Annotated in this window: 39 protein-coding genes, 2 pseudogenes and 1 riboswitch (1 of these 42 cut by a window edge); of the genes and pseudogenes, 32 read left to right on the forward strand and 9 right to left on the reverse strand. The window is 33.3% G+C overall.

The window, feature by feature from the left end:
* Positions 1-730 precede the first annotated feature (730 nt).
* From KQI21_RS14765 to KQI21_RS14790, 6 genes and pseudogenes are all read left to right on the forward strand, one after another.
* Positions 731-2035, forward strand: coding sequence for a 6-phospho-beta-glucosidase (locus KQI21_RS14765; RefSeq protein WP_253291539.1), 1305 nt, complete (start codon positions 731-733; stop codon positions 2033-2035).
* An 18-nt stretch (positions 2036-2053) separates the two neighbouring features.
* Positions 2054-3340 (forward strand): PTS sugar transporter subunit IIC, encoded by a 1287-nt coding sequence (locus tag KQI21_RS14770; protein WP_216484999.1) that lies wholly within the window; start codon positions 2054-2056, stop codon positions 3338-3340.
* Entirely contained in the window at positions 3340-3669 is a 330-nt protein-coding gene (locus tag KQI21_RS14775) for a PTS lactose/cellobiose transporter subunit IIA (protein ID WP_216485000.1), read from the forward strand. The genes KQI21_RS14770 and KQI21_RS14775 overlap by 1 nt, the downstream gene beginning before the upstream one ends.
* Entirely contained in the window at positions 3663-3971 is a 309-nt protein-coding gene (locus tag KQI21_RS14780; protein WP_216485001.1) for a PTS sugar transporter subunit IIB, read from the forward strand. The genes KQI21_RS14775 and KQI21_RS14780 overlap by 7 nt, the downstream gene beginning before the upstream one ends.
* A gap of 1012 nt (positions 3972-4983) precedes the next feature.
* A pseudogene (locus tag KQI21_RS16295) lies at positions 4984-5127 on the forward strand (PTS sugar transporter subunit IIB); the annotation flags it as partial.
* A gap of 99 nt (positions 5128-5226) precedes the next feature.
* Positions 5227-5922 carry an N-acetylmannosamine-6-phosphate 2-epimerase gene (locus KQI21_RS14790; RefSeq protein ID WP_216485110.1) on the forward strand — a complete coding sequence of 232 codons (696 nt, stop codon included), beginning with the start codon at positions 5227-5229 and terminating at the stop codon, positions 5920-5922.
* An 8-nt stretch (positions 5923-5930) separates the two neighbouring features.
* Here KQI21_RS14790 and KQI21_RS14795 read toward each other — a convergent pair whose 3' ends face one another.
* Positions 5931-6737, reverse strand: a complete 807-nt coding sequence (locus KQI21_RS14795; RefSeq protein ID WP_216485002.1) for a MurR/RpiR family transcriptional regulator — start codon at positions 6735-6737, stop codon at positions 5931-5933.
* A gap of 354 nt (positions 6738-7091) precedes the next feature.
* Positions 7092-7197: riboswitch (TPP riboswitch) on the forward strand.
* A gap of 427 nt (positions 7198-7624) precedes the next feature.
* Between KQI21_RS14795 and lipM the strand changes: the two genes are divergently transcribed.
* The 15 genes from lipM (at position 7625) to KQI21_RS14870 (ending at position 28328) form a co-directional block, all read left to right on the forward strand.
* Positions 7625-8443, forward strand: coding sequence for an octanoyltransferase LipM (lipM, locus tag KQI21_RS14800; protein ID WP_216485003.1), 819 nt, complete (start codon positions 7625-7627; stop codon positions 8441-8443).
* On the forward strand, positions 8436-9386 hold the full coding sequence (lipA, locus tag KQI21_RS14805; RefSeq protein WP_216485004.1) for a lipoyl synthase: 951 nt from the start codon (positions 8436-8438) through the stop codon (positions 9384-9386). The genes lipM and lipA overlap by 8 nt, the downstream gene beginning before the upstream one ends.
* An 827-nt stretch (positions 9387-10213) precedes the next feature.
* On the forward strand, positions 10214-11149 hold the full coding sequence (hprK, locus tag KQI21_RS14810; protein WP_216485005.1) for an HPr(Ser) kinase/phosphatase: 936 nt from the start codon (positions 10214-10216) through the stop codon (positions 11147-11149).
* Between the two features lie 537 nt (positions 11150-11686).
* Positions 11687-12781, forward strand: a complete 1095-nt coding sequence (locus tag KQI21_RS14815; RefSeq protein WP_216485006.1) for a glycosyltransferase family 4 protein — start codon at positions 11687-11689, stop codon at positions 12779-12781.
* A gap of 88 nt (positions 12782-12869) precedes the next feature.
* Positions 12870-14279, forward strand: coding sequence for an NADP-dependent phosphogluconate dehydrogenase (gnd, locus tag KQI21_RS14820; RefSeq protein ID WP_216485007.1), 1410 nt, complete (start codon positions 12870-12872; stop codon positions 14277-14279).
* Between the two features lie 903 nt (positions 14280-15182).
* The gene (locus tag KQI21_RS16470) at positions 15183-18965 is read left to right on the forward strand and encodes a S8 family serine peptidase (protein ID WP_301281762.1); all 3783 of its coding nucleotides are present in this window, start codon (positions 15183-15185) and stop codon (positions 18963-18965) included.
* A gap of 378 nt (positions 18966-19343) precedes the next feature.
* Positions 19344-19889 carry a DUF1572 family protein gene (locus KQI21_RS14830; RefSeq protein ID WP_216485008.1) on the forward strand — a complete coding sequence of 182 codons (546 nt, stop codon included), beginning with the start codon at positions 19344-19346 and terminating at the stop codon, positions 19887-19889.
* Between the two features lie 584 nt (positions 19890-20473).
* Positions 20474-21190 (forward strand): glycosyltransferase family 2 protein, encoded by a 717-nt coding sequence (locus KQI21_RS14835; RefSeq protein WP_216485009.1) that lies wholly within the window; start codon positions 20474-20476, stop codon positions 21188-21190.
* An 8-nt stretch (positions 21191-21198) separates the two neighbouring features.
* Complete coding sequence (locus KQI21_RS14840) at positions 21199-21561, forward strand: DUF2304 domain-containing protein (protein WP_216485010.1); 363 nt, start codon at positions 21199-21201, stop codon at positions 21559-21561.
* Positions 21558-21899, forward strand: a complete 342-nt coding sequence (locus KQI21_RS14845) for an EamA family transporter (protein ID WP_216485011.1) — start codon at positions 21558-21560, stop codon at positions 21897-21899. Before KQI21_RS14840 ends, KQI21_RS14845 begins: the two co-directional genes overlap by 4 nt.
* Positions 21889-23238 (forward strand): ArnT family glycosyltransferase, encoded by a 1350-nt coding sequence (locus tag KQI21_RS14850; protein WP_216485012.1) that lies wholly within the window; start codon positions 21889-21891, stop codon positions 23236-23238. Before KQI21_RS14845 ends, KQI21_RS14850 begins: the two co-directional genes overlap by 11 nt.
* Before the next feature lie 412 nt (positions 23239-23650).
* Complete coding sequence (locus tag KQI21_RS14855) at positions 23651-24373, forward strand: glycerophosphodiester phosphodiesterase (protein WP_216485013.1); 723 nt, start codon at positions 23651-23653, stop codon at positions 24371-24373.
* A gap of 354 nt (positions 24374-24727) precedes the next feature.
* Positions 24728-25780, forward strand: a complete 1053-nt coding sequence (locus KQI21_RS14860; protein WP_216485014.1) for a glycosyltransferase family 4 protein — start codon at positions 24728-24730, stop codon at positions 25778-25780.
* Positions 25781-26094: 314 nt separating this feature from the next.
* Positions 26095-27285: an acyltransferase gene (locus tag KQI21_RS14865; protein ID WP_216485015.1), complete on the forward strand. Its 1191-nt coding sequence runs from the start codon at positions 26095-26097 to the stop codon at positions 27283-27285.
* Between the two features lie 497 nt (positions 27286-27782).
* Positions 27783-28328, forward strand: a complete 546-nt coding sequence (locus KQI21_RS14870) for a hypothetical protein (protein WP_216485016.1) — start codon at positions 27783-27785, stop codon at positions 28326-28328.
* A gap of 71 nt (positions 28329-28399) precedes the next feature.
* On the opposite strand, the gene csaB is transcribed toward KQI21_RS14870, so the two are convergent.
* Genes csaB through KQI21_RS14885 form a run of 3 tightly spaced genes read right to left on the reverse strand, consistent with a single transcriptional unit; the run spans position 28400 to position 33674 of the window.
* Positions 28400-29497: a polysaccharide pyruvyl transferase CsaB gene (gene csaB, locus KQI21_RS14875; protein ID WP_216485017.1), complete on the reverse strand. Its 1098-nt coding sequence runs from the start codon at positions 29495-29497 to the stop codon at positions 28400-28402.
* A complete protein-coding gene (locus KQI21_RS14880; RefSeq protein ID WP_216485018.1) occupies positions 29497-32943 on the reverse strand; it encodes a DUF5693 family protein in 3447 nt (1148 codons plus the stop codon). Before KQI21_RS14880 ends, csaB begins: the two co-directional genes overlap by 1 nt.
* Complete coding sequence (locus KQI21_RS14885) at positions 32940-33674, reverse strand: WecB/TagA/CpsF family glycosyltransferase (RefSeq protein WP_216485019.1); 735 nt, start codon at positions 33672-33674, stop codon at positions 32940-32942. The genes KQI21_RS14880 and KQI21_RS14885 overlap by 4 nt, the downstream gene beginning before the upstream one ends.
* A gap of 257 nt (positions 33675-33931) precedes the next feature.
* On the opposite strand from KQI21_RS14885, the gene KQI21_RS14890 reads away from it, so the two are divergent.
* A complete protein-coding gene (locus KQI21_RS14890) occupies positions 33932-34276 on the forward strand; it encodes a hypothetical protein (RefSeq protein WP_216485020.1) in 345 nt (114 codons plus the stop codon).
* A gap of 820 nt (positions 34277-35096) precedes the next feature.
* Here KQI21_RS14890 and KQI21_RS14895 read toward each other — a convergent pair.
* Positions 35097-36182 (reverse strand): CDP-glycerol glycerophosphotransferase family protein, encoded by a 1086-nt coding sequence (locus tag KQI21_RS14895; RefSeq protein WP_309245564.1) that lies wholly within the window; start codon positions 36180-36182, stop codon positions 35097-35099.
* 88 nt (positions 36183-36270) lie between these two features.
* Positions 36271-36669, reverse strand: coding sequence for a glycerol-3-phosphate cytidylyltransferase (tagD, locus tag KQI21_RS14900; protein ID WP_077318448.1), 399 nt, complete (start codon positions 36667-36669; stop codon positions 36271-36273).
* Positions 36670-36991: 322 nt separating this feature from the next.
* Here tagD and galE point away from each other — a divergent pair, with 322 nt between their 5' ends.
* The 9 genes and pseudogenes from galE to tnpC all read left to right on the forward strand — a co-directional run.
* Complete coding sequence (galE, locus tag KQI21_RS14905) at positions 36992-38005, forward strand: UDP-glucose 4-epimerase GalE (RefSeq protein ID WP_216485022.1); 1014 nt, start codon at positions 36992-36994, stop codon at positions 38003-38005.
* 29 nt (positions 38006-38034) lie between these two features.
* On the forward strand, positions 38035-38826 hold the full coding sequence (locus KQI21_RS14910) for an ABC transporter permease (RefSeq protein ID WP_216485023.1): 792 nt from the start codon (positions 38035-38037) through the stop codon (positions 38824-38826).
* A 28-nt stretch (positions 38827-38854) separates the two neighbouring features.
* The gene (locus KQI21_RS14915; protein ID WP_216485024.1) at positions 38855-40492 is read left to right on the forward strand and encodes an ABC transporter ATP-binding protein; all 1638 of its coding nucleotides are present in this window, start codon (positions 38855-38857) and stop codon (positions 40490-40492) included.
* A gap of 23 nt (positions 40493-40515) precedes the next feature.
* On the forward strand, positions 40516-41700 hold the full coding sequence (locus tag KQI21_RS14920; protein WP_216485025.1) for a glycosyltransferase: 1185 nt from the start codon (positions 40516-40518) through the stop codon (positions 41698-41700).
* Positions 41681-44356: a bifunctional glycosyltransferase/CDP-glycerol:glycerophosphate glycerophosphotransferase gene (locus KQI21_RS14925; protein WP_216485026.1), complete on the forward strand. Its 2676-nt coding sequence runs from the start codon at positions 41681-41683 to the stop codon at positions 44354-44356. The genes KQI21_RS14920 and KQI21_RS14925 overlap by 20 nt, the downstream gene beginning before the upstream one ends.
* Positions 44357-44421: 65 nt before the next feature.
* Positions 44422-45990, forward strand: coding sequence for a glycosyltransferase family 2 protein (locus tag KQI21_RS14930; RefSeq protein ID WP_216485027.1), 1569 nt, complete (start codon positions 44422-44424; stop codon positions 45988-45990).
* A gap of 20 nt (positions 45991-46010) precedes the next feature.
* Positions 46011-47195, forward strand: coding sequence for a CDP-glycerol glycerophosphotransferase family protein (locus KQI21_RS14935; RefSeq protein WP_301281764.1), 1185 nt, complete (start codon positions 46011-46013; stop codon positions 47193-47195).
* A gap of 2604 nt (positions 47196-49799) precedes the next feature.
* Entirely contained in the window at positions 49800-51833 is a 2034-nt protein-coding gene (locus tag KQI21_RS14940; RefSeq protein ID WP_216485029.1) for an N-acetylglucosaminidase, read from the forward strand.
* A 736-nt stretch (positions 51834-52569) separates the two neighbouring features.
* A pseudogene (gene tnpC / locus KQI21_RS14945) lies at positions 52570-53849 on the forward strand (IS66 family transposase); the annotation flags it as partial.
* Between the two features lie 36 nt (positions 53850-53885).
* On the opposite strand, the gene tnpA reads toward tnpC, so the two are convergent.
* A complete protein-coding gene (gene tnpA, locus KQI21_RS17110; protein WP_444972197.1) occupies positions 53886-53984 on the reverse strand; it encodes an IS66 family insertion sequence element accessory protein TnpA in 99 nt (32 codons plus the stop codon).
* A gap of 411 nt (positions 53985-54395) precedes the next feature.
* Here tnpA and KQI21_RS14950 point away from each other — a divergent pair, with 411 nt between their 5' ends.
* Positions 54396-55451 (forward strand): MraY family glycosyltransferase, encoded by a 1056-nt coding sequence (locus tag KQI21_RS14950; protein WP_216485030.1) that lies wholly within the window; start codon positions 54396-54398, stop codon positions 55449-55451.
* A gap of 244 nt (positions 55452-55695) precedes the next feature.
* Here KQI21_RS14950 and KQI21_RS14955 read toward each other — a convergent pair whose 3' ends face one another.
* Positions 55696-56679, reverse strand: a complete 984-nt coding sequence (locus KQI21_RS14955; protein WP_216485031.1) for an LCP family protein — start codon at positions 56677-56679, stop codon at positions 55696-55698.
* A 348-nt stretch (positions 56680-57027) separates the two neighbouring features.
* On the reverse strand, positions 57028-57671 hold the 3' portion of the coding sequence (locus tag KQI21_RS14960) for an LCP family protein (protein ID WP_216485032.1). The gene runs 397 nt beyond the window's last position; the window shows 644 of its 1041 coding nt (coding positions 398-1041); its start codon lies beyond the right edge, outside the window; its stop codon occupies positions 57028-57030.

A 57671-nucleotide genomic window follows, 5' to 3' on the forward strand; every position in this document is an offset into this window, starting at 1 on the left:
TTATTAGTTACTTTCCTTCATTTTTATCCCGAATGTAAGGTCCGTAAGACTCGGACTTCACGAAGAAGTGAAGTAGGAGATAACGGCACCTAAATTCCAGATTCACTTAGGTCCACAAGACAAGGAAAGCTACGTAGCTACGCATCGCACGTAGAAAAAGTGTACTTCTTTTTCAAGGACAGGATATGCTTCGACAGCAATACACCGCACGCAGAAAAAGTGTACTTCTTTTTCAAGGACAAGGAAAGCTGCGTAACTTTTTCAAGGATGCCCAAGATTTTAGCGTTTGTGCTACTTCTATCGGTAGGGGGGTGGAGGAAACCTCCTACTGATAGAAGTTATACTTTATTTAACATAAAAACCATTTGTATTCATACATGATAGGTATATCAGACGTAATTATAACTTTATTAACGCTTCACCATGTTTAAAAGAGCGAAGGGAATGTTTCATTTTAATTGTATTGTTAACTTTCTTTAATGGGATTAAAAAAGAAATATTCAAGTCCAAAGCATTACTGCAACTAGATGGTTGCCATTGGAGTTTTCTAACATCCCTATTAGTCAAAGTTTACAGGATAATTCTATTGAATACAACTTTTTTAATTGTTATAACAATATATTTAAATTGTTATTTACAACGAATTAATTGTATGGTACATTTTGAGTAGCAATCCAATCATATATGTAACTTCATTAATTTGACAAACGTTGTAAAGGAGAGCATAAAAATGGCATTAAAACTAGTAGTAATTGGTGGAGGTTCTAGCTATACACCAGAAATTATTGAAGGGATTATTTTACGCCATTCCTCTTTTCCGGTAGAAGAAATCGTATTAGTAGATATAGAAGAAGGGAGAGACAAGCTTGAAATTGTTGGAAACCTGGCTAAACGGATGATTGAAAAATCTAATAAAGACATTCACTTATCGTGGACATTAGACAGAAGAGAAGCTTTAAAAGGTGCTGATTTTGTTTCGACTCAAATCCGAGTTGGCGGACTGGAGGCGAGATCTAAAGATGAGCGTATTCCACTGAGTCACGGGTATATTGGGCAAGAAACAAATGGTGCAGGTGGAATATTTAAAGCTTTACGGACTATCCCTGTTTTAATAGAACTGGCAAACGATGTACATGAGCTTTGTCCGAATGCTTGGATTATTAATTTCACCAATCCTGCAGGTATTGTTACGGAAGCGTTATTAAAACATTCGCCACACAAAAAGGTAATCGGTGTCTGTAACATTCCATATAATATGCGCTACTCAGCTGCTGAAGTACTAAACGTGAAACCAGAGGATGTAATGATTGAATTTGTCGGCTTGAATCACTATGTATTTGGTCGAAAAGTTTTAGTCAATGGAATCGATCGCACACAAGAAATATTAAAAAAAGTTACTGAAGGATTGGATTATTTACCAGCAAATATTATTAATCTTGGCTGGTCTAAAACTTTTATTGAAGCCACTTCTCTCATTCCAAATCCATATCATCAGTACTATTTCCAAACAGCTGATGTACTAAAAAAAGATATACAATCATTACAAGAAAATGGCACACGAGCAGAAGTTGTACAAAGACTGGAAAAATCCTTGTTTGAACTATATAAAAATCCTGATTTACATGAAAAACCTGAGGAATTAGAAAGACGAGGAGGTGCGTTCTATAGCAATGTAGCATGCAGTTTAATGGACTCTATTTATAATGATAAAGCAGATGTTCAAACAGTTAATACATTAAACAACGGGGCGATACCGGAATTACCAATTGATTCCGTTATTGAGGTGAATTGTGTAATTACTAAAGATGGTCCTAAGCCGCTTGCAGTTGGTTTTTTACCACAAAGTATCAAAGGACATATTTATCAAATGAAGGCATTTGAAGAGCTGGTTATTCGTGCAAGTATATCTGGTGATTATAATGACGCTTACTTGGCGATGGTAATGAATCCATTAGTAGCAGATGAAACCGATAGCAAGATCATTCTTGACGAGTTGTTACAAGCTCACCAAGCTTACTTGCCACAATTTTTTTAAAAATTGGGAGGGTTATCCATGGATAATAAAATTATGCAAAAGTTCATTGAAATTGCTGGTCGTATTGGATCACAACGTCATCTTGTAGCAATACGTGACGGGTTTGTTGCTATTATGCCTTTGATTATAGTAGGATCTTTAGCTATATTAATTAATAATTTTCCTCCATTTGGATCCTTTAACTTTGTGGAGTGGATGAATACAATCTTTGGTGAGGGCAATTGGCAGGCAGTAGGGGGAAGTATTTGGAATGGCACATTTGCCGTATTAGCTCTTTTAGTAACCTTTGCAATCGCGTATAATTTAGCTAAGTCGTATGAAGTAGATGGGTTAGCGGCTGGTATAATTGCAGCATCCGGTTTTATTATGTTGGTACCGATTACAGAAGATGGTGGACTAAATATAGGTTGGTTAGGAACACAAGGATTATTTGTCGGTATCATTCTTGCTTTAATTGTAACTGAACTTTTCCGAATACTTATAAGCTCCAAGATGACAATAAAAATGCCAGAAGGTGTTCCGGATGGTGTGGCCAGATCCTTTGAAGCTTTAATACCTGCAGTGATCATATTAATTATACTTGGATTTTTCCAAGCGCTTATGAATGTGTTTGCTAATATAAGCATTTTTGAAGTGATTTTTAATATACTTCAGGAGCCATTACAGGGACTCGGAAATACGTTACCTGCTGCCATGCTTGTTTCTTTTTTAAATCATCTGCTCTGGTTCTTCGGATTACACGGTACGAATATTATAGGTTCGGTTATTGAACCGGTATATTTACCGTTAATTGAAGAAAATCTTAACCTATTCAAGGATGGCATGTCAGCATTTGATGTTCCAAATATTGTAACTAAACCATTTTTGGATTCATTTGTATTTATTGGGGGAAGCGGTACCACAATTGCTCTATTAATTGCTATCTTTATTGTTATTCAAAAGGAGAAAAATCATCCTTATCGACAAGTTGCTAAACTATCTGCTCCGGCTGGAATATTTAATATCAATGAGCCCGTTATCTTTGGATTACCAATTGTGTTGAACCCTGTTATGTTGATTCCATTTATCTTGGTTCCGGTAACCTTAACAATTACATCGTACATTGCTTTAGCCACAGGTCTAGTACCTAGAACAGTTGCTATTTTACCGTGGACAACACCACCAATTTTAAGTGGATATCTTGTAACAGGAGGAAGTTGGCGGGGAATCGCTCTACAAATCGTTAATTTAGTTATCGCTATTGCAATGTATATACCATTCATCTTGGCAGGAACAAGAACAATGAAACGAAATGGGGAAAAATAATGATTAGAAAAGAAGAATTACAACAATTATCATTTTCCATTATTTTACATGCCGGAAATGCTCGTTCGCTTTCTATGGAAGCGATATCAAGGGCGAGAGTAAATCAAATAGAAGAAGCTCGCAATATGATAGGAGAAGCTGAAACTGAATTTATCGAAGCACACCACTTACAAACAAAGCTGCTACAACAAGAGGCAGAAGGAAAGCATACAGAAGTATCAATTATCCTTGTTCATGCACAAGATCACTTAATGACAGCAATGACAGTAAAAGATTTAGCCATAGAAATGATCCATATGTATGAAAAAATAGAGGAGGAAAAATGTTGAAGATTATCCTTGTTTGTTCTGCAGGTATGTCTACATCCTTGCTTGTTAAAAAAATGAAAGAAGCTGCTGAGAACAGAAAATTAGAAGCAGATATTCGTGCAGTAGCAGAAACTCAACTGAAACATGAACTTGATCAGCTTGATGTTGTATTAATTGGACCACAAGTTCGTTATTTAGCAACAAAAATTAAAGCTCAGCTTGAACCAAAAGGGATAGCGGTAGATGTAATTGATCAAGTGGCCTATGGAATGATCCAAGGAGAGAAAGTGTTAGATCAAGCACTATCTTTAGTTAATCATTAAAAAATATTTTAATACTGTAATGAATTACTCTATACAAAAAGAAAATTCACACTGAAAATGCTTGTTAAAACCTGCTTAAATTTGAATATAGCAGGTTTTTTTATTTTATCCCGCATGTAAGGTGCCGTAAGACTCCCACTTTTAAGAGCCTGAGTTGGTACAAAAGGGTCTAAGTGGGAGAAAACGGTACCTAAATGCCCGATTCGTTCAAGTGCTTTTAGGTCATACCCTTCTGGTACTAACATTCAGTAGGAGATGGAAGAAAACTCCTACTGAATGAAGTTTCACTTTATAGGAATCTGTTTTTTATGGTAGCTTCTTTTAGCTTAAGCCCTCAAGCTGTAGAACTTCTTTCTAAGATAAGTCAAGCAAAAAGTTTCATTTCTAAGCTTTGTATCTTCCCAGTATCTATTAAATTTTAATAGAATCAACATAACTCTTGATTAAAATAGTTTTCATATATATAATTAAAATGTAAATAGTTATCAAAATGAATTTTTGAAAGAAAATCATATTAAAACCGATTTTCGTAGGATTCCTGGCTGAGTAGTTCTAGAGAGTTCACCTTATATCCATGGATTTAAAGTAAACGGTTTCAAATAAAGGTGTATATGCATCATAAAACTGTTAAAAAACAAAAAGGAGAATGAGGTGCTGACATGGAAAAGGCTTTTTTGAAAAGGCACAACGATTTGGTAAGTCATTTATGCTTCCTATCGCTGTGTTACCAGCTGCAGGGTTGTTTCTTGGAATTGGAGGGGCATTAAGTAACCCTGCAACAATCGAAGTATATTCTTTCCTGGATCAAAAATGGTTACAAGCTATTTTTATCAGATTGCGCTAATTGAGCAAAAAAGACGGCTTGCGTTCCTTCAATTAACGTTCCATCAATAATCATGGATCCACCAAGGCTGGTCGTCCAAAATGTTTGGTTTGTTTTGGTTTTTCCTATATTACGTTACGTTTCGCTTTGCGATTAGCAAGTTTAATTTAAAAACACCCGGACGAAAGGATGAAGAAATGGAAGACTACAAAAGAACAAGCTCTTGCTATTATAAATGGTCTCGGAGGTAAAGCTAATATCAAAGATGTTGATAATTGCGCAACTCGTTTACGAGTAAGTGTGTATAACCCAGAGCACGTACAAATAGAAACATTGATGAAAACAGGGGCAAAAGGCGTCGTTGCTAAGGGCAGTGGTATTCAAGTGATTTATGAACCTGAAGTGACGACAATAAAAAAGGAGAGTTATGATATGTATTTAAAGCAATTAAAGAATCAACTAATTGTCTCCTGCCAAGCATTAGAGAATGAACCATTACATTCCTCAGAAATTATGGCAAAAATGGCATTAGCTGCTGTTGAGGGGGGAGCAAAAGGAATTAGAGCCAACTCTGTAGCTGATATAAAAGCGATTAAACAACAAGTAAATGTTCCTATAATAGGAATTATTAAACAAGATTATCCAGATAGTGATGTTTACATTACACCAACAATTAAGGAAGTAAAGGCCTTATTATCTGTAGGAACAAACATCATAGCGATGGATGCAACAATGAGAAGACGTCCAAACGATCAACGCTTGAAAGAGATGATCTCATTTATCAGGGAACAATCAGTTGCTATGGTTATGGCAGATATTTCGACGGTTGATGAAGCGAAACGTGCAGAAAAGCTTGGATTTGATTGTGTATCAACGACATTAGTTGGATATACCGAAGAAACAAAAGATCAACATATAGCAACAAATGACTTTACATTATTAAGGGAGATGATTACTCAATTATCTATACCGGTGATCGCAGAAGGTAAAATAGATTCGCCGCAAATGGCGCTTCAAGCTCTAATTAATGGTGCTTACTTTGTTGTAGTAGGAAGTGCCATCACTAGACCGCAAATCATCACGAAAAAATTTACCGATGAAATGGAAAAATATAGCGCCAACGAATAAGTTGGTTGCTATATTTTCTTGTATTCTTCTAATTTTTTCAGTGTTTGTCGATAAGAACGGATTGCTTCTTCGTCGGATAATAAAATCATACTAAGTATATCTAAACAAATCAAAATAGATAGTTGACTATTCATAAATCCTTTTAAATGATATAGATGTAAACTTGAGGTATACAGAATCAAATCGGATTGATTTGCTAAAGCGGTCTCTGAAAAATTAGTAATAGAAATTATTTTTGCACCATTGGACTTTGCAACCTTTATACTGTCAATAACCTCTCTTGTCTGTCCGGAAGAAGAAATAGCAATAACGATGTCTGTTGAAGAGAGAATGGAAGCATTGATGATCATACCATGAGAATCAATATGTGTATCAACGCTAAATCCCATTCTTGATAGCCTGATTTTTAATTCTTGTGCTGATAAACCAGAACTGCCAAGACCATAAACATGAATTTGTCTAGCACTTCGGATCCAGTTTGCAGCTAGTTCGTAATCCTTGATCTCTGCTACTGAATGTGTTGATTTTATAACAGCATGATAAAATTGAGCAACTGTTTCAATTGTTTCACCTAATTCAAACGTTTGTTCCACGGCATCACGTAACAATATTTTAAACTCAACAAAATTTTTTGTACCAATTTTTTTGCAGAATCGTGTAATCGTAGCAATGGATACATCTATTTTATCTGCTAATTCCTGAATATGAATATTCAACAAATTTTGGCTGTTGTTTATCACATAATCGGCGACTTTTTTTTCGGTTTTACTTAGTGTTTGATATTTCAAGAGAATATGGTCAAGAATAGAGCCCATTGTTTATTTCCTCCACAAACATTTATTTGTCCTGCATTAACTGATAGTAAGTCCTCTACATGAATAATTCAAAAAATGTTTAGGTGAAGTTCAACTGCTAGTAATTGTCAGATTAACCCAACTAACTATCCATAAGAAATAAGGACATATCTAAAAACTTCTTTGATAAGACTAATACTAATTATATAAAAGTATAAGATGAATTGCTAATTGTGAACGGAAGATAATCTACATATATCTTTTCAAATAATCTAACTAATTTGTTGAAAACAGTTTAGGGGAGTTCAATTTTTTACTTTACAATTAATACCATCGTTGTTAAGCTAAAAATAGTTAAAAAATTGAACCTGGACCTTTAAACACTAGGGGAGCTAGAGAATAGCTGAGAAGAACATGTATGTTTTGACCCTTCGTACCCGAACAGGATAATGCCTGCGTGGGAAAGTGTAGTCATATTTGGCTGCATTCACGTGGTGGATGCAGCTTATTTTATACGTTAAGAGGGATAAATTTTTTAAGTGAACGTTCTTTAACCGTGAAAATTTCTAATGGCATTTGTAAAAGTATGGTTATGCTACAGCTTGTGATAAGTAAAGAGCGACTAATCCTTTCACTTTATAAGAGATAGCGTATAGAAAAACTCCAATTCTATGACTAATTGCTTACCACTATGCAAAGTTTAATCTAAATATTGCATTATTAGGCGGACTTGTTCCTTTTTTAAAGAATTATTTCAATTTAAAAGAGATCTTTCTACAGAAAAGAATGGTTAGGGACACTCATTCACTAAACTCTCACGTAGGGATGTACAATTTACCATGCTTCTCACTTCCTCATAAATAAATATGAAAGTTTTAAAGGTTCTCTTATTCTGGAGGCGATTTTTCATGAAAGAACAATGGGGGCTTTTAGAAAATGTTCCTCATGATGCAACGATTAATATGGCTTTAGATGAAGCATTACTAAATTGGCATCATGAAGGAGAAATACCGCCAACATTACGTTTCTATCAATGGATTGCTCCTACTCTGTCTGTAGGACATTTTCAAAAAATAGATGGGAAAATTGATTTGGATGGTGTACGTAAGCATCAATGTCAGTTTGTACGCAGGATGACGGGAGGAAGTGCCGTCTTGCACGATGATGAATTAACTTATAGCATTGTTATTTCCGAAGAACATCCATCTATTGCTCCTACTATTCGCCAGGCGTATTATGATTTATCGAAAGGAATTCTTCAGGGGTATAACAATTTGGGGATTGAAGCAACGTATGCAGACTCACTTTCTAAAGAAAGAAGCAGTATATGTTTTGAACGACCAGCATTTTATGAATTAGTTGTTGATGGAAAAAAACTATCCGGAAATGCACAAACTAGAAAGAAAGGCATATTGCTTCAACATGGGTCCATTCCGATATCAATAAATATCGACATGTTATTTGATTTATTTGTATTTCCAAATGAGAGAATAAAGCAAAGAAAAAAACAGGCTTTTTGGAACAAGGCAACAACCATTAGTCGGCTATTACAGGAGCATGTTTCCTATGAAATAGTAAAAGAAGCATTTAAGAAAGGTTTTTCGGATGCGTTAGATATTGAACTTAAAGCTTTCTCTTTAACAAAGAGTCAGTGGAGTGAAGTTTATGAGTTGGCTGAAGCAAAGTATGCAAATACACCATTAAAAGGAGCGGTTTCTCATGTCTAAAGACGCAACATATGTAAGAAAGCCGGAGTGGTTAAAAACGAAGATTAATACGAATAAATCGTATCGGGGACTAAAAAAATTAATGCGCGATAATCGATTAAACACTGTATGTGAAGAGGCGCGTTGTCCTAATTTACATGAGTGCTGGAGTGAAAGAAAGACAGCTACCTTTATGATTTTAGGTGATACATGTACAAGAGGCTGCCGCTTTTGTGCAGTAAAAACAGGATTGCCAAATGAATTAGATTGGGGCGAGCCGGAACGAGTAGCTGACTCCGTTAAAATAATGGGGCTGAAGCATGTTGTAGTAACAGCTGTTGCACGTGATGACCTATATGATGGCGGTGCAGCCGTTTTTGCGGAAACAGTTCGGGCAATAAGAAGGAAAAATCCAGGTTGTACGATTGAAATTCTTCCTTCTGATATGAAGGGGGATTATGAAAGCTTACATACGCTTATGGATAGTAATCCGGATATCTTTAACCATAATATCGAGACAGTGCGTCGTTTAACGAAACGAGTACGTGCAAAAGCTACCTATGATCGTTCATTACAATTATTACAGCGTGTAAAGGAAATTGCTCCACATACACCAACAAAATCGAGTATTATGGTCGGTTTAGGAGAGGAAAAAGAAGAAATTATCCAAGCAATGGATGATCTTTTAGCCCATCAAGTAGATATTATGACAATCGGACAGTATTTGCAGCCAACGAAAAAGCATTTAAAAGTAGAGCGTTACTATCATCCAGATGAGTTTGAAGAATTAAAGGAAATTGCATTACACAAAGGATTTAAACATTGTGAATCAGGGCCATTAGTTCGTTCTTCTTATCATGCTGATGAACAAGTAAGTCAAACGGCTGCACAAAGAAGAATTAATTATATGAAGGGCTATGAAGAACAGGAAAACCAAGTGGTTGATTTTAAGTTTACAAAGTAAGAGTAAGCTGCATTTACGGTGGCCCCCTTCGCTATAAATAAGCATAAAAATTGGATAGGCATGAGACTATACATTCTAGAGCACCCCCGTTTTGGAGGGTGTTCCTTTTGTCCATATGTATGAACAGGCAGTGTGTAAAGTAATAAAGAGACTCCCGGTTGGTAAAAATTAAAATCAACATGTACGTAATGAACTATTTACGCAGTTTCGTAGCTAATAAAAGTTTATGCTTACGATACGAACTCTCTATTTCGGGTTTATTGTATTAACATGTATAATAGGGTTAAGTTTATCACGCATGTAAGGTGCCGTAAGACTCTCACTTCAAGACCTGAGCTGGTACAAAAGGGTCTAAGTTAGGAGAAAACGGCACCTAAATGCCCGATTGGTTTAAGGGCCTTTAGGTCATACCCTTGTGGTACTAACATTCCGTGTAAAAAGAGTTCCACGGAATGAAGTTTCACTTTATAGCATTTTAAGGTGTTCAAATAGTTAAGAATAAAGAAAATGCCACTAAAAAATTATACTTTATCGTGTGCGTGTTCGAAAAGAAGATAAGTAAACCACAGAAGTTTGAGGCGGTGCCGTTTCGGGAACCGTCGGGGGAATAAGTCAATAAGAAAATTTGTCTAGCTTCAAGTCTTTAACAGAGACGACTGCCTAGTTCTACTGATGCGTTGGACATGGGCATTTCCACTCGCGTTACCTTTTAACTTCAGCATGCAAAAAAATTATCCATTCTAACGTACACAGAAAATTCGACGTGTTATTTTTAAACAACTTTTGAACAATCTCTTATAGGTAAATAGAAATGGAGCGTTATAACTATGAAGTCCGTCACCGTTCAAGAATTGGCACAACAATTTAATTTGGAAGTACTGGTAGGAGAGGATAAACTACATCGGAGAATAACGAAGCCAAGAACTCATCGTCCAGGGCTGGAATTTATTGGATATTTTGATTTTTTTCCAATGGAGCATGTTCAAGTACTCGGCAAAAAGGAGATAACTTATTTACACCAATTGTCCCATGAACAGCGGCGTCTACGAATTGGTAATATTGTAAAATATCATCCACCTTGTTTTATTGTAACTTCTGACCAGGGGGGGCTGCAATATCTGACTCAATTTTGCAAGGAAGAGGGGATACCGCTGCTTCGTACGAAAGAGCCTACATCTACGTTTATTGAAAAGTATGATGCTTATATGATTAAAGCATTAGCACCAGAGACAGCAATACACGCTGTATGTGTAAATATCTTTGGACTTGGGGTATTACTTCGCGGAAAATCAGGAATTGGTAAAAGTGAAATAGCTCACACACTAATTGGCAGAGGACATCGATTGGTTGCTGATGATATTGTCGTTTTAAAAAAATTAGGTCCTGATACATTGCTTGGTACACATAACCAGACGAATAAAGAGTTTCTTGCCTTACGCAGTGTTGGACTTTTGAATGTCGTTCGATTATATGGGCGAAAAGCATTTCAAGAGGAAACACGAATTGCATTAGATATTCATTTAACCGAATGGGAAAAGGATGCACTAAATAATGAATTGGAATTAGAAACTCAGACTTGTGATTATATGGGTGTAACGATTCCGAGTATTGAAATTCAATTACAGCCGGGACGAGACGTGGTCGGTCTAATAGAAGCAGCGGCTAATAATTGGTATTTGCAGCAGCAGGGCTATAGTGCGGCCGAAGAATTTATTCAACGATTAGAATCGGATATGGAAAAAAAGGAAAAAGGAGCCCCTTAATGCAAGGGCCTTCCAAGCTCTAAAAGGAATTTATCATCGTATTGCAATAATTGCGGATTCTAAGGCGCCATCATAAATAGCGAGACAACCGAAATGATTGGAATTGTGATAGACAAGAATAAACTAAAGGAAGACCGACTAAAAGCGGGCTTGTCGCTCAGGCGTCGGCATATCCCTATTTTAGAGGCATGTTTTCTTTATCCCGGATGTAAGGATCCGTATTTTTCTCATTTCAAAAATGTACTAATGATGATGCGAACATGATGAGAAAAACGGGTCCTAAATCCCCGATTGGTTTATCTAACATTTCTTGGGAAAAGCATCCAAGAAATGAAGATTCACTTTATCTCGTCAGAAGACCTCGAGTTAGTACGTCGCTAGCCGGATTTTCCGCTTTTGTTCTACAAGAATACTATCAAAAATTATCGATAGACACAATAAAATTTGCTAAAAACTGCTAGGGTTCGATATAATTTAAGACGATTACGTATTAATGAAAGCAAGGAGAAATACAGCTAAGAATCTTAGGAGAATGATATGTTAAATTATGTGGATTTAATAATAGCCTTTAGTATCGCCGTGATAACATCTTTTCTGCTTACTTATCCAGTAAAAAAATTGGCCTTTTTAATCGGTGCTGTTGATTTTCCTAACTATCGAAAAATACATACAAAAGTAACTCCTCGTCTGGGGGGGTTAGCCATTTTTTTGGGAACAGTAGCTGGATTACTTTATCTACAGCCATATCATCCACATTTGCCTGAAATAGCTGCTGGAGCCGTTGTTATTATTATAACTGGTGCACTAGATGATCGGTTTAGTATCCAGCCGATGGTTAAACTAACGGGACAATTAATAGCAGCCTCATTTTTAGTTTCATCAGGCCTGATTATTGAAAAATTAACTCTTCCACTTTTTGGAACTGTTGAACTGGGATTTATTAGTGTGATGATTACTGTTTTATGGGTAGTCGGAATTACAAATGCGATTAATTTAATTGATGGCTTAGATGGTCTAGCAACAGGTGTGACGTCGATCGCATTGATTAGTATCTGTATTATGGCATTTATAGACATGCAAATTATTGTTGCTTATCTTTGTATTGTATTAATTGGGAGTAATCTTGGCTTTTTGTATCATAATTTTTACCCTGCAAAAATTTATATGGGAGACACAGGCTCAAACTTTCTTGGGTATATGATCGCAGTTGTTTCCATGCTGGGTTTATTTAAAAATGTTGCTTTATTTAGCTTTATTATTCCAATTATTGTCTTAGCTGTTCCAATATTTGATACATTGTTTGCCATCGCCCGCAGAGCTTATAATAAAGAAAATATTATGATGCCGGATAATAAACATATCCATTATCAACTTTTACAGGCAGGCTACAGCCATCGTAAAACAGTGTTAATTATATATGGATTTAGCGCATTGTTTGGAACTTTAGCTATATTATTTTCCAATGCAAGTATCACCGTTTCATTTATTATTACGATTATCGTACTGATTCTCCTCCATCTTTTTGCGGAAATGGCAGGGATTGTTATGGGAGGAAAACGGCCTGTGTTGCGTATGCTTCGTTTAATAGTTACAAGACAAATAAGACAAAAAGGTGAAGATAAAACAAAATGAATCGTCAAAATGGATAAAGTCTACTATAATAAAGAAGAAGTAAATGAGGTATATACAGTTTAGAGCTGGAAAGGAATGACATACAAACATGGGTAAACAACAAATTGGCGTAATTGGCTTAGCTGTCATGGGAAAGAACCTTGCATTAAATATTGAAAGTTGCGGCTATTCTGTCGCTGTTTATAATCGTTCCAGTGAGAAAACCGAAGCTTTTTTACAAAATGAAGCAAAGGATAAAAATTTTAAAGGTGCTTTTTCACTTGAAGAATTTGTTCAGTCACTGGAAATACCACGTAAAATTCTATTGATGGTAAAAGCAGGTGCAGCTACCGACGCAACCATTGAAGCACTCCGCCCGTATTTAGAAAAAGGCGATATTTTAATTGATGGTGGAAATACATTATTTGAAGATACGATTCGTAGAAATAAAGAGCTTGAGAAAGCAGGTATTCATTTTATCGGTACTGGTGTATCCGGTGGAGAAGAGGGTGCGTTAAAAGGACCATCCATCATGCCTGGAGGCCAAAAAGAAGCTCATGCACTAGTTGCTCCAATTTTCGAAGCAATCGCAGCTAAGGTAGATGGCGAGGCATGTACAACGTATATCGGTCCGGATGGTGCAGGTCATTATGTGAAAATGGTTCATAATGGTATTGAATATGGAGATATGCAACTTATTTCAGAAGCATACTTTATTTTAAAACATGTACTTGGTTTAAATGCAGACGAGCTTCATGAGGTGTTTGCAGAATGGAATAAAGGTGAGCTCGATAGCTATCTTATTGAAATTACAGCAGATATTTTTACAAAAAAAGATGAAGAAACGAATCAACCATTAGTTGAAGTTATTTTAGATACTGCAGGTCAAAAAGGTACTGGAAAATGGACGAGCAAAAACGCATTAGACTTAGGGGTTCCGTTACCACTGATTACGGAGTCGGTATTTGCCCGCTTTATTTCAGCAATGAAAGACGAACGCGTATTAGCAAGTAAACAATTAAAAGGGCCAGAGTCTACAGCATTTACAGGAGATAAACAAGCATTAATTGAAGCAGTTCGTAAAGCACTATATATGAGTAAAATCTGTTCGTATGCCCAAGGTTTTGCGCAAATGCGTGCACAATCAGAAGAATTTAATTGGAACTTAAGTTATGGCGAAATTGCCATGATTTGGCGTGGGGGCTGTATTATCCGCGCTCAGTTCCTGCAAAAAATTAAAGATGCGTATGATCGTAATCCTGCATTAGCTAATTTACTGCTTGATCCTTACTTCAAAGAAATTGTGGAGACTTATCAAGGAGCACTACGTGAAGTTGTTGCTGTTGCCATTAAGCATGGTATTGCTGTACCAGCATTATCAAGTGCCATCGCTTATTATGACAGCTACCGTTCTGCTGAATTACCTGCCAATTTAGTTCAAGCACAACGTGATTACTTTGGAGCACATACGTATCAACGAAAAGATAAAGAAGGCGTCTTCCATACGCAATGGTTTTAAGTAAGATAAGCTCTCTTCAGATAATCTGAAGGAGCTTTTTTTATGTATAGAAAACCTAGCACTTGCGCTTTTGTGACCAGCTTCCGCACTCATGCTGCTAGCAAACTTCGTACGATAAGTTAACATCGGCTTCCTCATCACTGTACTTCCTTTATCCACCAATTAAGATTTCCGTATTTTTTTCATTTAAATAATCAGCTTCTTATTTACAACCTTGATTCCAGATGCCATTACCCGATTATAAAAGTGCATAATTTGGCGAAAAAATAATCTATATTGCCTATGGATTTATCGAAATATCAAAAAGTTATTTCATATATTGAAGACTTTTAACTAAGTTACCTTCTTAAACAGGATAACTAGAAGAGTGCAGGAAAAAGGAGAAGAATGTATTTGTGCATAAAATGTTTATACATGCTAAGATGATTAAGCAAAAATCTTCTACATATCGTAAATAAGTATAATTCCCCTTATCATCTGTTCCATAATCTATCTGTAAACGTATCTCTGTTAAAAAAACAATTGATAGATAACTTTAAATTAGCCCTCTAGAAATAAGCATAAAGATTTCTTTTTAAACATATTTTTCTTGTAGCTATTTGTCTTAATACATAGACTCCATTTTATCCCGCATGTAAGGTGCCGTAAGCTTCCCACTTCAAGACCTGAGTTGATACAAAAGGGTCTAAGTGTGAGAAAACGGCCCCTAAATGCCCGATTCGTTCAACTAACATTTCTTGGGAAAAGCATTCCAAGAAATGAAGTTTCACTTTATACGGGACTATTGGCACTTCTGTAATAATCAAATTTTTACTATTATTAAATCTATCAGAATATTATGTATAAGGATAGGAGGTAAATTTAGCAAACGGTAAACGACTAAAAAATAAAGGGGGAGCACGTATGAAGTCTCATTCGACACGAAAACGTTCTTTTATTCTTGTATTTGTTATTTTACTCATATTTAGTAGTTTTTCTACGGTGCAAGCAATGAAACAATTACCTCAACCAGCAAAAAAGTCAGATTTTCTATTAAATAAGTTAACGGAAACAGAGAATTCTGATCAAGAAGTTCGAGTTATTGTCGAGCTAAAAGATCAACCTACGATTGAAATAGCGACAAAGAAAGGTATAACATTTAATAGCATGTCGGAAAAGGAAAAAAAGAAACTGGATAAAGATGTAAAGACGAAGCAAAAGTCGATTAAAGATGAGATCAAGCAAAAAAAAGTAACGGCAAAATATCTACAAGAATTTACCACTGTCGTAAATGGTTTTAGTGCAGAGGTAAAGCAGAAAGACATTGAAAAAATCCAAAAAATTCGCGGTGTAAAAAGAGTGCATATCGTAAATGAATACGAGCGCCCAATTGCCAAACCAGAAATGAAATATAGTAAAGAATTAGTAGAGGCACAAAAGGCTTGGCGGGAATATCAGTTCAAAGGTGAAGGGATGCTAATCGGTATTATTGATACAGGTATTGACCCGAATCATCAGGATATGAAAATATCGGATACGGAAACAGCTGCGTTAACCAAAGAAGCAGTTCAATCAGTCATTAAAGAAGAATCACTTCCAGGCAAGTTTTATTCAGATAAAGTACCTTATGGCTATAATTATATGGATAAAAATGAGGAGATAAGAGAGATTCACTCCAAAGCAAGTTACCATGGAATGCATGTAGCGGGTACAGTGGGTGCGAACGGAGACGGGGAGAATAAAGGAGTACTTGGAATCGCACCAGAAGCTCAATTACTTGCTTTAAAGGTATTTGGAAATGATCCGGAGATGCGATCAACATTTGGAGATGTTTATATAAAAGCGATTGATGATGCGATTAAATTAGGGGTAGATGCTTTAAACATGAGTCTAGGTTCACCTGCAGGTTATGTGAATAGCGATTCACCAGAGCAACAAGCAGTCTCACGCGCTGTTGAAAATGGAGTTCTAATGTCCATATCTGGTGGCAACTCAGCCTTATTTGGAGATGGATTTTCTTTCCCGTTTGCTACTAATCCAGATTATGGGTTAGTCGGTTCTCCAGGTGTTGCTACAGACTCATTACAAGTTGCTTCTTTTGAAAATACATTTATGGAAGTAAATAAATTAACGTATAAAATTGACGGTGAGGAGGACACGGCTGCATTCCTTTCAGCAGGTAATACAAACCCACCAACAGATGGTAGTGAATTTGCTGTCCTTGATGCTGGGCTAGGCCTTCCAGAAGATTTTAAAGGGATAGATGCAGAAGGAAAATATGCATTGATTCAGCGTGGAGGAATTACGTTTACAGATAAAGTGTTAAATGCACAAGCTGCAGGCGCTGCCGGGGTTATTATTTATAATAATACAGATGGTGTCGTCAATATGGCGACAGATTCAGAAATTAAAATTCCTCAGTTGTTTATGTTAAAAAGCGATGGAAATAAATTAGTTGAGGCAATTAGGCAGGAGCAATCTGTATCCATTACCTTTTTCGGAGAATCTGGAACGATGGACAATCCTGATGCAGGTAAATTGAGCGCTTTTTCTTCTTGGGGTTTAACACCGAATCTTGACTTTAAACCAGAAATTACTGCTCCCGGTGGACAAATTTATTCTACTTTAAACGATAATCAATACGGATTGATGAGCGGAACTTCCATGGCAGCCCCACATGTTGCGGGAGGTGGAGCATTAGTTTTACAACGTGTGGATAAGGAATTCGGCTATGAACAAGCTGATCGGATCAAGCTAGCTAAAAACTTATTAATGAATACATCTAAGCAAGTGACATTTGAAGATGAGCTTGTTTCTCCTCGGCGTCAGGGAGCTGGCTTGATGCAATTACATGCGGCACTGGCTACTCCAGTAATGGTAACAGAAGCAAAAACGAAAGAAGCAAAAGTAGCATTAAAAGAAGTTTCAGCAGATCGAGTTTCATTTGAATTAACAGCAGAAAACTTTAGTGATGAACCGATCAAATATGAAGTGGAAGCTAATGCTCAAACAGATACAACAGCAATTAGTAATGACAAGATTGTAACGGCTCCAAACGTTTTACCAGCAAATGATCTAGGTGACATTGTTAAAATTAATGGAAAGGAAAAAGCTTCTATCGAAGTACCGGCAAACAAGGCGATAACCTTTACCGTAACGATTGATGTAAGCTCTGTAGATGATTCATTAATAAAACGGTCTACGAATGGTTACTGGCTGGAAGGTTTCGTCACATTGACAGATCCGACAGACACACACCCGAAATTAACGGTTCCTTATGCAGGTTTTAAAGGAGACTGGAATCGTGCACCAATTTTCGATCGGCCTATGTGGGAGGATGACTCATTTTATGGTGTGACAGGTGTTGTTACATCGACCGGTAAAGACGCGGACGGTGAAATACAATACGACTTTTTAGGCAAGGACTTGGTAACTGGTAAAATTAATCCAGAAAAAATTGCATTCTCCCCAAATGATGATGGTGTTCAAGATGATGCATTACTTGTCTTATCGTTTTTAAGAAATGCTAAAAATGCAAAATTCACTGTATTAGATGAAGATGGAAAAAAAGTACGTACCATCCGGTTGGAGTCCGATATTAGAAAAGATTTTTATGATTCCGGTGCTGCAACATATCATTCTATTTCAGCAGCAAGAGCATGGGATGGAAAAATCAAAGGTAAACCTGCGCCGGAAGGTAAATACTATTTACAGGCAGAAGGGATTATCGATTATGAAGGAGCAAAATGGCAGGCTCTTAAGTTCCCAGTTATTTTAGATAAGACGCCTCCAAAGGTTGAAGCCTCCTATAGCTTTGATAAAGAGTTACTTACGGCTCATGTGGAGGATAACGAAGGCGGAAGTGGTGTTGCTTCTTGGGATGTTTTGGTAGATGGTAAATCGGTATTAAAGGAACCGTATGTAAATGGGGAGATAGAACACGCCTTACCAAATATAGACTCAGAATCGACTATTACGGTTGTTGCTACCGATTATGCCGGAAACAAAGCGGAAGCAGAAGCGGAAATAGTGGAACCAGATACAACCGCTCCTGATCTTCGTTTACAATCTCCGGAATCATTGAGTGTAAGCGATAGTAAGGAAGTTGTATTCTCAGGCTATGTAACAGATGAATCGGAAGTAAAAGAAGTAACCATTAATGGTGAGAAGGCAGAATTAACCTTTGATGAAGAGAAAAGACGCTATAATTTTTCTTTACCGGTAAAACATAAAAAAGACGATTATCATTTTGCCAAAATAAAAGCAGTCGATAGTCTTGGCAATAAAACAGAAATTGGACGCCGCTATTTCGTTGATAGCCAACCTGCCAAGTTAAGTGTAAAAGGAAAGAAGAAAACGAAAGCAAATACGATCATAGTGAAGGCAAAAGTCAGAGATAATTTTGATGACATCAATTTATTTGTCGATGGTGATCATGTATATACCCACGCCCTATCTCAACCGTACGGAAAATATCGTTTTAATGAAGAAATTGAGGTGGAGCTCGATCTAACAGAAGGAAAGAATGAATTTGAATTTAAAGCAGTCGATTTAGCTGGACATGAAACAGTCGCAACCTATACAGTTACTAAATTAGAAGATAAAAAGGAAGATGAGAATAAGCACAACGAAGAATACAGCTTTTTCGAATATATTTTTACTAAATTAGCATTATTATTTAGTTGGTTTTGGGAAATTTTTGCTTAAGTAAAGAAAGGATCCAGTATTTACTGCACCTCAAACGTAGATTGAAATCAGACTTTTGAGGTGCTTATTTATACCTAAATATAGGGAAGAATTCAAACTGATGATTGTGAGAGAGTGTAAGGAAGAGTTTAAAAAGGACTACAAAGATGGATAATGTTGCTTCAAGATTATTTAAAAGCTTCTATGTTTAGGGAGAAGTCTTTAAAAAAGGAAAGCATTTTAGATCAGAACCACTGGATTTATCCAGGTATCTTATAAAGATTGCCTTTTATTTGTTTACCATAAGATGAACAGTTTCTAAACTTGTTACTTACATAGCTTTTCTTTATAGTAAAAAATAAATTGAGAAAATCATCATTTAGGATAAGGAGCTTGCTAATGGGAATAGGTGAAAAATATGTACACATAATTAAGAAGCGATTTAAACATGTAAAAGAACAAGGAGATAAAACATTCGAACAGTTGGCAGAAAAGGATATTAACTGGGCACCAAATGAATTTTCAAATAGCGTTGCCGTTATTGTGAAACATTTGCATGGAAATATGCTTTCCAGATGGACAGAGTTTCTGACAACTGATGGTGAAAAGGGAAATCGGAATCGTGATCAGGAATTTATGGATACAATCGAATCAAAGCAGGAGATGATCCATAAATGGACTGAGGGATGGGATGTATTATTTGCAGCATTATGTGAACTAACTGAAAAAGATTTAAAAAAGCATGTCATGATTCGAGCAGAACCACTGTTAGTAATAGATGCAATTGAGAGGCAGCTTGCCCACTATTCTGCTCATGTTGGCCAAATTGTATATATTGGAAAACAGCTAAAAGGAGATAAATGGAAAAATTTAAGCATTCCAAAAGGAGCATCGAAAGAATATTTGCAATATATGAAAGATAAATATGAAGGAGGAGGTGGATAAATACAGTGGTTATATAGTCAAGAAACGCAGTTGACAAGAGAAGAGAACCGGATAACTAATAAGCACTTGCTTTCAATACGAAAGTTTTTAAATATTAAGCAGGATGTCGTAGAACTTATGATATCCTGCTAAATTTTTTTATTTTACTATAGGAAAGTATAAAATTTTATGGTTTATAGTATAAGAAAAACTACAGCTTTCGCTAAAGACTTGGCGATAAGCCAAGTTTTTCTAATAATAACCATTATAGAGATATTTTTAAATTAATATTTGTTAAAATTTACAAAATATTTACCCTTGGTTAATATTTAATTAATATACAATGTTTAGACTAATAAGTATATCAAAAATAATTTAGAAGTCCCCCAGTTAATAGTAGGGATGAAGTATATTTTTAAGATAACCCCTTTTTTAGTGCAATTGAAAACGAATATAGCGATTAAAACAAGTGAATAATAATTACTAAGGCACAATTTAATCTTGTACTATAGGAAAGTATAAAACTTTACGGTTTATAGTATAAGAAAAAGTTCGCCATAAAGACTTGGCGGTAAGCCAAGTTTTTCTAAGAAAGGGGTGGGAAGATGGCTATAAAAGTACCAAAAACATTGATTATCGTTCCAGCTTACAATGAAGAAGTAAGTATCGCTTCTACATTGAACAGTCTAATAAAATTAAAAAGAAACATAAAAAGCTTGGAAATATGTGTCGTAAATGATGGGTCCATTGACAAAACTGCAGATATTGTAGCAAGTTTTGATGTTGTACTGTTAAATCTTCCGATGAATCTGGGGATAGGCGGAGCAGTTCAAACAGGATATAAATATGCCTATAACCATGGATATGAGATTGCGGTTCAGTTTGATGCAGATGGTCAGCATAATCCCAATGATTTTCTAGAGTTAATTAAGCCAATCATAAAAAATGAAGAAGATATGGTTGTTGGCTCAAGATTTTTACAAAAGACGAGCTATAGAGGAAGTAAAACAAGAAGGATAGGAATTTACTATTTTTATTTAATTTTAAAATTACTAACTAACAAAAGTTTCACAGACCCAACTTCAGGTTATCGTGCTATAAATAGACGAGTAATTCGTTTATTTGCCCATAATTATCCTAAAGACTATCCTGAGCCTGAGGTTCTTATGCATCTGAATAGAAAAAACATGCGAATTAGAGAAGTAACCGCAAATATGGCAGCTCGGCAAGGCGGAGAGTCTTCAATAACATTTTGGAAAAGTGTTTATTATATGGGGAAAGTAACACTATCTATATTAATGCAATCAATTGTTAAGGAGTAATTTGTTCTATGGATATTACGTTTTTTAGTTTTATTATCGTATGCGCTCTCTTTATTTTAGTAATAGAATCGGTTCGTAGAGGGATCTTAGAAACGAGGGACTCCATAATTTGGATCTTTACCTGTGTACTGTTAGGAATATTAAGTTTATCCAGAGGATTATTAGAATTTTTAGCTGATTTATTAAATATAGTGTACGCTCCAAGTTTACTGTTTTTGTTTGGATTACTAAGTATTATTGTGATGATTTTTGATTTAACAAAGCGAATATCGAAATTGAACAATAAAGTATTTGTTTTGACTCAGGAATTTGCGTTACTTAAAGAAGAGTATCAAAAACAAGCTTCTAATCAGAGGAATAAACAAACATGAATTACTTATTGTTAATTATAAATATTATATTATTAGTAAGCGGGCAAATGTTATGGAAAGTAGGAGTATCGAAAATTGGAATAATGGGTTTGGGAAATATTATTTCAATTATAAAATCTCCGTATATTATTGGCGGGGGCATTATTTATGTATTGGCAACAGGCCTGTGGCTATATATACTTTCAAGAATGCCATTTAGTATTGCTTACCCATTTCAGAGTTTAGCATATGTACTAGGTGTTTTTATTGGTTTTTTTATATTTAAAGAGGTTGTAACGCCAATCCAATGGGTTGGAGCAGTAGTAATTGTATTCGGGGTGTATTTAATTGCAAGATAAATTTAATCATATACAAAAAAAATTAGCCTTATATATACTTGTAACAATTTTAATTGGATCAACTTTATTACATATTTATTATCTGATAGAGCATCCAGGGAGTAATTTCATAAAACCATCAAAAGAGGAAATTGAAGAGCAATTAAAAAATGGAGAAATAAGTGAACAGGTAGCTAAACTTAAGGAGCATACTTGGAAATATGGCAGCAGAGATGCTTATTTATATACTAAAATGGCAAACCAAATCATTGAAGATGGTATATATGGCTACAATACAGATTTAAAAAGTAACGCGTTTGTAACACCCGGTTTTCCGATGTTACTCGTTGTCTTGTTTCAAATTGCAAATTTATTGAATATGGAACAGATGACAATAGTAAAGGTATTTAATTTATTATTAAGCGTAGGGACAATATGGTTAGTTTATTTAATTGCAAAAAACGTCGTTAAAAGCCGTTGGGCAGGAGTTATTGCAAGCGGACTGTATGCAACTTATTTTACACCGCTGCATTTTTTTCGAACCGCTTTAACCGAAATAACAGCGATTTTCTTTTTTTGTTTAGCAACTTATATATTTATTATTGCAATCAAAACAGATAAAAAATATCTCCACTTATTGTTTGCAGTTATTTTCTGTTATAGTGTTATGATTAGACCAGTTATTGCACCTTTAGTTTTGATTGGATTTTTAATTATATCTATTAAGTATCGGTCCAATCTAAAGCAATGGTTAACTACTAGTGGAATTTGGGCTTTAGGAGCTTTTATTGTAATTGGTCCTTGGGTTATTAGAAACTTTATTCTTTTCCATGAATTCATCCTTTTTTCTACTCATTCTGGCAATAGTTGGTTTGCTGGTAGTAATCCATTTAATATTTATGATTTCTCTGATTATTTTAAGGAACAAAAGGCGTTAGGGTTGGACAGTAAAGAATATGCTTTGATGAAAATTAAAGAAGGTTTCCAAACTAACTTTGGATTATGGTTCGCTTGGTTTACTGTAGGGAAGACTTATGAATTGTTTAAGCTGCCTGATGCCATTTACTTTTATCCTGCATCTAATATTACTTTATATTTTAAAATTGTACATATTATTATTGTTAATACAGCCTTTGTATCATTATTTATTTCTATGTTTATTCGTAATAAAAGTATCGGTGCAATTTCTGGAATTGTTATCATGTATATTGTATTATCTAATTTGTTTTTAACGATCCCACGTTATGGATTTTTTATAATTCCAATAATGTGTGTATTAAATGGCTGTGTAGCAGTAACTCTTGTAAAGAAATTAATGAGCGCTGTTACGAATAGCAAATCTAATTATCAAATTTCATGAGATAGGTTACTTATAATGATTTTATTTTGTTGGCTAAAAGTTTATCCCGCATCTAAGGTGCTGTAAGATCCCACTTCAAGAGCCTCGAGTTGATACAAAAGGGTCTAAGTGGGAGAAAACGGAACCTAAATGCCCGATTCGTTCAAGGGTCTTTAGGTCATACCCTTACGGTACTAACATTCAGTAGGAGATGGAAGAAAACTCCTACTGAATGAAGTTTCACTTTATTGTAAAAAGGCTCTAGTGCGGTCATCTTGATTTTTCTGTTGTATGATTTAGTTTTTAGCCTAAAAAGGAATTTAAAATTTACAAATAATTTACTTTTTTCTAATATGATTTTAATAGTCTAAGTTTATAATGAAATAAACAGATGACATAAATTTTATTCTCAAATCTAGGAAGGAGAATTCATTTGCATATTAGAGGAATTGGTCATAGAGGCTATCCGGTTAAGTATCCAGAAAATACATTGTCTTCTTTCCAAGCCGCTATTGAACTAGGCTTTACACACATTGAATTAGATGTGCATCTAAGTAAAGATGGTATTCCTGTTGTTATGCATGACCATAAGATTGATAGAATGACTAATGGGAGTGGAGAGATACGTCATTATACGCTATCAGAACTACTACAATTTACAGTAGGAGAGTTTGAGAGAATCCCCACGCTAGAGGAAGTACTTCGATTAGCTAAAAATAAAGTGATTGTTTCTATAGAAATGAAAAATACTAAATTATATAATTGTATAGAAGAAAAAGTTTTTGCAATTATAAAGAAGCTTGACATGTTAGATCAAGTTTATGTTATATCATTTGACCATCAATCATTAGCAAAATTAAGAAAAATTTCTAGCGATATAAAAATAGGGCCGCTAGTAAATAAGTTAAAACGATCTCATTTTAGATTAATAGAAAAGCTTCATGCAACTTATATTGCTGTTAAGTATGATGGTTTAAAAGGAAAATATATTCATAAATGTGATAAATTAGGAATTCAAGTTGTAGCATGGACGGTAAATAGTGTTGACCAAATGAAACGCTTTAGAAAATATCCATCTGTACTTATAACCACAGATGAATTGGAAAAATATAAAACGTATGCTTATTCCACTGAATTTAACAGGGCAATTGTTTAACAAAATATATTAATGTGCATGTTCAAAAAGAGGATGAAAAAGCTTATTGTCGACTAATTAGCAATGTCCTTGAAAAAAACACTTTTTCTTCCTGCATATGTATCACGCTGAAGCTTTCTTTTTCTGTTGCAACGCTGACACATCAACACGTCCTGTGTGTTAAGTTCTGAGTGGTGCAGTGCACATGGTTATGAAACATGAACTACAAGAAACAGCCAATGAAAAATGGATGTGTCATTTTCACCGAACTTTTTGAACATCTTCCCAAAAAATAGAAATTGTACTTCAATGTTCTTTTGAGCATTTTGTTTTAAAAGGGAAGGTTATAAACTTTTGCTAAGTAGGAGGATCTCCGTGAACTACAGTAGTATTATTATATGCTTTATTGCAGCGATTGTTTTAACACCAGTTGTAAAAAAACTGGCTATTAAATTAGGTGCTGTTGATAAACCAAACCATCGTAAAGTTCATAAAAAGCTTATGCCTAGACTGGGAGGATTATCTATTTATGTCAGCTTTTTTATTGGTTTTTTGTTATTTCTTCCAAGTACGGCTCCTTTTTGGCCAATTGTTGTAGGATCAACAGTAATTTTATTTGTGGGTATATTAGATGACTTGTTTCAGCTTTCTGCAAAAGTCAAGTTAATTGGTCAAGTTATTTCAGCAATGGTCCCTGTCTTTGGGGGATATAGCATAGAATTTATAACGGTGCCTTTTGGAGATAAAATAGAATTTGGTGCAGCATCGATACCTCTTACTATACTTTGGGTTGTTGCGATTACAAATGCAATTAATCTTATTGATGGTTTAGATGGATTGGCTGCAGGGGTAGCCTCCATTGCATTATTAACGATATCTGGTTTAGCAATTTCAATGGGAAATTTACCTATAGCTTTAATTTCTTTAATGTTATTAGGAAGCACTTTGGGATTTCTAGTATATAATTTTCATCCTGCAAAGATTTTTATGGGCGATACAGGATCTTTGTTTCTTGGATATATGATCAGTGTAATAGCAGTTATTGGTTTGTTTAAAAATGTAGCTATATTTTCATTAATGGTGCCAATTATTATCCTAGCCATTCCAATACTAGATACGTTATTTGCAATTATTCGCAGAATTATTCATAAAAAACCATTGTCCTCACCCGATAAATCCCACTTACATCACTGTATCATAAAAATGGGATATACACATAGGCAAACAGTGATCTTACTGTATGCTATGAGCGGTTTCTTTAGTTTAGCAGGGATTATCTTGACTCGATCAGCGATGTGGGGATCGGTCATTATATTAATTTTGGCATTAATTATGGTAGAGTTACTAGTAGAATTAACAGGTATTATCAGTGAAAAATATCGACCGATTTTAAATTGGCTTGAGGGAACTAAATTGAAATTGAAATAAATTTATGTTATGTAAGTAAAATTTTGCTTTTCAAATACAGTTATCTTAAATTTAAGGTGACATATGACTCTACTTCTGGAGTTATCCTGAATTCGCAGAAGTCTACGCAGGAGATAATGGTACGTAATACTTGATTTGTTTGAAGCGGCAGAACAAGGAAAGCTACGACAGCGATACATTGCGGTTTTTCAAGGACGCCGAAATTTTAGTTTTTGTTCTACTTTAATCAGTAGGGGATGAAGCTCACTGAATAAAGTTTTATTTTATAGTCGGCAAGCTTGTAAAAGTAAATTATATTAGTTTGGGTGATATTTGTGAATACAATAAAAAGGCCATCAATAGATGAAATACAGCTTGCTAGAGCATTTGCCATTTTAGCAGTAGTGGTAGTTCATGCTTCATCAAGCGGAGTAATAAATATTCCTACAGATTCGGTGTTATTTCCAATATATAATTTTTTTAATATAGCTGGTAAATTAGGAACACCAACATTCATTATGTTAAGCAGTTTTGTATTGTTTTACAATTATTATCCTAGAAAATTGAGTATGGGATTAATGAAGCGGTTTTATATGAAGAGACTGAAGTTCATTTTAATTCCATATTTTATTTTTTCCTTAATCTATTTTATTATAAAAATGTATGTTTATTATGATTATCCTAGTTTTTCCTATGCAGTTAGCAGGTTTTTTACTTTATTAGCTTTAGGAAAGGCGCATACACACTTATACTTTGTCTTTATCAGTGTTCAACTTTATTTGTTATTTCCACTGTTTTTAATACTATTTAATAAATCATCATTTCTAAGAAAGCATGCCATCTGGATTGGTTTATTATTACAATGGGCATGGGTCATATTAAATAAAAATTATTTTCATATTCCATGGAAAAATTCTGTTTCACTTTCTTACTTCTCTTTTTATTTTATTGGGGCTTATCTTGGTATATATTATAATGAGATTAAACTTAAATTAAGAAAATCTATCTTTAGAGATCGTATCTTAATAGTGATAAGTACTGGATACGGGGCATTGTTAATTCTCTATACCAGTTATGTGTATGCTGTGCGCACGAATATATTTTCTTCTATTTCAAATAACATTCCAACAATTGTAAGTAATTATCTTGGAGAGTTTGCCTGGGCGACACACGCGTTATTTGCCGGATTATTACTGTTTTATTTAGCGCATATAGCAAATAAAACATTTAGTTTAAAAACTAAATCAATTTTTATGGAAATTGGTGCAACTTCATTTGGAATCTATTTAGTACACCCATTAATTCTAATGATTTTTAGAGGATTCATTAGTTCGGGAGCTCCGATAATCTATCACAGTTGGCAATTGATTACTTTTATGCTTGTAAGCGTACTTAGCTGGTTAATCGTTAGGCTTGTATACAAGTTTATACCATTCTATTGGGCTATCTTTGGAAAAATGGATCCGTTTCATTTGAGGTTAAATCGCACTAAGAAAGAAAATATATTGTTAAGAGATATTAAATAAAATGTGAACAAAGCTTTCAAGGTTTGTTCACATTTTATTTATGTCTTTAATCAGTTGAGTTTGGTTGGCATGCAACACAAAAAATACTGCTATCAAAAATGTAATATTAAAAATACCTTTTTTCCCTTATTAGGGTTATTTTTAGTTCTCAAAAGAAAAGTAAAAAAGTCGCCTAAACTGGCTATGCAAATTTGTTCGTAGCTGGAAATCTAAATCCGTTTCTACATTGTGGCTATCTTGTTTTGAAAGTAGCTTCGTCGTCTTGGCTAAGTGCTCAAGCTGTAGCAAACCCCACTGTTAATATTAGGCTTCTCCATCGCTGTAAGACCCCCCTTTAAAAAGTCTGTTTATTACGTTCCCGAACTTTAGGAGAGAAACTGCTCCTAAATTACCGATTCGTTCGAGCAACAGGACAGCGATACATCGCACGCAGAAAAAGCGTATTTCTTTTTCAAGGACAGAGAAGCTACGACAGCGATACATCGCACGCAGAAAAAGTGTTTTTCTTTTTCAAGGACAAGGAAAGCTACGACAGCGATACATCGCACGCAGAAAAAGCGTATTTCTTTTTCAAGGACAGAGAAGCTACGACAGCGATACATCGCACGCAGAAAAAGTGTTTTTCTTTTTCAAGGACAAGGAAAGCTAGGACAGCGATACATCGCACGCAGAAAAAGCGTATTTCTTTTTCAAGGACAGAGAAGCTACGACAGCGATACATCGCACGCAGAAAAAGCGTATTTCTTTTTCAAGGACAAGGAAAGCTACGACAGCGATACATCGCACGCAGAAAAAGTGTTTTTCTTTTTCAAGGACAAGGAAAGCTACGACAGCGATACATCGCACGCAGAAAAAGCGTATTTCTTTTTCAAGGACAAGTAAAACTACGACAGCGATACATCGCACGCAGAAAAAGTGTTTTTCTTTTTCAAGGATTTACGAACTTAGTATCTGATCTACTGTTTCAAGGAGAAAAACATTCCTTATATGAAATTTCACTTTATTCCCGTCAGAAGTTCTCCAGTTTGTACGTTGGTAACTGAGCACTTAGCTTGCTCTTGTCTTGAAAAACAAAAGCAAGCATCCTAATACGCTCTGGTTAAGAAAGCCTTCGTCATAATGAGGGACTATGCCTTTTAAAAAAAACACTTAACGCTAGCTCTGGTGTCTCACGAGCCTGATGTTGTAAAACCTGTACTTTTTCTTTAAGTATGTCAGTGTTTCGCTTATAACTGGATAGCATATTTTTTACTTGTTGATATAATGTTTGACCATTCCAGTTATCTGACTCTACATTTCCACCTATTGGCTGCTCACATAGCGAAGCAAAAGCATCTATTTTGGGATCATAAGATATTGCTACAAAAGGAGTATAGTTTATTGCTGCAAAAATTAATGAATGTAGACGTAGCCCGATCAACAGTTTAGATTCTCCAATCAATGAAATTTTAGACTGTAAGGATGTGTCAGCAGGTGATATATAGCTTTTTTCTTGCATTATTTTAGCAATCTCCTGCGATTTTATTTTATCATGTTTACCATGCATCGGTACAAAAACAATTCCATAACCATCTTTAACAAGTAGATCTAGACAATGAGCAAGTTTTTCGTTAAATGGATATTTAGTATGCCAATTACGAACACTTACAGTAATAAATTCTTCTTGGTTAAGTTCATTGATTGGTTGACAATTATGTTTATAATCGTGCGGATCTAACCCTAAAACAGGATCAGGTACAATTTTTGCCGGTTGTTTAATTCCGATATCATTTAATAAGTGTTGGGAGGCTTCATCACGAACGGTAATCTGATCAACTTTATTTAGAGTAGTTTTAACTAGCAACTCACTTAATAAACCATTTATTGGTCCCATTCCCTGAGCGTAAATAAAAACGGGTTTATTTAAAAGTTTTGCTAGCTTTATAATTCCTAAATAATACGGAATTGTAAAGTGTCCTGTTTTGTTTTGTAATAAGCTCCCTCCACCACTAATTAATCCATCAGACTTTTTTAGCGCTTGGATAATTTTATTTATGCTATTACGACCAACGGACTTAACATCATAAGTTTCTGATGTTTTTTTAGGGTTGTTTGATAAAACAGTGATCTTTATATCCGGCTGCAATTTTCTTAATGACTGAATAATCGAGAATAGTATTGCTTCATCTCCAACATTGTCGAATCCATAATATCCAGAAAGAACGATATGCATTATGCCCACCTCTTGCTAATCCATTTTTCAACTACAGGTGCACATTTTTTATATAAGAATATAAATAGCAGCCCAATAAAATAACCAATTATTATACTATAAGCTGACCTTAATAATGAAATATGCAATGGAATATGAATATGCGTAAAAGTATTCATTATTGATAAAAACCCAATTATCCCAGGTATTAATAGTAGCTTTCCTAATAGGCTTTTTGAGTTTATTATATAAATAGCCAGCAGATAAAGTGGAAAACCTATTAGAAATTCCTTCGTTCTTGGTCGGACATATAATAATTCTTCTAACGAGCTTCTAATCATTAGCTCAATGCCACTTACTACAGCATTGTTACCTGTACGAGTAATGTAATATAGCCCAACTATGCCAATTAGAGATAGTAAGGCAAGATGCCAGTATTTTACAGATTGGTTTAAAAGCTTCAAACCTTCTTTCCAAAGTAAATATACGCTTATGAAAATGATCGGGACTATATATACTAATTTAACGCCCCTAAATATTTCAAATCCTGTAATAAATTCGTTGCCATTTAATAATCCGATGACAATTAATATCCCTACAAAGGTAATACTTAGAGCTTTTAAATATTGTAATGATATATAGCGTATGGTTGTTCTCTGCAACTTTATTGTAGACAAAATACTAAAAATCGGCGCTATTATACCTATGATTAGTGCAAATCCTTGCAGTAATAATAATTTTTGGCTAACCAGATATAAAATAGCTAAACAGATCATAAATATACTGGCAGCAATAACAAGCATTTTACTTCTAAGTGTCGATACTGCTAATCCGGTGAATATGATACCTGTTATTAAAATGACGATTTGGATCCATTTTGATATATCTATTTCCTTAAAAGGTGATGGAGATCCACTATGATAATTCGCTGATAATTTTGTATGGACATTTTTAATAAAATGTTTAGCACTTTCTATACTCGCAATAGTATCACCATCTTCAAAACGAAAGAAAATAGAACGTATTTTCCTTTCTTTTACTGCTCTTATAGCTTGGTCAATGTTTTGTTCCATTGATTTATCATTCAAGTTAATACTATGGAGCCTAATCGTATCATAATTGGTTTGGCGAGCAACGGTCTGTATTCCTCTTTGAAGACTAAATTCGATGGTATAAAAACGATAGCCTGCTTTAGATAATTGGTTTGTCCATTTTTTTAAGTTATTAATATTTGGGTAGCCGATAACTTCTTGACCCGAAAATAAAATGTTAGCATTATATTTATTTTTTACATGGATAAGTTGATTTATTACTATTTGATTTAATGAATTCGTTGTATTTTCGATTCTAAAAATGGGATTCAAGTCATATTCTTGTACTTTGTCAATGATTTTTTGATTATATGCAATGTTATGTGATAAAAGATCCTCTTCTTTTTTAAAAAAATAGAAGTTATGATTTTTTATAGAAATTGTAGCTGGCTGTAAAAGTTTTTCGATTAAATTTCTAAAGTATGGGTCTTGCGGTGGTGTAATATAATAGCCTTGTTGTTTTACATTAATAGCGTCTTTTTGCTCGCTAAACAGTAATGCACTAGCTAATTCCTGCTCGCTAAAAATGTTGATTATACCTTGATCTTCCATCCAATTTAATGAGATTGGCGTTATGCTGACTGAGTTTAAACCAGCTTCTTTTAAAGAAGTAAGAATAGAATCGACCGTTAATCTTTCATCCTCAATGGCCAGTTTCTCAACTTCTTCATATGGAACGACTATTTCATATGTATTATTTTCAGATTCTACGTTTATTCTCTCAATGGTCTTTGGCAAAGTGATTAGTAATAATACAATTAAAATCATCCATATCCATTTACGTTTAAACATATTTTTATTATCCTTTCCAGCTGGATTATGAGCCATTTTAAAGATGGATTTTACTGCTTTTTTTATAATGAAACTGTCAACGACCTTGAATATAAGTAATTGCAATGTATATAATCCAGCCCCGGCTAAAATTGCCACGATTAGATATAGTAAAGCTTGCATACGTGACCAGTTTTCTATATTTATATATAAAAATGGTAATCCTATAACCAATCCCATTATAATTGAAGAGCAGATTATTTTTATTAAGGTTAATTTCATGAAAGAAAAAGGTCGATTTTTATAAATAAAGAAGGTGTTTATTAAAAATAAGCATAAGTAAACAATTAAAGTTGAAAGTGCTGCGCCGGTTAAGCCAAAAAGCTGAATGAAATAAATATTTGCTATGGATTTTATTAGCACACCAAAAATAATAATGGTTGCTGCTAATTTAGCTAAGTTCATTCCTTGCAAAATTCCTGTACTTAAAATAGTTAAGGAAGTAAATACAGAGCTGAATCCAATAATAGCTAACACCCAGCTTCCTTGTAAGTCCGTAAATAAAGCAATATTTATTGGGAGTGTTAAACTAAAAAGTCCCATTGCTGCTGGCCATGAAATAATATGTGTTACTCGTTGAGTTTTCTCAATAATGTTTTGAGCACCGTCCTGATCTCCTTGTACTAACTTTTTTGTTAATAAAGGTATTAGTGGTAATACAATGGATGTTGAAAAGACGGTTGCTATTTGAACGATTGAGAGGCCTCGTCCATAAATTCCATATAAATAATTAATATTTTTTTCACTTACTCCTATACTTCGTAATCCATAGGGGATAGTGAATGAATCAATGAAATTTATTAAAGCCATCGTTATAGCTCCAATAGCAATAGGGATGGAGAGCTTTAGTATTTTTTTACTCCATTTTGAAAATAATGGAAGAGTGTATTTTCTATTAGAAGACTGGTTTAAGTTAAAACGTCTATATCTGATCTTTAAATAGATAAGGGAAATAAACGCACCTGCAACGGAACCAGTCATAATCCATCCACCTATAGCTTCATCCGAAGCCTCTTTTTGCACGAAGTAAAATGCCGTAATAAGAATTAATCCTACTCGTACCAACTGTTCAATAACCTGTGAAATTGCTGTTGGTCTCATATCCCCAAATCCTTGGAAGTATCCTCTATAAACAGCCATGTATGGTGCTATTAGTAATGTTGCAGTTACGACTAGTAAAGCTGGCTTAATGGAAGTACCTCCTAATGCATTAGAAATCGGAGTCGAAAAGGTATAAATAAGGATAAAACTGCTGATTCCAAAAAGTAAAGCAAGAATACTTGCTGTCATGTAGATTTCTTTAATATATGTAAAGTTATTTTTTGCTCTTGCATCAGCAATTAGTTTTGAAATTGCAATTGGAATTCCTGCCACCGAAAGGGTAAGAGAAACCATGTAGACTGGATAAACAAGGCTAAAAATACCTAATACCGTATCACCAGCTATATTTTGTAAAGGTATTCGAAAAATACTGCCTAGAGCCTTTGAAATGAATGTAGCAGTTGTTAGTAAAATTGTACTCTTTACAAAGGCTGATTTACTCATGTAGTTTTCCCCTTTAGTTTCTGTTTGAAAATTTTAATAGCAAATTGCGGCAGAACAAGCATCCGTTTCCATCGACTAGGTTGCTTCATCAGACGATAAAGCCATTCTAAGTTTAATTTTTGAAATAATACAGGTGCACGCTTCACTGTCCCGGAGATTACATCAAAGGAGCCGCCAACCCCTATGAAAATCCCATGTTCAAAATAAGAAAAATTGCTAGCAATCCAATTTTCTTGTTTTGGAGAACCTAATGCAACAAAAGTTATATCTGGTTTTAATTGCATTATTCGTTCGGAAATATCATTTTCCTCCCAATTAAAGTAGCCATCTTGAGAACCAACTATTTTAATATTTGGATATTCCATATTTATCTTATCAATTGCTTTTTTTAATGTTGTTTGTTTCGCACCGAGTAGAAAAATTTTATACGAATTGTTGTTGGCAATTTTTAATAATTCGATCATTGTATCGTAACCTGTAACTCGCTCCGGTAAAGGCTGTTTTAATATTTTAGCCGCTTTAACAATTCCTATTCCATCAGCAACGACAAAAGTAGCCAGTTGAATATGTTGCATGAGTTCCCTGTTTTTATTAGCTCTCATTACAATTTCAGGATTAGCCGTAATAACAAAAGTTTTTTTCTTTTTCTCAATACGTTCCTGTAATAACAAAACGAAAGATCGTTGATTAGTATTTAAAAAGGGAACATTCATAACGGTTACAAATTCCATATTTATTAAACTCCTTTATGCTTAAGCAAAATTTGGCTCCATTTTAGTCTAGATTATCTTATGCATGATGAAGCCATCCATACATATATTAAATCGCAGTGATTTTGAACTTGTTTTTAATTGTAATTTATTTATCCTATATCTAAGGGGTAACAAGACACCCGTTTCAAAGGTTGTAGAGAATACAAAGAAATCTGAATGGAAGATAGCAGAACCTAAATGCCCGATTTTTCGGGAGACAGAACAAGGAATGCTGCTTGAATAAACGTCGCGATTTTTCAAGGACAAGAAAAAACCACGACAGCGATACATCGCACGCAGAAAAGAGCTTTTCTTTTCAAGGACATGGAAATCTACGACAGCGACACTTCGCACGCAGAAAAGAGCTTTTCTTTTCAAGGACATGGAAATCTGCGACAGCGACACTTCGCACGCAGAAAAGAGCTTTTCTTTTCAAGGACATGGAAATCTACGACAGCTACACATCGCACACAGAAAAGAGCTTTTCTTTTCAAGGACATGGAAATCTACGACAGCGATACATCGCGGTTTTTCAAGGATTTGATCACAAAGGCGTTTGCAACAAGATGTTTCGATGTTAGCCTTTATTATGCTCCTATCAGTAGGGGAGAAAGAAAGCCCCCCTAATGAATGAAGATTCACTTATTAGTTTAACTTCTAAGCAGTCGAATTAAGATAATTTTGATTTGTAATCTCCGTTTAATTTTTAATCAGTAATAATTGATCTGTATTAAATATACAATAAGAATCTAAAACCTTTATTACCTCAAACTTTTGGTATAAGTAAAGTGCATTTGAACACATGCTTCTTGTTGTCTTCTAATAGTATGTATTTAGGTGCATTTAATGTTTTTTAAGTGGCTAAAGCTATTAAATCTTATTGTATCTTATTTGTCTTTTGCTTTCTATGAGTAGATAACTCAATTAAAATGATTTACTTTTGCACCTAATAGAGCTATCCATTCGAAAATATGATACAGCTTTCAAACCATATAACAAGAGCATCATTTGCTGTTCTACAGTAAGAAGTCGGGTATTAATAATTCTTGCTTCTTCTTTTGCCGTTATTGCTAATGATCATGGGTATCTGAATTACCCGCAATACTCTTCATTTATCCATGAGGTTGCTGTTTTGAGTAGTGCCCTTGTTCTAACTAATACGTACATAATCTATTAAAGAATATTATTTGTTTAAACAAAACAATAGTAGTATATTTTAGAAAGAATTTCAGTAAAGTTTACAGATAATTTACATTTTTTACGAAAACTTAACAGTAGAAGGGGGGGTTATATGGTATTCTATTAATGAACTTAAATAAAAGCGGGGATAAAAATTGCACATACATGTAACTGCCTTTCATCTTTTTAAACATTAAAAAAGCACCCTGATTAACGAAGGTGCTAGATAATAACTTTTTCTTTCTTTGTTTCTTCTGTACGTGTAATGTATTTTGCTAAGTGAATACTAGAATTTCCTTTTGAATATTCATTCCATGTATTTGCAAATTCTTGAATTCTTTTATAATCGAACTTATTGTTTTTAATTGCCAAGATAATAGCTTCTGTTGAAAATACTACGGGACCAGGGACTTGATGTTCATAATCGCTAATTAGCCCACTTTTAATTCTGTATTCTTCCATATCATACGCGAAAAAGACCATTGGCTTTTGCAGCAATGCAAATTCAAATGGGATGGAAGAATAATCTGTGATTAATAGATCTACAATCAGCAAGAGCTGATTCGTATCATAGAAATCCGATACATCATATACAAAGCCTTCATATTGTTCACTAATTTTATAGGTTATTGCAGGATGTGGTTTTATAAAAAGAACATATTCATCTGAAAGTTCACGATACAATTTATCTATATTTAATTGCGATTGATAATTGGACAGTTGATTACTGCGAAATGTAGGTGCGTATAATATAATTTTCTTATCTTTAATGCTTGGATGTTTTTCTACCATTTCATTGTAAACATGTTCCTTCATTGAATAATCAAATAAAACATCAGACCGCGGTATTCCAGTTCGAAGGATGCGGTTATCAGTCAGACCAAAGCTTTCTTTAAAAGTCTTAGCCATCATTTCGGAACCTACTACAGTATAATCAAATTTACTGTATACTTGTTTAAAACGTTTAATTGCTTTTTGGGATCTAACCTTATTACTAGGATCCAATAAGCCAAATTGCTTTATGGCTCCACCTGCATGCCATAGTTGAATACATGTCACATCTTGTCTAAAATTGCTAGCAGCCAAAAAACCGTAATACGTATCTACTAAAATTGTAGTAGCTGTTGCAAGATGATAGATCGATTGAACATAGGCAATTGGATGACGTAAAGTAAAAGGAATGACGGTTGTATTTAGTCCGTTAAAGCGATATTTACATGAAGCCGTTTTTAGTATAACCATTTCTTCATTGGATAATTTCGTCATTGCTTCCATTGTATAGAAAATATTATCTCCAAAAGTAGCCACACCAACAGTCTTTCTTTTCAGTGGAAATATCTTAAAGAAATTAAAGAGTATACGGAAAACAAATAAGTATACGCTTATAATAATTTCTTTAGCCATTTTTCGCCATGTTCAAATCAGTTTTAATTTTTGTTGTTGAGATTCCGACTGTTCTTGGTAAATAAATGACTTCACAGTACTCCTTTAAAAAGTCAAATTTACCTGTCCAATCATCCCCCATAACAAATACATCAATATCGTGTTTTTTAACATCTTCTATTTTTTGTTCCCACGTATACTCCGGGATAACCTCATCTACATAGCGAATGGCTTCCAAGATAGCCTTTCTTTGTTCAAAAGTGTAGTATGCTTTCTTTCCTTTTAGAGCATTAAACTCATCTGCTGAAATGGCAACCACCAAGTAGTCCCCATACTCCTTTGCGCGACGTAGTAAATTTATATGACCTATATGCAGTAAATCAAAAGTTCCGTAAGTAATTACTTTCTTCATTTTAAAACCTCCCAAAAAGTAAACAAGTGTAATATAATATATTATAACATTTTTTTTTTATAATTCATCATTTTTGTGATCACTTTAAATTAACTAAAAAGATAGAATAGAGGGTAAATAGATTTAATATATTAGTGAATACTGTATGTTGGAAAGAATATTTTTACAATAAAAAGTAAATAATTGTAAAAAAGAATAAAAATGTAGAAAGAACAATTCAAGTTATGTTATTATCTCATTGGATGTGTTCTGAGACTTACCCCATGAAAAAGTAAAATATAATAGTAAGATTAAACTTATTGCATGAAAAAGAGGGATTTTAATGACGATATTGGTAACTGGAGGAGCTGGCTTTATAGGAAGCCATGCTACTGTAGAATTATTGGAAAGTGGTTATGACGTTGTTGTTATAGATAATTTAGTAAATAGCGATATAGAAGCAATAAAACGAGTTAAGGAATTGACTGGGATAGATTTCCCTTTCTATCAATATGATTTGTTAAGTTATAAACAATTACAAAAACTATTTAAAACTTATAAGTTTGAGGCAGTTATGCACTTTGCAGGTTTGAAAGCAGTTGGAGAGTCAATAGAAATTCCTATAAATTATTATCACAATAATATTACTGGAACGATTAATCTATGTAGGGTCATGGATGAATATGGGGTTAATAAATTGGTATTTAGTTCATCTGCCACAGTATATGGAAATCCTAGTACAGTACCTATTTATGAGACATTTCCTTTGTCTGTTACTAATCCATATGGTCGTACAAAATTAATAATAGAGGAATTTTTAAAAGATTTGTCTGCTTCTAATCCAAAATGGCGAGTTGTATTATTACGATATTTTAATCCTATTGGGGCACATGAAAGTGGTAGAATTGGGGAGGATCCTAAGGGGATTCCTAATAATTTAATGCCTTATATTACCCAAGTTGCTATTGGAAAAAGAGACAAACTAAAAGTTTTTGGAAATGACTACAACACTCATGATGGTACAGGAGTAAGAGATTTTATACATGTAGTTGACTTAGTAAAGGGTCATATAAATGCTTTGAATTTTTTAGAAAAAACTATAGGAATTGAGATATTTAATTTAGGGACGGGCCAAGGTTATAGTGTACTTGATTTAATAAATACATTCAGTTCTGTTACATCAATAGATATTCCTTACGAAATAGTTGAAAGGCGCCCAGGTGATATAGCTATATGCTATGCTAGTCCGGATAAAGCGAAAAAAATATTAAAGTGGGAGGCTGAAAAAAGTTTAAGAGACATGTGTAAGGACTCTTGGAATTGGCAAATAAATAATCCAAACGGGTATAGATCATAATAAGTTAAGATAGATTGAAGGAGATAATTATGTTTGTAATATATAAGGAAATGTGGATGCGTAGAAAAATGATCCACGAACTCTCCTTACAAGAAATAAAAAGGGAGTATGCAGGTACACTTCTAGGTTTTATCTGGGGGTTAGTAAATCCAATGATGAGAATTGCAGTTTTTTGGTTTGTGTTTTCAATTGGCGCTCGTGCTGCTGTTCCTATTAAAGGTGTACCTTATATGGCCTGGTTAGCAATTGGTATGACTGCATGGTTTTTTCTTAATGATGGATTCCGACTTTCTCAGAAATCTTATCGGAGTAAGCGTAGCATAATAAAAAATACGCCATTTCCTATTGTAATACTTCCTACAGTACAGGTAGTATTTTCATACTATAAACATTTAATTTTACTTACTGTAATATTTATTGTCTCTGCTATAACGTTTGATACTTTATCCTTTTGGTGGATTCAAATTTTATATTACGATTTTGCAGCAATTTGCTTGTTAGTGGGAATAGGTTCTGTTGCTGCACCATTGGTTGCAGTAAGTAAGGATTTTGGCAGTTTTTTGGATACTGTGTTAGTGTTTCTTTTTTGGATGACTCCAATTTTTTGGTCACCTGAGAATTTAGGAGCTATAGAAACTTTGGTTAAATTGAACCCTTTCCATTATATTGTTCAGGGTTATCGCGATTCAATACTATTTGGAGTTGGATTTTGGCAATCTCCAAGATATACTGTATACTTTTGGCTATTGGTTATGATTCTATTTATTTTAGGAAATTACTTTTATAAAAAGATGAAACCAATATTTCTTGACACTCTATAACTATTTATTAGCGAAAAGAGGAATAATAGTGGAAAGTGATATTGCTGTATCAGTTTATAATGTTACTAAAAAATACAAGTTGTATGAAGATAAATGGGGACCACTTAAGGAAGTATTTTTTAAAAAAAAACTCCATAATGATTTTTTTGCTTTAAAGAATATATCACTGAAATTTCCAGCAGGCGAATCTATCGGAATTTTAGGTAAGAACGGTTCTGGAAAATCAACTTTATTAAAAATAATAACAGGTATTACTGAACCAACAGAAGGAAAGATAGAAGTTAATGGAAGTTTAGTTTTTTTGGATGTTAGTTCAGGAATAGATCCAGAGTTAAGTGGCTATGAAAACATCTTTACGAAAGGAATTTTGTTAGGGTACTCTAAACATGAGATGATGAAAAAAGTAAAAGATATCATTGATTTTTCAGAACTAGACGATTTTATTTATCAACCAGTAAAAAATTATTCTTCTGGCATGAGGTCAAAATTAGGATTTGCTATATCGGTAAATGTTGATCCGGATATATTAATTGTTGATGAGGCTCTCGCAGTTGGTGACGAACAATTCCGTAAAAAGTGTATGAAAAAAATGAATCAATTTAAAGATGAGGGGAAAACAATTATATTTGTTAGTCATGATAAGAATGCTATTGCGTCTTTTTGTTCCAAAGCTGCGTGGATTGAAAAAGGTGAGCTGATTATGTATGGTGATTCAAAATACGTTTCTGATAAATATAATGAATTTATGAGTGGTACTAAAACAATTGAGGAAATAAAATTAGAAAATAAATATATGCATACTATTGATAACCTTGTATTGGGAGTAGTAGATAATAAGCTTTCCATTGCATTTAAAGGTCACATTTATAATGTAGAAAGAAGTAATCTAAATAAATTTGAATTTGTAATTAGAAACATTCGTACAAGGGAATCAATTTCCAATTTAATAGAAACAGATACTTTTGATAAGGAAAATATAGATTTTACCATGTATTTTAATGAGCATCGTTATCCTAACTTTTTTTTCCCAGGTAGATTTTTAGTTAATTTAAGAATTAAAGATAACCAAAATAATATAGTTGAAGCTCCGTTTTGGGCCGGAAATTTAAATGTAAAAAATAAAAATGAGAAGAAAGGCCGATTTATTTATAAAACGGAAATTAAAAAAAATAATTTAGAACTAGTAATTAATAATCATAGTAAAGTAGAGCAACAAGTTGATAATATTTGGTTTGATAAAAACATAATCAACATTGAAGGTGTTGCTTTTGTCAAAGGGTATGAAACAAAAGTGAAAGATGACGTTACTTTGCAAGGCTATTTGTTTGAGATGAAAACTTTTGATATCAGCAGATTTGATATTGATTTAATTGAATCTAATGAGATATCAAAAAATCCAAACTTTAGTTCTTCGGATAAAGATTATAGATTTTCAAAATTTAAAGCTGCTATTGATATTGAGAAGTTAGAAGTTGGAGAGTATGAATTAAATTTTATTTATAAAATGCACAAAGAACCTTATTATGAATTGTATAATCGAGTTTGGGCTTCAAAAAGAAATAGCTATCCAAATTATCCATATTTATATAATAATTATAAGATTATATTGAACTATGATAATAAATATTTGCAATTTAAGAAGGAAACATTACATGAGGAAAATTAATATTTAGTACAAGGAGCATAATAATGCACAGAAAGAACATAGTTTTTGTATTAAACGAGTATAATGGATTGGGAGGAGCACAGAGGGTTGCCTCAATTTTAGCTAAAGAGTTTATTAAAGATAAACATAACGTGGCTGTTCTAAGTATTAATGAGAAAAAGGGTGAGATCAGCTATTTCAACTTTAAAATACCTGTAAAAGTTCTTCATCCTAATGGTTATCGTGCACCAATGCCTATAGAAATTGCTCCAAATTTAAGGTCACTTAAACTAAGGAAAGTAATAAAAGAATTGAAACGCCGTTACTTATTGAAAAAAAAAAGATTAGAGGTTGAGAAGTTTTTTAGTACTTATGGGGATGAAGAGGTTTTCGTAATTGTTGTACAAGTATATGGGATGCAATGGTTAGAACCACTATTGTACAAAAAAAATATTAGGATCATTGGACAAAGTCATGAAAGCTATAAAGCTTCTAAGAACTCTTTTCGTTTTAAACGAATTCTTAAATATTATCGACAAATAGATAAATTTCTTTTACTGACTAGTAAAGATAAACAAAGCTTTGAAATGCATGATTTCACTAATACAGGGGTGGTATATAATCCGACTGCGTTTCGCCAAAAAACAGACCCTCGAAAAAGATATAAAAATAAGACCATAATTTCTACAGGAAGATTAGTTGATAATAAGGGATTTGATATTCTAATACAAGCTTTTTCTGAAATATCACAGCAAATACCAGATTGGAATTTGTTTATTTATGGTGATGGTCCAGAAAAAGCTAATTTGCAGGCTTTAATAGAAGCACTTAATTTAAAAAACAGAGTTTTTTTAAAGGGAAAAGTTGAAGATGTTAAGTCGGTGCTTACTATTTCTAGTATATTTGTTCTAACTTCAAGAGCAGAAGGTCTTCCAATGTCTTTAATAGAAGCTCAATCTTGCGGGTTACCTTGTATTTCAACAGACTGTGCTCCTGGTATTAGAGAGATTATTAAAGAATATAAAAATGGGTATGTTGGTCCGGTAGATGACATACAAGTGATTGCTAGACATATGAAACGTTTAATTTTAAATGAAAATTTATTTTATTCTTTTTCAAATAATGCATATGATCACAGTGCTAAGTTTGATTTATCAAATATAAGAAAACAATGGTATAGTATTTTTGAACAGCTAGGGGGACGAAAAGATGAAAGTACTACAGAATAAATTTATGCCTAAACTTTCAGTTGTTGTTATTGCTTATAATAATGAACTTTATATTGAAGAAGCTTTAGAGTCACTAGCTGATCAAACATATTCAAATTTAGAAGTTGTGGTAGTAAATGATTCTTCCACAGATTCTACAGGAATTATAATAGATAAATTTATTAAGGGAAAACCAAATTTTAAAGCTATACACCTTAAAGAAAATAGCGGTGGTTGTAGTGTCCCAAGAAATACTGGAATTAGTAATTCAACAGGTGAATATATTATGTTTTTGGATGGAGATGACTGGTATACTAAAGATGCATGTGAGAAAATGGTGGTTGCCTTAAATAAAACAGACTCGGACTTTGTTGCAGGACAAGTTATTAGAACAAATAATTATGAAGTATGGTATTATAGACAAATTTATTCAAGAGAAAGGCTCCATATAAATATTAGAGAGTTTCCGATTCTTTTTTTTGATAGTCTATCAGTAAATAAAATATATAAAAGATCTTTCTTAAACAAACATAATTTACGCTTTCCTGAAGGTATTCATTATGAAGATATAGTTTTTACAGGAAAAGCATATTTCTTAGCAGATTCTGTAAGTATAATCCCAGAACCAATTTATTATTGGAGAGTAGTAGAAGATGCGGAAGTTAAATCAATAACTAATCAAAGATATGATTTTAAAAATTTAAAAAATCGAATAGAGGCTCATAGACAACTAGATGATTTTTTAAAATTAAATAATGCATTTCTTTATCAGTCACATAAAAACAATAAATTTTTACGTCATGATTTAAAGTTGTACACAAATGATTATTTGTATTACGATGAAGATTATAAAGAGAAATTTCATAAATTAATTTTTGATTATTTAAATGAAGTTATGGATCCATACGCTTTTATTATTCTTCCAGAAAAAGAGAGAATAATGTATTATTTATTATTTATGGGCGACAGGGAAGGTTTTGAAGACTTTATATATTATAAGAACGGATTTTCTACTAAACAAGATCGTCTGTATAACGTAGGAAAACAATATTATTTTCAAACTACTAACTCTAGGTCCAATATTAAATGTGAAAAATTTCTTAAGTTAGATAAAGTTGAGATAAATTATAGATTAGAAGATATTTCATTAAAAGAGAATGAATTTTCTTTTGATGGTATAGTCGAATTAAATTCTATTAATCAAAAAGAGTTTACTGTATTATGGATATTAAAAAACCGTCAAACTCGTGAGAGTATTTATGGAAAACAACTTAAATCGAATAGAGTTGTATTTGATATTACAAGCCTAAACTTCGGTAATTTCTATTTAACAATTTTGATAAACCACCTGGGGAATACTCATAAAAAAATTGTCAAATTTTCAAATATCATTGGAGACTGTAATATAAAAATTACGAGTAGTGTTTCAACAAAAAGAATTTTTGTTAACCATAAGAATTCGCTTGCTATACAAGTAACTCCTGTAAAATTAACAAAAAAAGTAATTTGGAAATTTAAAAGGAGGAAGCTACTAAAAAATAATGACAAAGCAAGTATTGTATCAAGTATAATTAATTATATTTGTAAAAGAATTATAGAAAAGCTTCCAGTTAAGAAAAATTGGATTTTGTTTGAAAGTCATATGGGCAAACAGTTTAGTGATAGTCCTAAATATATTTATTTGGAACTATGCAAGAAAAAAAGAAGAAAATATAAGTTTTTTTGGTCTTTAGAACAACCAGATTTAATTGATATACCAGGTTCAGCAAAAAAAGTTAAAAGAAATAGTTTAAAACATTATTATTATCTAAATCGTTCCAAATACTGGGTAGATAATCAAGGTATGGCACATTTAACTAAAAAGAAATCAGATCAGGTTTATTTACAAACATGGCATGGAACGCCACTTAAAAAAATGGGATACGAGCAAAAAGGTATTTTAGAAAAAAATGAAAAAAAGAAACTTAAACTACAAACTAGATCATGGGACTATTTTATATCTCCTAATCCGTATAGTACTAAAGTATTCAAAAAAGCTTTTAGGTACAGTGGCGAAGTTTTAGAAGTCGGCTATCCTAGAAATGATATTTTAAAAAACTTTTCAAAAATGACAGCGGATAATATTAGGAGGAAACTTGATATTGCAAATGCAAATAAGATTATCTTATTTGCTCCGACTTTTCGAGATTGGGAACCTGATGCTTTCAGAAAAATATATTACGATCTTTATAAAATTAGTCAATGTATAAAAGATACCAATACAATTTTATTAATAAGATTACATTATTTGTTATCTGATAAATTATCTAATATACAACTCCCATATAATATAAAAAATGTTTCTAGTTATCAAGATATTCAAGAACTCTATCTAATAACAGATATACTAATAACTGATTATTCATCTGTTATGTTTGATTTCTCAATTTTAAATCGACCAATTATCTTTTATTGTTATGATTTGGAGGAATATATTGCTAGAAGGGGAACATATTTTAATTTAGTTAACAAAGCTCCTGGTCCAATATGTCGTTCAATTAATGAAGTATTGTATTTTATAAACAACTCTGAAGAGCTAAGTAAGTATTTAGAAGACGTAAAAGGTTTTAGATCTGAATTTGGAATGCTTGAAGATGGAAATGCTACTTCTAGAGTTATTTCTAAAATTTTTAATTAAAAATAAAACTAAAAAGAGTTGCAAATTTAGTTGCAACTCTTTTTTAATAGTAAGGGTGAAGGAGTATGAATTCAAAAGTATCGATTATAATTCCTGTATATAATGCGGCAGATTTCTTAGAAAATTGCTTAAATTCAGTGGTGAATCAAAGTTACAGAAGTTTAGAGGTTATAGTAATTAATGATGGTTCTACGGATAACAGTGTATCAATAATAAAAAGATTTATTGAATCAGATTCTAGATTCTCCTTGTACGATCAATCAAACCAAGGATTAGGGCATACAAGAAATAGAGGCATTTCAATTAGTCAAGGTAAGTATCTCTTTTTTTTAGATGCGGATGATGAAATCCCGAAAAATGCTATATGTACCTTAGTACAGAGTCTTGAGAAAACTGGCGCGGACTTTTCTTGTGGTAAAGTAATACGTTTCAATACAAAGAGGAAATATGTGCCAATTAGACATTTGGAGTTTAATTTATATAACAAACATGAAGTAACCAATGTAAACAAAAGACCTGAATTACTTCAGGATAGCATTGCCTGTAATAAGCTATGGAGAAAAGATTTTATATTAAATAATGAATTATTCTTTAAAGAAAAGAGTTACTATGAAGACTTAACATTTACAACAAAAGCTATGGTTTTAGCAAAAAGAATAGCTATAAACAAAAAAAATGTTTATTATTGGAGAGTAAGAGAAGATAAGAATAATCCTTCTATTACACAACAACAAATGAAGCTATCTAATACTTCAGATAGAATTAATGTATTGATTAATAATAGAAATTGGCTAACTTCTTCTAATGTTAATAGTAGGGTAATTCGAGAGCATGATTTAAAAATTTTATTAGATGTACTCCGATTACATGTGTTAAAATATTGTTTAGTTAAAGAAACTGATAAAAAAGAATGGTTAATAAAAGTGACAACAATATTAAATATTATACCTTCCGAAATTGCTCAAGGACTACCAGATAGAGAAAAAAAGCTGTATGATTTAATTATGAATGAAAATTATTTGGATTTAATGTTGTTTTCTCAGGCTTTTACCAATCATGAAAAGATCTCAATTGTAACACAGTTAAAAGATAAATTTATACTTGAAGGGTTTAAAAATAAGTACGATATAACTAAATTTTTAAAACCAACTATAATAGTTGATAGAATTGAAAGTATTAATAAAAAATGGGTATTGTCCGGAACTTTAACTATACCTAAGGCTTCCAAAAAGGTTCATGGAAAGATATATGCAATTAATAGGAAAAATAATAATAATATTCATTTAGGTAATATAATTTGTAACAAAGTTACTAAAGAAAATAATATCTACCAGTATGAAAATCAATTGTTTAGTAGTGAATTGGATATAGAATCAATAAAAAAATGTAACAATTTTATATTAGATTTATATTTTCGTTTAAACAACTATTCGAATTATCGACCAGCTAGAGTCAGATTAAACACCAACAGTAATTTTGTAAGAATAAAAAATGACCTTGTTTTCTATAAAACTAATTTTGGGAACCTATCTATAAAGAAAAGTAAAATAAACCATCCAAAAAAAATTATCCGATTCTTACTAAAAAAGCTATTTAGAAGAAATATTTTTCATAAATTATGGTTTATAAGATAACTGGAAAGGAGTTTAAATCAATGTGTTTTTTGAAATCAATAAGAAAATTAGTATATATAAATTTGAAGAAATTGTATAAAGTATGTTTTTTAATTTCAGGGAAATTACCAGTAATGAAAAAAACAATTGTTTTTGAAAGTTTTTTAGGAAAGCAATATAGTGATAATCCAAGGGCCATTTATGAATATATGATTAAGCATAAAAAGGAATATAGAATGTACTGGAGTTTTGATAAACACCAATTTAAGTATTATAAAAATAAAGAACTTAAAGCAATCAAGAGATTTTCCTTTAAATGGTTAATAATAATGTCAAGGGCTGAATATTGGGTAACAAACAGCAGGTTACCTTTATGGATAATAAAACCAAAACATACTAAGTATATCCAAACATGGCATGGAACCCCTTTAAAAAAGCTTGCAGCTGATATGGATGAAGTGCATATGCCTGGAACTTCTACTAAGAGGTATAAGTATAATTTTTTAAAAGAAGCAAGTAAATGGGATTATTTAATCTCTCCTAACAATTACTCAACAAAAATTTTTAAAAGAGCTTTTCAATTTAATAAAAAACTAGTTGAATCTGGTTACCCTAGAAATGACAATTTATATAATTTTAATAGCATAAAAAAAATTGAAGAATTAAAAAAATCTATGAATCTTCCCGTTAATAAAAAAATTATTTTATATGCCCCTACTTGGAGAGACAATCAGTACTATTCGAAGGGGAAATATAAATTTAATATTAAAATGAATTTAGACAAAATGATGGAGAGTTTAAAAAATCAATATATCATTCTATTAAGATTACATTACTTAGTTTCCGAGAGTATAAATTTAAAACCATATTCTGGTTTCATTTTCGATTTTTCTAGTTATGAAGATATAAGGGAGCTATATTTGGTATCTGATTTATTAATAACTGACTATTCATCCGTGTTTTTTGATTATGCAAATTTGAAACGTCCCATTATTTTTTATGTTTATGATTTAGAAAACTATAGAGACAAATTGCGTGGTTTTTATCTTAATTTGGAGGAAAAAGCACCTGGTCCATTGGTGAAAAATACCGATGAATTAATATATGAAATAAGATCAATTAATAATAATAAATATAGTGAAGTACTTTCAAATTTCCATAATGAATTTTGTTCTTTGGAAGACGGAATGTCGAGTAAAAGAGTTGTTGAACAAATTTTTAATTGATATATCGGAACAAAACATTATATTCGATAAAATAAAAGTAAGAAATCCTCACTAAGCTATTTATGTAGATAGGAGGATTATGCAAACCTGATTGGTATGTTAAACTTCTTGGGTTGAATACTCACATTATTCTGAGGCGAGTCTCTAATGTAAGAGATCTTATCATAATTAAGAAACCCAAAAGTTTATTTTTTTACACTAGTGATGCATTAATAATTCTTGGAAATTAGAAATAATCATTGTCTTGGAAATTTGTATTTAGTACATAAAAAGGACCTTTATAATTGAAAGTACAGGTGTTTTCCTATCCAAAACCAACATAAAGGACAACAGTATGAACAAGAATACACAATTATCTTCATTTGGTAAATGGGTTGTGCCCATAAATACAAAAAAGTTCGTGAAGAGATTAGAACTCAAGGGCTGGATAAATATACTAAGAACTGACAACCGTAGCTTTTATCTAGCTATTCTTGTATGCTCATCTTAAAAAGATAAAAAGTCTTCATGAATAAAATGCGAACTAGCAGACAACTATCCTTAACCACGAATTAGCCTTTGAATGGATTAGTGTCCCATAATCATTGCATGAAAATTAAAAACTTGACCCTGATCTTTTTTTGAGGATCTCCTGGAACTTGTTCAGCTCATTAACATAAAGATGAAGTTTAAAAAATTCATCTTCCAGTTAGATCATCGATTCAAGTACGATGCAGGTGAATTTAACACGCTATAATTGGACATCGTTTCGTAAAACAAAAGCAGGTGTAAGGCTTTAGCTGTGTTATGTTGACCAGACACGGTAATCTAGAAGCAAGGATTACGAATACGAGCGAACACGATCGAAATCAATTGGAAATCCTCGTAAGTGATAAAGATGCTATGTACATACTTGTTCGATCGAGGGTATATTGATAATGAGCGTTCCCGAAGGTAGCCCGGTGATATCTACCAAACAAAACCGTTGTGAGAATGTTTTTCGAATTTTCGTAACCAACAATATTAAAGGGAATTTACTTCGACTGATTACATGTTTTGATCTAACAGCTAAAGAAATTAATGACTCAAGATGGAGGCTATCGAACTATTTTTTAAATGGCTAAAACAAGAACGTAGAAAATCAAAACATTCTTCGGGTAATGGGCAGGCGGTACATAATCAACTTTTTCTAGCCATTAATAGCCTATTGTCTATATAAACTTGTAAGGCTTGAAATGAAAAGTAAGCGAACACTTCTACAAATTACAAACTGGCTAAAAGCAATGTGGTGGAGACCTGGAAGAGTTTGGATCTGCTACTTTGATGAGGGGATCCTTGAAACGGGTTAGTTGTTATACGATTTAGGTTATTTGTATAATAGTGCCAAATGGACAGTAAACAATCAATCTCCTGTTTTTAACTTTTGTGCAACATTAGTATTTTTAGTATCTAAAATTCTAAGAACTAGTATGTGTTTTAAAAAGTTAACTTATATGTTTTACATTTAAAATTTACTATATATATCCGATATAACGTATAGAATGATACTAGTATAGTTTCATTTCATAGACACAACTTAGTTAAGTCATTACAATCAACTTAGGGAGATGTATCCAGTGAAACATAAAAATAATAATCGTTACAATACTTATGTTTACATACCAAAAGATAGTCAATTACTCTTTTGAAAGAAAATGACGATTGAACTCATTAATAAAAGCGTTAGAAAAAGCATGTAACACATAGAAACCAGATGAGGGTTTAATCTACCACTCAGAACTGAGTAATAGACAAGTGATGAGTTTTCGAAAATCATTAAAAGAACGAAATGAAAATTCCTTCAACCATGAGGCCTTATGACAACACTTTATTAAATCCTTTCATGCCATTTTAAAGAAAGAAAATCATGCCGAATACCTTGACTATTATACTGCTAAAAGTACTAATAAACTAGCATTATTTCAATATATTGAAGACTGGTATAACTGTAAAAGAATTGGATGTAAGTATTAAATATAAAAAATGTCGCAATGAATTTGAGGATGGGATAAAAGATGTCGTATCATAATGAAACTTGCTTTAGAGCACGGCATACATGAAGAGACGGGCATAGTGGTCTTTATGACATTAGCATAAATTTAAATATGGCTAGGCTTATTGGCATAGAAGTCGTAACCGTACAGGCTGCGTCAAGCCACAAGGGTTTTAGTAAAAATGATTTTCAATGAGCAAACTAAAATTTAATTTTGTGTCCAAAATATTGACGTAGATTCATTATCTTTCTACTGATTTAATTCAAGCAGGATATTAAGAGAGTTCATTCGTGTCATTTGAAACAGCTATCAATCATTAATTAGTACATGAACTAACAGTGTTTCTCGATTACAAATAGTAAAGTGTTCACTCTGGTAATACTAGAAACGGCAATTAATATAGTTATAACTATTTAGATTTGAGAAGAGCATTTTAAGCCTTCTATAATAAGTCATTTAGGGAATGTGAGAATGGACTTAACTTATGGTTAACAACTTCACTATAAAGTGGGAGGGATACAATTAAAATAGTTTGTAGAATTAGAAGTAAGTGCTAGAAGTTAGTTCTAAACATTGTAAGAGGTGAGGTATTATGAAAAAAAGAATATTTTTATTTACGCTAATTATGATAATGATTAGTATAGGGTTTTCAAGTCAAGCTTTTGGTGAAAGCTTTCAAGAGGAGAGTAAGAATTCAGCGTTCAATAAAGCGGGGATTGAAAATAATGAACAATCAGATGAAAAAGTTATACATAAGAATAGTGCTTCTCATAAGACACCCCAAGAAAGTAGCACAAGCAAATTAGGACATATAAGGAATGCGAGTGCAAAAATATATAAAAGTATAGGTGATGAAACTACAAGTATACAGGCAGGAAGTAAGTATACAGGGAAGGTTTATTATATAAAGAAGCAAGCAAAATTAAATGGAAAAACGTATTATTTAATCAGTACTGTAGCCAGTGCTAGTAAAGGGGTAATTGGTTGGGTAAAGTCAGAAGACATTTGGGCGCAGGAACATGTAGCTGTAGATCATAAAAATAAGACACTATATTTGAAAGGAACTGGTTGGGCGTATACAGATGCTTGGGGATCAACGAAGGATGTTATTTATAATGATTTAAGACCGTTTAAGAATCAGGAGTTTAAAGTAAATCTAACTGAAAAAGTAGGAGATGCGATCTGGTATCGAGGTTTTTTAAACGGGAAGAAAGTTTGGATTCAAGCTTATAATGTAATATCTCCCCAAGAAAGTAGCACAAGCAAATTAGGACATATAAGGAATGCGAGTGCAAAAATATATAAAAGTATAGGTGATGAAACTACAAGTATACAGGCAGGAAGTAAGTATACAGGGAAGGTTTATTATATAAAGAAGCAAGCAAAATTAAATGGAAAAACGTATTATTTAATCAGTACTGTAGCCAGTGCTAGTAAAGGGGTAATTGGTTGGGTAAAGTCAGAAGACATTTGGGCGCAGGAACATGTAGCTGTAGATCATAAAAATAAGACACTATATTTGAAAGGAACTGGTTGGGCGTATACAGATGCTTGGGGATCGACGAAGGATGTTATTTATAATGATTTAAGACCGTTTAAGAATCAGGAGTTTAAAGTAAATCTAACTGAAAAAGTAGGAGATGCGATCTGGTATCGAGGTTTTTTAAACGGGAAGAAAGTTTGGATTCAAGCTTATAATGTAACTCCTATTAATGAGTGGTATTCTAACTATAATTTGACTCTTAATAAAATGATTGACATCCAAATGGCAGCAAGCCCTAAAACCGATAAGAGTTATAAATTATGGATAAGGGAAGATGCATTTGCTACAATCAGTGGCGGTAGAGGATTAGTAAAGAGTAATACTAACTGGAATTTGAGAAGAGGACCAAGTGTAACATATTCTGTAGGAGAAATTGTATCAGGAGGCACATCGTTACCATTATATTCAAGTGCTAAAGGAAGTGATGGTTATACTTGGTATCATGTCAAAAATACTGTAGGTTGGGTAACTCCAGACAAAAAAGATACAGCTTATTATTTAAATCCCAATAACTTTTTAAATAGTTTAAAAGAAAAAATGCAATTTTTAAGTTTGTCTAAAAGTGCAAATATTGATATAAACGAAGTAAATGAGAAAATTCTTAAGGGAAAGGGTATTCTTGAGGGAAGAGCACAAGCTTTTGTAGAAGGTGCAAAATTATACGGAATTAATGAAATTTATTTAATTGCTCATGCCTTATTAGAAACAGGAAATGGTACGTCAAAGCTAGCAACCGGGGTTAAACACAATGGAAAAACAGTCTATAATATGTATGGGATAGGAGCTAAAGACAGTTGCCCTTTAGAGTGTGGAAAAAGCTATGCATATAGCCAAGGATGGTTTACTCCAGAACTTGCAATAAAAGGTGGAGCTAAATTTGTAGCTGAAAATTATATAAGTGTTGGTCAGGATACACTTTATAAAATGAGATGGAATCCTTCATTTGCAGCAAAAAATGGATATGCTTATCATCAATATGCAACTGATATAGGTTGGGCTTATAAGCAAACTAAAAGAATGTACGATATTTATATTTTATTAGATTCATATACTTTAATTTTTGATATACCTAAATATAGATAATCTGTTCTTGAGTTTAAAGTTCAGTGTAAATAAATTGCACTTAGGTTAAGAATCAGTTCCCCTAATGAAGTAATTTAGAGCCATCTTTGTTATTGAAAGGTTCATGACTTTTATCGTATTACTTATGCAGTAATCATTCTTTACGTGGAGGTTGTGGTGAGCAAGTTCATAATTACTTTTTAACCTAAAACTCTATTCGTAAGCTCAATTCAAGCCTACTCGGGAGTATAAACTATTTGTGTAAATGGGAATTGCAAACAATAAAATAGAAAGGATTTACGTGGAGAGGCGGGTGTGATATGCCCGCTTTTGCATTGGGGATAGCTTTTTTTTAGGCGCTATATTAAATATGGTGGTGTCCCTTATTAAAATAAGGGATAGATAGCCAGATAAAAAAAATACACTCTCCCCTCTCTTTTGATAACTTTGAGTGATGGACAAAAGGTAAAGGAGAGGGAAAAGAGTGCAAGATCATTTTATCGTAGAGTTATTGAGAATTATAGACAAACATGTGGACGTATGGAATATGGAAAAAGGTTCAGATAAATGGTGCATCGAACTTCATACCAAAGTTAAAAAACAAAAATGCCCATTCTGTAAGGAACATAACCAAGCAAATTCATAGCTATCGAAAGCAGTCTATACAGGGGCCGATCGTAGCCAATACACCTGTAAAAATAATTAAAGAAAAGACGATACTTGTGTACACATTGTCGTCGTACCTTTTATGAACGATTTCAATGAAACGGAAGTAACAACTGGTTCGACTGTTGAGGAACCAACGGTCGAAACGATTACCTATAAGCGTAAAAAGCAAAACGGACAGCAAGATAATCAACTAGAGAACCTACCGAAGGAAACGATCGAGTATCGTTTATCCGATGAGGAACAGGTCTTTTCGTGTTGCAATGGTTCCCTTCATGCTATGAGCACGGGAAGTGCGCCGAGAATAAAAAGTGATTCCCGTGCAAGTGAAAGAGTAGTTGAGCACGTCCGTTAAGTATATAGTTGTCGTCATTGCTAGCGCAATGACATACAAACACCTATCGTGACAGCAAGTATGCCAGCACCTGTATTACCGAGAAGCCTAGCATCCCCATCCGCCATCGCTTATACCATGAATCAAAAATATGCGGAGAGCATGCCTCTATATCGACAGGAAAAGCATTTGGAACGCTTCGGCATTTCCATTTCCCGGCAAACGTTGGCGAATTGGATCACTTATGGAGCCAATACTTGGCTCTCGCTTATTTATGACCAACTATATGTGCATCTTTTAAACCAAGATAGCGTCCATGCGGATGAAACGACGCTGCAGGTTCTTTCCGAACTGGAACGGCCTGCCACATCAACATCCTACATGTGGCTGTATCGTACAGGTAGCGATAGTCCTCCTATTGTCCTGTATGATTGTAAACTCGAGCGAGTAAGCATCCACGTCGCTTTTTGGATGGCTTTCAGGGATATTTACATGTCGATGGGTATGATGGCTACAACGGGCTTCCCAGGTTAACATTGGTTGGGTACTGGGCGCATGCGCGTCGAAAATTAACAGATGTCCTCAAGGCATTGCCAGATGATGTGAGTACCTCCAACTTTAAAGCAAAGGAAGGACTTGCCTTCTTTAATCAACTTTTTACCATTGAACGGCAACTAAAGGATGTTAGCCCTGAAGAGCGTTACGAAAAACGATTAGAGCGCAGCCAGCTAGTGCTGGAGGCTTTTTCGAAATGGCTACGTGAATAGATATCACGCATCCTGCCAAAAAGCGCACTTGGACAGGCGACCAAATATTGTCGGAATCAGTGGGATCGTTTACGAGGGTTTCTTCTGGACGTCCGTTTGGAGATCGATAACGAGCGTGGAGAACGAGATCAAGTCCTTCGTTATAGGAAGAAAAAATTGGTTGTTCAGTAATACGGCTAAAGGAGCAACTTCTAGTGCAATTGTCTATAGTATTATGGAGACCGCAAAGGGAATGGGTTGAACCCATTTCATTGTCTTCAATACTTATTTGATGATCTTTATATACGTTTTCTCTACACCATTTCTCTACACCATTTCTCTACACCATTTCACTACACTCAAGCCACTAGCTTTCCAATCTTTGATTAGAGTTTCCCATTCTATTCTTTTATTTGATGGCTCCATCGCAAAACCTCCTGAGAATGTAGGCAACTTATTAGAGACCATTATGTGTTTCTTACAAGGCGTAAAGGCTTAACAGACTTGGTGACCAGATAAACCTACAAGTATGGACTCAAAACTATCCAATGCTTGATCAGGCTTAGAACTCAAAGAGCAACTTTTTGAAATCTATGAAGACAAGTTTGAATATTGATTTTTCACAAAAATTATCTTGAAAAGACAATGATGCTGGCGATTATTTTATATAATTACTGGAAATATTTAGATAAAACTATTAGTACATTTTTATTATATATAAGGGCATTACTACTATTGAGGATAAGATTTTTATCCGAAATTTTTGATGATAACATTTACCATGTTTATCGGATCTAAAAATTGATATTTTATATGATAGGGGATGAGGTAGGCTCTATGCTAAAAATAGCTTTGCTCACCGCAGTAACCCTGTTATTTTCGCTTATTATAACCCCTTTTATTATAGCAATTTCAAAATTCTTGGATGTTAAGGATAAGCCGAATAACAGAAAAGTTCATAAAAACCCTGTTCCTACTTTAGGTGGGTTGAGTATATTTATAAGTTTTTTATTGGGAATAACCATCTTACAACCCCAAAGTGATTATCATCTAGCCATTATGTTAGGGGCAACATTAGTTATTATTTTAGGGTTCTTTGATGATATTATTGATTTACCGGCAAATTTCAAGTTTGTTGCTCAAATATTTATAGCTTCGTTTGTCGTTTTTTGGGGAGGATTACAGGTGGAATTTGTTAACCTTCCTTTTGGGGGACAGATTGAATTTGGGCTACTGAGTTCAGTAATAACAGTATTTTGGATTGTAGGCGTTACCAATGCAATGAATTTAATTGATGGACTAGATGGTCTTGCTGCAGGAGTATCTGCAATAGCTTTGTTTACAATTGCCGGAATAGCAGTAAGTATGGGAAATGTATACGTAGTTACTCTAGCATTAGTGCTATTTTTTAGTACACTTGGGTTTTTGCGATATAATTTTTTCCCTGCAAAAATATTTATGGGAGATACGGGATCTTTATTTTTAGGTTACATGATTTCGGTGTTGGCATTATTAGGTTTTAAAAGTGTAACGATTGTCTCTTTTCTTATTCCAGTATTTATCTTGGCTGTACCTATATCGGATACACTAATTGCAATTGTAAGAAGGTATGTGAATAGTCAACCATTATCAAGCCCAGACAGTTCTCATTTGCATCATCGATTATTACAGATGGGTTTTTCGCATAAACAGACAGTATTATTAATTTATGCATTGAGCACTATGTTCAGCGCCGCCGGTATTTTATTTTCAATGGCAACATTGTGGGGGGGAATAGTCATTTTTGTTATTTCAATGGTGTCCCTCCAATTGCTAATTGAAAATCTTGAGTTGATCAGTAGCAATTATAAGCCATTGACCAATTTTTTAAAAGCATTAAAACATAAATTGTAAAGTCTAACTCAAATAGTTAGAAGCTTTAAAGCATAAGAACAATGTTAGAACATAAATATCGTTTTCACAAATAAAAATAGGTTCGTTAATCTTTGGACGATAAAACCAAAAATTAACGAACCTTATACTTTTATCTTTTTAAAAAGTAAAATAAAATCTGAATGTACTTATACCTTGTTAATTTGCTTTCTAATATCAACGAAGTAACGTGAATTTTGCACACACCTATGTGTGTATTTGGCTTTTATTGAATATCAAGATGACGTTTAAGCATATTTTGAGTTTCGCTTAAGGCAGTATCATCAAGCTGCCAGTAATAAGTTCCGTTTAGATGATAATCTGCTCCTTCAAGTGTATGGGTTTCAAAGTTAAGACGTTTTCCTTCTGTACCATAAGCAATGAAACTTTTCATCTCACTAAAAGTCATATTCGTTGTCATATTGCTACCTATAGCTTCTAGAATATTATCATATTTCAATACTGAATCAATCGAAATGGCTTTTTTTACTATAGCCTTTATAATTTCCTGTTGTCTTTTCCCGCGCTCGATATCATTATCAAGCTTACGAGTTCGAGCTAGTGCTAGAGCTTCTTCACCGTTTAATTCTTGCTTGCCGGGTAGAAGGTGAACTGCATTAGCTTTATCTTTTGAATTTTGTTCTTTTAGTTCGTATGGAACGTCAACGGTTATACCATTTATTGCATCGACTACCTCAATAAAAGCTTCAAAATTTACTTTTACATAATAGTCAATAGGTATATCTAATAACCTTTCTACTGTTTCTCTAGTGGCCTGAGTTCCTCCATATGCATGAGCATGATTTATTTTACTCTCATATCCAACCTCTGGAATATAGACATACGAATCACGTGGGATACTGACTAATTTTATACTTTTGTCTTTTTTGTTTAAAGTAGCTACCATTAAAGTATCTGTTCTAGCGTTATCTTCATTTTTTCGCAGATCGCTAGAGTCAACTCCCATAATGAGCACAGAAACATTATCTACTGATGGATCTACTGTTGATTCTCTAAGAGCAGACTTATCCATCCCATCATCTTCATAAGAATTTGACAAGACACTATCTGCTTTAATATATAAATATGAAGCGTAAATTACTACCGAAAAAAATCCAAGGATTAGTGGAATTAATATAAAATACGCCCTTTTCCTTAACTTTCTTTTTTTTCTTTTTACTATCCTGGTTTGTGTAGGCATTTTTGACATCGGACTCCATCCTTAAAAAATTAGATATCGAATTGTAGATTTTTGTCGAATTATAGACATGGTAAGGTTTCAATATAATTAATCTTACTATGAATAACCATATTAGTAAATAACATATCTGCAGATTTAAGAAATGTCTAGGAAAACGAAGGAATAGAAAACCGTAATTTTATAGGTTTAACCGCTTGTCTAGGGTTGACTTTTATATTTAGACAATATCATACATTTTATGGTGAAATTTAGATAATTTTTTTATACTAGTATAAAACTTTAGGTTTTATAGTATAAGAAAAACGATAGCTTTCGCCATAAAGACTTGGCGGAAAGCCAGGTTTTTCTAATATGAAATTACAAATTTTCACTAGTTTCTTGCGTATATTCTTGCCCATTAGGAGTGGTTGTTTGAAAATTAAGGTGATCTCTTAATTGATTCTCCGCTGCACTCCTACTTTGTTCGTCTACCTGATAATACCATAATCCGTCATTTAATTTGGTTCCTGTTCCTTCTAAATTTATCGTGTTTATTGCCAAACTGTTATTTAAACCATAACTAATGAAGCTTTTCATTTCATTGAAGGATAAATTGGTGCTCATGTTATCACCAACAGCTTTAATTAGTTCATCTACTTTTAATATCGAAGAAGCTGTGGCAGCTTCTTTAACAACCGTCTTGATAATTTCTTGTTGACGCTTTCCTCGCTCAACATCGCTATCGTACTTTCTTGTTCTAGCTAATGCTAATGCTTCTTCGCCATTTAATGTCTGATATCCGGGATTTAATTGGACGGCATTTGGATTATCGTTAGAATCCAATTCATTTATCGCAAACGGTACATCATATTGAATTCCGCCAATTGTATCAATAATTTCAATAAAAGCTTCAAAATTCAGACGTACATAATAATCAACAGGTACATTTAAAAAGTTTTCAACTGTTTCTATTGTTTTTTTTGGTCCGCCATAAAAGTAGGCATGGTTAATCTTTGTAAAAC

Source organism: Virgibacillus proomii (assembly GCF_018916875.1).
In the GTDB taxonomy this organism is placed as follows: domain Bacteria; phylum Bacillota; class Bacilli; order Bacillales; family Amphibacillaceae; genus Virgibacillus; species Virgibacillus proomii_B.

Coding starts and splice junctions, on each gene's coding strand:
- KQI21_RS14765 (WP_253291539.1), top strand. CDS start 731: ATGGCATTAAAACTAGTAGTAATTGGTGGAGGTTCTAGCTATACACCA.
- KQI21_RS14770 (WP_216484999.1), top strand. CDS start 2,054: ATGGATAATAAAATTATGCAAAAGTTCATTGAAATTGCTGGTCGTATT.
- KQI21_RS14775 (WP_216485000.1), top strand. CDS start 3,340: ATGATTAGAAAAGAAGAATTACAACAATTATCATTTTCCATTATTTTA.
- KQI21_RS14780 (WP_216485001.1), top strand. CDS start 3,663: ATGTTGAAGATTATCCTTGTTTGTTCTGCAGGTATGTCTACATCCTTG.
- KQI21_RS14790 (WP_216485110.1), top strand. CDS start 5,227: ATGTATTTAAAGCAATTAAAGAATCAACTAATTGTCTCCTGCCAAGCA.
- KQI21_RS14795 (WP_216485002.1), bottom strand. CDS start 6,737: ATGGGCTCTATTCTTGACCATATTCTCTTGAAATATCAAACACTAAGT.
- lipM (WP_216485003.1), top strand. CDS start 7,625: ATGAAAGAACAATGGGGGCTTTTAGAAAATGTTCCTCATGATGCAACG.
- lipA (WP_216485004.1), top strand. CDS start 8,436: ATGTCTAAAGACGCAACATATGTAAGAAAGCCGGAGTGGTTAAAAACG.
- hprK (WP_216485005.1), top strand. CDS start 10,214: ATGAAGTCCGTCACCGTTCAAGAATTGGCACAACAATTTAATTTGGAA.
- KQI21_RS14815 (WP_216485006.1), top strand. CDS start 11,687: ATGTTAAATTATGTGGATTTAATAATAGCCTTTAGTATCGCCGTGATA.
- gnd (WP_216485007.1), top strand. CDS start 12,870: ATGGGTAAACAACAAATTGGCGTAATTGGCTTAGCTGTCATGGGAAAG.
- KQI21_RS16470 (WP_301281762.1), top strand. CDS start 15,183: ATGAAGTCTCATTCGACACGAAAACGTTCTTTTATTCTTGTATTTGTT.
- KQI21_RS14830 (WP_216485008.1), top strand. CDS start 19,344: ATGGGAATAGGTGAAAAATATGTACACATAATTAAGAAGCGATTTAAA.
- KQI21_RS14835 (WP_216485009.1), top strand. CDS start 20,474: ATGGCTATAAAAGTACCAAAAACATTGATTATCGTTCCAGCTTACAAT.
- KQI21_RS14840 (WP_216485010.1), top strand. CDS start 21,199: ATGGATATTACGTTTTTTAGTTTTATTATCGTATGCGCTCTCTTTATT.
- KQI21_RS14845 (WP_216485011.1), top strand. CDS start 21,558: ATGAATTACTTATTGTTAATTATAAATATTATATTATTAGTAAGCGGG.
- csaB (WP_216485017.1), bottom strand. CDS start 29,497: ATGCATATCGTTCTTTCTGGATATTATGGATTCGACAATGTTGGAGAT.
- KQI21_RS14880 (WP_216485018.1), bottom strand. CDS start 32,943: ATGAGTAAATCAGCCTTTGTAAAGAGTACAATTTTACTAACAACTGCT.
- KQI21_RS14885 (WP_216485019.1), bottom strand. CDS start 33,674: ATGGAATTTGTAACCGTTATGAATGTTCCCTTTTTAAATACTAATCAA.
- tagD (WP_077318448.1), bottom strand. CDS start 36,669: ATGAAGAAAGTAATTACTTACGGAACTTTTGATTTACTGCATATAGGT.
- galE (WP_216485022.1), top strand. CDS start 36,992: ATGACGATATTGGTAACTGGAGGAGCTGGCTTTATAGGAAGCCATGCT.
- KQI21_RS14910 (WP_216485023.1), top strand. CDS start 38,035: ATGTTTGTAATATATAAGGAAATGTGGATGCGTAGAAAAATGATCCAC.
- KQI21_RS14920 (WP_216485025.1), top strand. CDS start 40,516: ATGCACAGAAAGAACATAGTTTTTGTATTAAACGAGTATAATGGATTG.
- KQI21_RS14925 (WP_216485026.1), top strand. CDS start 41,681: ATGAAAGTACTACAGAATAAATTTATGCCTAAACTTTCAGTTGTTGTT.
- KQI21_RS14930 (WP_216485027.1), top strand. CDS start 44,422: ATGAATTCAAAAGTATCGATTATAATTCCTGTATATAATGCGGCAGAT.
- KQI21_RS14935 (WP_301281764.1), top strand. CDS start 46,011: ATGTGTTTTTTGAAATCAATAAGAAAATTAGTATATATAAATTTGAAG.
- KQI21_RS14940 (WP_216485029.1), top strand. CDS start 49,800: ATGAAAAAAAGAATATTTTTATTTACGCTAATTATGATAATGATTAGT.
- tnpA (WP_444972197.1), bottom strand. CDS start 53,984: ATGGAGCCATCAAATAAAAGAATAGAATGGGAAACTCTAATCAAAGAT.
- KQI21_RS14950 (WP_216485030.1), top strand. CDS start 54,396: ATGCTAAAAATAGCTTTGCTCACCGCAGTAACCCTGTTATTTTCGCTT.
- KQI21_RS14955 (WP_216485031.1), bottom strand. CDS start 56,679: ATGTCAAAAATGCCTACACAAACCAGGATAGTAAAAAGAAAAAAAAGA.